At 62.2% G+C, this 56,799-nt stretch carries 55 protein-coding genes and 1 pseudogene (2 of these 56 running past the window's edge); 27 read left to right on the top strand and 29 right to left on the bottom strand.

Features of this window, described 5'->3' with window-relative positions:
• Both QYH69_RS26000 and QYH69_RS25995 read left to right on the top strand, forming a co-directional pair.
• Positions 1–730, top strand: partial view of a cytochrome c peroxidase gene (locus QYH69_RS26000; protein WP_308834598.1) — the end only. It extends 740 nt beyond the left edge of the window; the window shows 730 of its 1,470 coding nt (coding positions 741–1,470); its start codon lies beyond the left edge, outside the window; its stop codon occupies positions 728–730.
• 163 nt (positions 731–893) lie between these two features.
• Entirely contained in the window at positions 894–1,565 is a 672-nt protein-coding gene (locus QYH69_RS25995) for a hypothetical protein (RefSeq protein ID WP_308834597.1), read from the top strand.
• A 21-nt stretch (positions 1,566–1,586) separates the two neighbouring features.
• On the opposite strand, the gene QYH69_RS25990 is transcribed toward QYH69_RS25995, so the two are convergent.
• Complete coding sequence (locus QYH69_RS25990) at positions 1,587–2,480, bottom strand: 2OG-Fe(II) oxygenase (protein WP_308834596.1); 894 nt, start codon at positions 2,478–2,480, stop codon at positions 1,587–1,589.
• A 118-nt stretch (positions 2,481–2,598) separates the two neighbouring features.
• Complete coding sequence (locus QYH69_RS25985) at positions 2,599–3,627, bottom strand: AraC family transcriptional regulator (protein WP_308834610.1); 1,029 nt, start codon at positions 3,625–3,627, stop codon at positions 2,599–2,601.
• Positions 3,628–3,792: 165 nt separating this feature from the next.
• Here QYH69_RS25985 and QYH69_RS25980 point away from each other — a divergent pair, with 165 nt between their 5' ends.
• The 6 genes from QYH69_RS25980 to QYH69_RS25955 all read left to right on the top strand — a co-directional run bounded on the left by QYH69_RS25980 (position 3,793) and on the right by QYH69_RS25955 (position 11,858).
• Entirely contained in the window at positions 3,793–4,731 is a 939-nt protein-coding gene (locus QYH69_RS25980) for a 3-keto-5-aminohexanoate cleavage protein (RefSeq protein ID WP_308834595.1), read from the top strand.
• Between the two features lie 21 nt (positions 4,732–4,752).
• Complete coding sequence (locus tag QYH69_RS25975) at positions 4,753–6,090, top strand: MFS transporter (RefSeq protein ID WP_308834594.1); 1,338 nt, start codon at positions 4,753–4,755, stop codon at positions 6,088–6,090.
• A gap of 102 nt (positions 6,091–6,192) precedes the next feature.
• Positions 6,193–6,984, top strand: coding sequence for an SDR family oxidoreductase (locus QYH69_RS25970; RefSeq protein ID WP_308834593.1), 792 nt, complete (start codon positions 6,193–6,195; stop codon positions 6,982–6,984).
• Between the two features lie 70 nt (positions 6,985–7,054).
• Complete coding sequence (locus QYH69_RS25965) at positions 7,055–8,776, top strand: tannase/feruloyl esterase family alpha/beta hydrolase (RefSeq protein WP_308834592.1); 1,722 nt, start codon at positions 7,055–7,057, stop codon at positions 8,774–8,776.
• A gap of 418 nt (positions 8,777–9,194) precedes the next feature.
• Positions 9,195–9,656 (top strand): (2Fe-2S)-binding protein, encoded by a 462-nt coding sequence (locus QYH69_RS25960; RefSeq protein ID WP_075159687.1) that lies wholly within the window; start codon positions 9,195–9,197, stop codon positions 9,654–9,656.
• Positions 9,657–9,659: 3 nt separating this feature from the next.
• A complete protein-coding gene (locus QYH69_RS25955; protein WP_308834591.1) occupies positions 9,660–11,858 on the top strand; it encodes a xanthine dehydrogenase family protein molybdopterin-binding subunit in 2,199 nt (732 codons plus the stop codon).
• An 88-nt stretch (positions 11,859–11,946) separates the two neighbouring features.
• On the opposite strand, the gene QYH69_RS25950 is transcribed toward QYH69_RS25955, so the two are convergent.
• The 7 genes from QYH69_RS25950 to QYH69_RS25920 all read right to left on the bottom strand — a co-directional run bounded on the left by QYH69_RS25950 (position 11,947) and on the right by QYH69_RS25920 (position 17,654).
• Positions 11,947–12,996 (bottom strand): GlxA family transcriptional regulator, encoded by a 1,050-nt coding sequence (locus tag QYH69_RS25950; RefSeq protein WP_308834590.1) that lies wholly within the window; start codon positions 12,994–12,996, stop codon positions 11,947–11,949.
• Positions 12,997–13,089: 93 nt separating this feature from the next.
• The gene (locus tag QYH69_RS25945; protein WP_308834589.1) at positions 13,090–14,139 is read right to left on the bottom strand and encodes a HoxN/HupN/NixA family nickel/cobalt transporter; all 1,050 of its coding nucleotides are present in this window, start codon (positions 14,137–14,139) and stop codon (positions 13,090–13,092) included.
• 41 nt (positions 14,140–14,180) lie between these two features.
• Complete coding sequence (locus QYH69_RS25940; protein ID WP_308834588.1) at positions 14,181–14,534, bottom strand: nitrile hydratase accessory protein; 354 nt, start codon at positions 14,532–14,534, stop codon at positions 14,181–14,183.
• A 10-nt stretch (positions 14,535–14,544) separates the two neighbouring features.
• A complete protein-coding gene (nthA, locus tag QYH69_RS25935; RefSeq protein WP_075159682.1) occupies positions 14,545–15,168 on the bottom strand; it encodes a nitrile hydratase subunit alpha in 624 nt (207 codons plus the stop codon).
• 15 nt (positions 15,169–15,183) lie between these two features.
• Positions 15,184–15,927: a nitrile hydratase subunit beta gene (gene nthB, locus QYH69_RS25930; protein WP_308834587.1), complete on the bottom strand. Its 744-nt coding sequence runs from the start codon at positions 15,925–15,927 to the stop codon at positions 15,184–15,186.
• Positions 15,924–16,946, bottom strand: a complete 1,023-nt coding sequence (locus QYH69_RS25925) for a GTP-binding protein (RefSeq protein ID WP_308834586.1) — start codon at positions 16,944–16,946, stop codon at positions 15,924–15,926. The genes nthB and QYH69_RS25925 overlap by 4 nt, the downstream gene beginning before the upstream one ends.
• A gap of 204 nt (positions 16,947–17,150) precedes the next feature.
• Positions 17,151–17,654, bottom strand: a complete 504-nt coding sequence (locus QYH69_RS25920) for a DUF1097 domain-containing protein (RefSeq protein ID WP_308834585.1) — start codon at positions 17,652–17,654, stop codon at positions 17,151–17,153.
• 902 nt (positions 17,655–18,556) lie between these two features.
• On the opposite strand from QYH69_RS25920, the gene QYH69_RS25915 reads away from it, so the two are divergent.
• The 4 genes from QYH69_RS25915 (at position 18,557) to QYH69_RS25900 (ending at position 20,913) form a co-directional block, all read left to right on the top strand.
• A complete protein-coding gene (locus QYH69_RS25915) occupies positions 18,557–19,186 on the top strand; it encodes a hypothetical protein (protein ID WP_308834584.1) in 630 nt (209 codons plus the stop codon).
• 44 nt (positions 19,187–19,230) lie between these two features.
• Positions 19,231–19,512 (top strand): methyl-accepting chemotaxis protein, encoded by a 282-nt coding sequence (locus tag QYH69_RS25910; protein ID WP_308834609.1) that lies wholly within the window; start codon positions 19,231–19,233, stop codon positions 19,510–19,512.
• Positions 19,513–19,648: 136 nt separating this feature from the next.
• Positions 19,649–20,599, top strand: coding sequence for a DnaJ C-terminal domain-containing protein (locus QYH69_RS25905; protein WP_308834583.1), 951 nt, complete (start codon positions 19,649–19,651; stop codon positions 20,597–20,599).
• Complete coding sequence (locus tag QYH69_RS25900; protein ID WP_308834582.1) at positions 20,596–20,913, top strand: chaperone modulator CbpM; 318 nt, start codon at positions 20,596–20,598, stop codon at positions 20,911–20,913. The genes QYH69_RS25905 and QYH69_RS25900 overlap by 4 nt, the downstream gene beginning before the upstream one ends.
• A gap of 67 nt (positions 20,914–20,980) precedes the next feature.
• On the opposite strand, the gene QYH69_RS25895 is transcribed toward QYH69_RS25900, so the two are convergent.
• The gene (locus QYH69_RS25895; RefSeq protein ID WP_308834581.1) at positions 20,981–21,259 is read right to left on the bottom strand and encodes a hypothetical protein; all 279 of its coding nucleotides are present in this window, start codon (positions 21,257–21,259) and stop codon (positions 20,981–20,983) included.
• Positions 21,260–21,398: 139 nt separating this feature from the next.
• Entirely contained in the window at positions 21,399–22,685 is a 1,287-nt protein-coding gene (gene phaZ / locus QYH69_RS25890; RefSeq protein ID WP_308834580.1) for a polyhydroxyalkanoate depolymerase, read from the bottom strand.
• Between the two features lie 759 nt (positions 22,686–23,444).
• Between phaZ and QYH69_RS25885 the strand changes: the two genes are divergently transcribed.
• Both QYH69_RS25885 and QYH69_RS25880 read left to right on the top strand, forming a co-directional pair.
• Entirely contained in the window at positions 23,445–24,137 is a 693-nt protein-coding gene (locus QYH69_RS25885; RefSeq protein WP_308834579.1) for a phosphoribosyltransferase, read from the top strand.
• Between the two features lie 63 nt (positions 24,138–24,200).
• Positions 24,201–25,163 carry an acetyltransferase gene (locus tag QYH69_RS25880; RefSeq protein ID WP_308834578.1) on the top strand — a complete coding sequence of 321 codons (963 nt, stop codon included), beginning with the start codon at positions 24,201–24,203 and terminating at the stop codon, positions 25,161–25,163.
• 234 nt (positions 25,164–25,397) lie between these two features.
• On the opposite strand, the gene QYH69_RS25875 is transcribed toward QYH69_RS25880, so the two are convergent.
• The gene (locus QYH69_RS25875; RefSeq protein ID WP_308834577.1) at positions 25,398–27,785 is read right to left on the bottom strand and encodes a phosphocholine-specific phospholipase C; all 2,388 of its coding nucleotides are present in this window, start codon (positions 27,783–27,785) and stop codon (positions 25,398–25,400) included.
• 524 nt (positions 27,786–28,309) lie between these two features.
• Between QYH69_RS25875 and QYH69_RS25870 the strand changes: the two genes are divergently transcribed.
• The gene (locus QYH69_RS25870; RefSeq protein WP_308834576.1) at positions 28,310–29,242 is read left to right on the top strand and encodes an MBL fold metallo-hydrolase; all 933 of its coding nucleotides are present in this window, start codon (positions 28,310–28,312) and stop codon (positions 29,240–29,242) included.
• Between the two features lie 31 nt (positions 29,243–29,273).
• Here QYH69_RS25870 and QYH69_RS25865 read toward each other — a convergent pair whose 3' ends face one another.
• Positions 29,274–29,591, bottom strand: a complete 318-nt coding sequence (locus tag QYH69_RS25865; protein WP_308834575.1) for a hypothetical protein — start codon at positions 29,589–29,591, stop codon at positions 29,274–29,276.
• A 362-nt stretch (positions 29,592–29,953) separates the two neighbouring features.
• Here QYH69_RS25865 and QYH69_RS25860 point away from each other — a divergent pair, with 362 nt between their 5' ends.
• The 6 genes from QYH69_RS25860 (at position 29,954) to QYH69_RS25835 (ending at position 37,082) form a co-directional block, all read left to right on the top strand.
• Positions 29,954–31,402 carry an ATPase domain-containing protein gene (locus QYH69_RS25860; protein WP_308834574.1) on the top strand — a complete coding sequence of 483 codons (1,449 nt, stop codon included), beginning with the start codon at positions 29,954–29,956 and terminating at the stop codon, positions 31,400–31,402.
• Between the two features lie 15 nt (positions 31,403–31,417).
• Positions 31,418–31,813 carry a response regulator gene (locus QYH69_RS25855; RefSeq protein ID WP_308834573.1) on the top strand — a complete coding sequence of 132 codons (396 nt, stop codon included), beginning with the start codon at positions 31,418–31,420 and terminating at the stop codon, positions 31,811–31,813.
• A gap of 79 nt (positions 31,814–31,892) precedes the next feature.
• Positions 31,893–32,252, top strand: a complete 360-nt coding sequence (locus QYH69_RS25850) for a response regulator (RefSeq protein WP_308834572.1) — start codon at positions 31,893–31,895, stop codon at positions 32,250–32,252.
• Positions 32,253–32,310: 58 nt separating this feature from the next.
• On the top strand, positions 32,311–33,978 hold the full coding sequence (locus QYH69_RS25845) for an ATP-binding protein (RefSeq protein ID WP_308834571.1): 1,668 nt from the start codon (positions 32,311–32,313) through the stop codon (positions 33,976–33,978).
• 548 nt (positions 33,979–34,526) lie between these two features.
• Entirely contained in the window at positions 34,527–35,735 is a 1,209-nt protein-coding gene (locus tag QYH69_RS25840) for a linear amide C-N hydrolase (RefSeq protein WP_308834570.1), read from the top strand.
• Positions 35,736–36,122: 387 nt separating this feature from the next.
• Positions 36,123–37,082, top strand: coding sequence for a homocysteine S-methyltransferase family protein (locus tag QYH69_RS25835; protein WP_308834569.1), 960 nt, complete (start codon positions 36,123–36,125; stop codon positions 37,080–37,082).
• A gap of 8 nt (positions 37,083–37,090) precedes the next feature.
• Here QYH69_RS25835 and QYH69_RS25830 read toward each other — a convergent pair whose 3' ends face one another.
• The 9 genes and pseudogenes from QYH69_RS25830 to QYH69_RS25790 form a co-directional block, all read right to left on the bottom strand.
• Positions 37,091–38,431: an SLC13 family permease gene (locus QYH69_RS25830; protein WP_308834568.1), complete on the bottom strand. Its 1,341-nt coding sequence runs from the start codon at positions 38,429–38,431 to the stop codon at positions 37,091–37,093.
• Between the two features lie 17 nt (positions 38,432–38,448).
• Positions 38,449–39,486, bottom strand: a complete 1,038-nt coding sequence (locus QYH69_RS25825; RefSeq protein ID WP_308834567.1) for an amino acid ABC transporter substrate-binding protein — start codon at positions 39,484–39,486, stop codon at positions 38,449–38,451.
• Positions 39,487–39,554: 68 nt separating this feature from the next.
• Positions 39,555–40,316: a hypothetical protein gene (locus QYH69_RS25820; protein WP_308834566.1), complete on the bottom strand. Its 762-nt coding sequence runs from the start codon at positions 40,314–40,316 to the stop codon at positions 39,555–39,557.
• Positions 40,317–40,450: 134 nt separating this feature from the next.
• Positions 40,451–41,368 carry a hypothetical protein gene (locus QYH69_RS25815; protein ID WP_308834565.1) on the bottom strand — a complete coding sequence of 306 codons (918 nt, stop codon included), beginning with the start codon at positions 41,366–41,368 and terminating at the stop codon, positions 40,451–40,453.
• Positions 41,369–41,379: 11 nt separating this feature from the next.
• A pseudogene (locus QYH69_RS25810) lies at positions 41,380–42,032 on the bottom strand (DUF2092 domain-containing protein).
• 267 nt (positions 42,033–42,299) lie between these two features.
• Positions 42,300–42,647 (bottom strand): hypothetical protein, encoded by a 348-nt coding sequence (locus tag QYH69_RS25805; protein WP_308834564.1) that lies wholly within the window; start codon positions 42,645–42,647, stop codon positions 42,300–42,302.
• Positions 42,648–42,656: 9 nt separating this feature from the next.
• Positions 42,657–42,800, bottom strand: a complete 144-nt coding sequence (locus QYH69_RS25800; RefSeq protein ID WP_308834563.1) for a hypothetical protein — start codon at positions 42,798–42,800, stop codon at positions 42,657–42,659.
• Positions 42,797–43,600 (bottom strand): NAD-binding protein, encoded by an 804-nt coding sequence (locus QYH69_RS25795; RefSeq protein ID WP_308834562.1) that lies wholly within the window; start codon positions 43,598–43,600, stop codon positions 42,797–42,799. Before QYH69_RS25795 ends, QYH69_RS25800 begins: the two co-directional genes overlap by 4 nt.
• A gap of 64 nt (positions 43,601–43,664) precedes the next feature.
• Positions 43,665–44,360, bottom strand: coding sequence for a DUF3313 domain-containing protein (locus QYH69_RS25790; RefSeq protein WP_308834561.1), 696 nt, complete (start codon positions 44,358–44,360; stop codon positions 43,665–43,667).
• A 322-nt stretch (positions 44,361–44,682) separates the two neighbouring features.
• On the opposite strand from QYH69_RS25790, the gene QYH69_RS25785 reads away from it, so the two are divergent.
• Positions 44,683–45,372: a PqiC family protein gene (locus tag QYH69_RS25785; protein WP_308834560.1), complete on the top strand. Its 690-nt coding sequence runs from the start codon at positions 44,683–44,685 to the stop codon at positions 45,370–45,372.
• Here QYH69_RS25785 and QYH69_RS25780 read toward each other — a convergent pair.
• From QYH69_RS25780 to QYH69_RS25760, 5 genes are all read right to left on the bottom strand, one after another.
• Positions 45,369–45,797, bottom strand: a complete 429-nt coding sequence (locus QYH69_RS25780; protein WP_308834559.1) for a cupin domain-containing protein — start codon at positions 45,795–45,797, stop codon at positions 45,369–45,371. The genes QYH69_RS25785 and QYH69_RS25780 overlap by 4 nt on opposite strands.
• Before the next feature lie 80 nt (positions 45,798–45,877).
• On the bottom strand, positions 45,878–46,705 hold the full coding sequence (locus tag QYH69_RS25775) for an AraC family transcriptional regulator (protein ID WP_308834558.1): 828 nt from the start codon (positions 46,703–46,705) through the stop codon (positions 45,878–45,880).
• A 163-nt stretch (positions 46,706–46,868) separates the two neighbouring features.
• Positions 46,869–47,246, bottom strand: coding sequence for a c-type cytochrome (locus QYH69_RS25770; RefSeq protein WP_308834557.1), 378 nt, complete (start codon positions 47,244–47,246; stop codon positions 46,869–46,871).
• Positions 47,247–47,389: 143 nt separating this feature from the next.
• Entirely contained in the window at positions 47,390–48,334 is a 945-nt protein-coding gene (locus QYH69_RS25765) for a metallophosphoesterase (RefSeq protein ID WP_308834556.1), read from the bottom strand.
• Positions 48,335–48,427: 93 nt separating this feature from the next.
• Positions 48,428–48,580: a hypothetical protein gene (locus QYH69_RS25760; protein ID WP_308834555.1), complete on the bottom strand. Its 153-nt coding sequence runs from the start codon at positions 48,578–48,580 to the stop codon at positions 48,428–48,430.
• A 128-nt stretch (positions 48,581–48,708) separates the two neighbouring features.
• On the opposite strand from QYH69_RS25760, the gene QYH69_RS25755 reads away from it, so the two are divergent.
• The 4 genes from QYH69_RS25755 (at position 48,709) to QYH69_RS25740 (ending at position 53,851) form a co-directional block, all read left to right on the top strand.
• On the top strand, positions 48,709–49,068 hold the full coding sequence (locus tag QYH69_RS25755) for a DUF2946 domain-containing protein (RefSeq protein ID WP_308834554.1): 360 nt from the start codon (positions 48,709–48,711) through the stop codon (positions 49,066–49,068).
• Between the two features lie 203 nt (positions 49,069–49,271).
• The gene (locus QYH69_RS25750; protein WP_308834553.1) at positions 49,272–51,590 is read left to right on the top strand and encodes a TonB-dependent receptor; all 2,319 of its coding nucleotides are present in this window, start codon (positions 49,272–49,274) and stop codon (positions 51,588–51,590) included.
• Positions 51,591–51,604: 14 nt separating this feature from the next.
• Positions 51,605–53,095: a PepSY domain-containing protein gene (locus tag QYH69_RS25745; RefSeq protein ID WP_308834552.1), complete on the top strand. Its 1,491-nt coding sequence runs from the start codon at positions 51,605–51,607 to the stop codon at positions 53,093–53,095.
• 207 nt (positions 53,096–53,302) lie between these two features.
• Complete coding sequence (locus tag QYH69_RS25740; RefSeq protein ID WP_308834551.1) at positions 53,303–53,851, top strand: lipocalin family protein; 549 nt, start codon at positions 53,303–53,305, stop codon at positions 53,849–53,851.
• A 27-nt stretch (positions 53,852–53,878) separates the two neighbouring features.
• On the opposite strand, the gene QYH69_RS25735 is transcribed toward QYH69_RS25740, so the two are convergent.
• On the bottom strand, positions 53,879–54,649 hold the full coding sequence (locus tag QYH69_RS25735) for a YafY family protein (RefSeq protein WP_308834550.1): 771 nt from the start codon (positions 54,647–54,649) through the stop codon (positions 53,879–53,881).
• A gap of 33 nt (positions 54,650–54,682) precedes the next feature.
• Here QYH69_RS25735 and QYH69_RS25730 point away from each other — a divergent pair, with 33 nt between their 5' ends.
• Entirely contained in the window at positions 54,683–55,081 is a 399-nt protein-coding gene (locus QYH69_RS25730; RefSeq protein ID WP_308834549.1) for a VOC family protein, read from the top strand.
• A 144-nt stretch (positions 55,082–55,225) separates the two neighbouring features.
• On the opposite strand, the gene QYH69_RS25725 is transcribed toward QYH69_RS25730, so the two are convergent.
• A protein-coding gene (locus QYH69_RS25725; protein WP_374992501.1) for an MFS transporter crosses the window boundary here: on the bottom strand, positions 55,226–56,799 show its 3' portion. It continues 43 nt past the right edge of the window; 1,574 of the gene's 1,617 nt are visible here — the last part of the coding sequence; the start codon falls outside the window, past its right edge; it ends in the stop codon at positions 55,226–55,228.

Genomic DNA, 56,799 nt, shown 5'->3' with positions numbered 1-56,799 from the left:
CGGCGCGGGATGCGTGGCTTGCCATTACGGCGGAGCGAACTTCAACGGCTCGGTCGGGCTGATGACGGACTTTACGTATCAGGCGATCGGCGCGCCGCGCAACGATGCGCAAATTCCCGGCAATCCGGACCCGATCCCGAGCAACACGGATACCGCGTACTACGACATGGGCCTGTGCGGTCCGCTCGCGACGATTCACCCGCCCGGCACCGCGAACAGCGGCAACGGTCCGGATCAGTTCACCGGCGTGAATGTTCCTGATCCGTACTGCGGCCGTTTCAAGGTGCCGACGCTGCGCAACGTCTCGACGCGCACGGCGTTTTTTCACAACGGCGTATTCCACTCGCTCGCGCAGGTGCTGAACTTCTACAACACGCGCGACACGAACCCGGAATACTGGTATCCGGGCACGGGCGGCGACACCAGCCAAATGATTCAAAACCCGTCGTTCGCGCTGTTCCCGCAGGCCGCGTCGGGCGCCACGGTCGCGCGTTTCAACGATTTGCCCGCGCAGTTCCAGGGCAATATCGACGAAGAGTTGCCGCTCGGCCAGGGGCAGACCGATGCGGGCGGCACGACCGCGGCGGACGGTGCGCTGCCGCGCGCAGTCCATTCTGCGCCGCAGATGACGCCGCAGAATATCGCCGACGTGATCTGCTTCCTGAACACGCTGACGGACGGCTATCAACCGCCCGCCACGCCACCGACGAGCGGCGCCTGCGTCAACTAAAGAAGATCGACGCACGAACGACGCGCGGCCCAAGGCCGGGCCGCGCGTTGCAAGTCGGACCATCGATCCCGCACATATCGCTGCGCGCACCGGAGCGATGAAGCCGGGCACTACGCAAGCGACGACTCAATCCATAAACGACCCAACCTGAGCAACATAGACCATGATGCGACGTTCTACCGTTGCCCGCCTTGCTGGCGGCGCGCTGTCCCTGATCGCCCTGACGCTGTTCGCCGGCTGCCATGACAGCAGCCAGGATGCCAGTCGCGAGAATTTCACCGCCGCCGTCAATGGCTTCCTCGCGCAGCACGGCCATCTGTGTCTCGCCAAATACGACTGGCCGATCTACGTGACGACCGACGATCGTGCCAGCGGCACGCGCGACGCGATCCAGATGCCCGTGCTCGAAAAACTCGCGCTCGTGACGGGCAAGGACATGCAGGTCGAGCGTGCCGACACGGACGGCAAGAAGATCACTGCGATGGCGCGACAGTATCAGTTGACGCACGAAGGTCAGAAGTACTATCTGCACATGCCCGAAGTGGTCGCAACGGCGACGTCGCGCGTCACGCATCCGGCAGACTTCTGCGCCGCGACTCTCACGCTCGACAAGGTGGTGGGTTGGGAAAAACCGATGCAACTGAACGGCAAGACCGTGACGTCGGTGGTCTACACGTACAGGATCGATCCGGCGCCGTGGGCGAAGGACGCCGACGCGCAGCGCGTGTTCCCGATGATCAAACGCGTGATCGAGGGCGCGGGCACGATGCAGTTGCGCGAAGGCGTGCACCTGACAGCGGATGGCTGGGTTGCCGACGAGGTATTCCAGCGCTGACCTGCCGCCGGCCGCGGCCACTTACGCATTCTGACGCGGCACGAAGCGACGCGTACGAATCCATTTCGTGGCAACCCACTTCTCGCCTGCGCGCAACGGCGTGCTCGCGTGCAGCGAACTCGGGTCGGACAGACCGAAGCGGTTGCCGTATTCGAAATACAGTGCGTCACCGCGCCGTGGCGTGATCGACCAGCCGAGATGCGGGAAGACCGTTTCTCCGCCGCCGCTATCGACATCGTTGAGGTACATCAACAGAGTACCCACGCGTTGGCCGCTGCGTGCGATCGACTCGATGTTCGACGTGTTGTTCGCGACCAGATAGTCGACGTGCGGCGTCGATTCGGCGCCGGCTTCGTAATGCAGCAGTTGCAGGCCTTCGCCATTTTCGACCGGCAGCCCGGTAAGTTCCGCGATACGCGCTTCGAGGCGCGAGATCAACGGCGTTTCGCCGAGGCGAAAGAACATGCCGTGGCTGCTGCGATGCCCGGCCACGACATGACGGCCGGTCACCGGATCGACCACAGTCGAGCGGTCCAGACGCGGTCGCGCGAGTGCAATCAACTGCTCGCATTCGTTCGCGCCGAGAAAATTGGCGAGCTGGACCGCGGCTGGCCGCTGCATGCGCGCGACGACCCGCGCCGTGCGTTCGCCGAGCGGAATCAACGGGCCGTCTGGTATGCGCAACGCCTCCGGCTGGTACGTCAATGGCGGCGCGCCGACCTCTATCGTGCCGCCAGGCAATGGCATGCCATACATGAACGCCGACGACACCGCATCGACCATCGCCGATGCAAGCTCGAGCGGGTTGTTTCGGCCGACCAGTTCCTGGACGATCGCCGACGGCGCCACGCCGCGCGTCAGATTGTGAGCGATCCAGTCGCGGATTTCGGCAGGAAAACTGACTGTTATTGTCATCGGAATATCGCGGATAAGGCGAGGCAGGTTATGAACGCAACAGCGAGCCGCCATGATAGCGACCGTCCATGACGCTAGCGTATGCACATACCGGTTCGCAAAACAAAAAAGATCGGGCTTATTGCTGCCGGATTCCGCCGGGTCCCTTTCCTGTCCAGCGCTTCAGTGCCCTGCGGAAATTGGCCGTGTCGCTGAAGCCCACGAGCATGGCAACGTCTTCCGTGCTCATCTTCGTCGTCTTCAGGTATTCGGTTGCCAACGAGCAGCGCACGTCGTCGACGATGGCAAGAAAGGACGTGCCTTCCGCGTCGAGCCGCCGGCGCAGCGTTCTGCTCGTCATCTTCAGGACGGCGGCGACCGTTTCCATATCGGGAAATTCGCCGGGTTTGCGCATCAATTCCTGATACACCTCGCCGGAGACGCCGAACGATGTCTTGGCTTGCCCGATCAGCCGGTCACACGTTTCCTGAAGCAGTGCCGCCGAATGCCGGTGCGCGAGCTGCGGCCTGAATTCGAGTATCGCGCTGTCATAGATGAGCTCGCACTGCTGCGCGTCGAATTCACAAGGGCAGCCGAGATACTCGGGATAAATATTCGCGTGCGGTGGCGCCGGATAGGAGAAGCGCGCGAGGACCGGCGGGCAGCTTCTTCCTGCAACGTCTTGCAAGTGCGTGACGTGCTGTGTGTATTGCTGCTCGAGCAGAAACCGCTGAACGTCGTGCGGAAGGTTGGAAGCGAACGCATCGGGAAACGTCCAGACGGAGCTGTCCGGATACTCGGTCCATTCGATCGTCAACGTCGGCGTTGCGAGGCGATGGTATTTCACGCCAAGCCGGAAGTAATCGCGCAGCGAAAGGCAAGACATCAGCGCGTATCCATACATGCCGTACGCCGCGAGATGGAGACGCGAACCAGTCATGAAAGGCGTCGCAGCGCTCGATGAGAGATTGACCGCATTGCTGCAGACAGCAGCGTACTGACGTACCGACGTCAGGAACGATGCGTCGTAAATCTGGCTCGGCGCCACGCCGCTTCCCTTCAGGCTCTCCTCTGCGCTAATGCCCTGTTCCGCGAGAACCTCGACCAGTGCCGCGATCTTATATGGCGCATAAATGCGCTCGTTCAGCAACGGAAATTTCGAAGACAACATGCCTCCTCCGGATGTCCTCCAGGGACATCACTCTGTCCGGAAACGACCTTACGGGGCAGATCGTATCTAACTATCATCGGTACAACAAGATGCGGGCTCCGTGCTGAACGGCGGCCCCGCAAACATATCGGAGACATGGGCGCCCTCGCGGCGCGCTAAAGAATGAGCAACGCAAATCGTAAGGTCATCATTACGTGTGCGGTCACAGGGTCCGCGCATGTTCCGTCGATGTCGGAGTACCTGCCGCTCACCCCTGCGGACATTCAGGCTCAAGCGATTGAAGCGGCGCAGGCCGGCGCGGCAATCCTGCATCTGCACGCACGCGATCCCGACGACGGCCGGCCGACGCCCTCGCCTGACGTGTTCAGGCAGTTCGTTCCGGCGATTGCCGCGCAGACCGACGCGGTCATCAATATCTCGACCGGCGGCAGCACGCGCATGACACTCGATGAACGATTGGCCTATGCACGCGTCGCGAAGCCCGAGATGTGCTCGCTCAACATGGGCTCGATGAATTTTTCGCTGCACCCTATCGCGGCCAGGATGCCGTCGTGGCGATTCGACTGGGAGAAGGAGTACGTCGAAGGCATGGAGGACATGATCTTCCGTAACACCTTTCGCGACATCAAAAACATCCTGACCGAGTTCGGCGAGTACGGTACCCGCTTCGAATTCGAGTGTTACGACGTGGGGCACCTCTACAATTTGGCCCATTTCGTCGATATCGGACTGATCAGGCCGCCGTTCTTTATCCAGTCCGTAGTCGGCATTCTCGGCGGCATAGGCCCCGACCCGGAGAACCTCAATGTGATGCGCTCGACGGCCGACCGTCTGTTCGGCCGCGATCAGTATCAGTTCTCGGTTCTCGGCGCCGGTCGACACCAGATGTCCCTCGTGACCATGGGCGCGATCATGGGCGGCAACGTTCGCGTCGGACTGGAAGACAGCGTCTACCTGTCGAGGGGCGTGAAGGCAAAGACGAACGCCGAGCAGGTCCGGAAAATCCGCCGGATTCTCGAAGAGCTGTCGTTCGACATTGCAACACCGGCAGACGCGCGCGAAATACTCGGGCTGAAGGGACGCGACAAAGTCTCGCCGTGAGCGAGCATTTCCGGAGACGTTATGAATGCCACTACCGTTGACGAAGGCACGAGCGTCACTCATCGTCTTGCCACGCGCAAGGCGATGGCAAGGCTCATCCCGTTGATGTGCGCGATCTATTTCCTGTCGTTCATCGACCGCACGAATGTCGCGCTCGCCAAAGCCGCGCTTGCCGCGGATCTCGGCATCAGTGCCGCCGCGTATGGCCTCGGAGCGGGCATTTTCTTTATCGGCTACGCGCTGCTCGAAGTTCCGAGCAATCTGGCCGCACATCGGGTCGGACCGCGCAGATGGATCGCTCGCATTGCCGTGAGCTGGGGCGTGTTGTCGACAGCGATGATGTTCGTGCAAGGAGAGTGGTCGTTCTACATCCTTCGCGTTCTGCTCGGGGTTGCCGAGGCCGGACTGTTCCCGGCGCTTATGTACATGGTGACTCTCTGGTTCGCGCCGATAGATCGTGCTGTCGCCGTCGGCTGGATTTACACGGCCCCGTCTATCGCACTCATCGTCGGTAATCCGCTTGGCGCGGCGCTTATGCAACTGGGCGGCGCCGGCGGTTTGCGCGGGTGGCAATGGATGTTTCTGCTGGAGGGCGTGCCGACCATCGTGGCGGGCATCGTCCTTTATTTCAAGCTTCCGGACCGGCCCGCTTCTGTCGCATGGCTAACGGCGCAGGAAGCGCAAGCCCTCGAATCGCACGCGGTCATCGACACCCATGGCCATGCGGAACTGTTCTCGGCAGACTGGCTCGCTGCAATCAGGCGGCCCACCACGATCCTCATCAGTCTGATTTACTTCCTGAATCAGGTCGCATTCGTTGGTCTGTACTTTTTCACGCCCGCTATCGTCGCCCAGATGCATGTGACGTCGCCACTGCTCGTCGGTCTGCTGTCAAGCAGCGTGGGTTTTGGCTTCCTGGCCGGAGTGCTCGCGCTTCCGCGCATTCACCGTCGCATGAGCAACGACTGCGCATTTCTCGGCAGCCTGACTGCAGGCCTCGTCATTAGCGGCTGCGCGTTTATCGCGACCGGAAGCCAGGCGGTTCAAATCATTCTTCTTGGCACAACGGGCTTCTTCGCGGGTGGCATTCTGCCATCGTATTGGGCAGTTGCGATGAAGCGACTTCAGGGTGTCCAGGCCGCCGCCGGCCTCGCCTTCATCAACACAGTCGGTTTGCTGGGCGGATTCGCCGGTCCTTACCTGTTCGGTCTGGCGGAGACGCTCAGCAAAAGAAGCGATTCAGGCTTTCACGTCATCGTTGCGGCGTCCGTCGTCGGCCTGGGCCTCGTGCCGCTTCTCGCGCGGGCCATTCGCGCTGAAGAGCGGCCCGCAGCGGGGCGAATGGCCGCAGTCCAATAAAACATCGAAGGTCGATTCGCCGGGCTGCTCTGCCCGGCACATTCTCGCCGGACCGCGATTGCCACGCGATGATTTCGACTGGCTATTTGATAAGGATACCCTATGAACGTTCTTGAACGCCTGAAGCCGCGACCTGGGCTGCGCGTATTGGTTTCGGGTGCGGCATCCGGTATCGGGGCGGCGATCGCAGACGCGTTTCTCGAGGCCGACGCTCACGTCTATATCTGCGACGTCGACGCGTCGGCGATCGAGCGGGCCAAAGAGCGCAATCCGGAACTTCACGCCGGCGTGGCCGACGTGGGCAACCGCCAGCAAGTCGACGACCTGATCGACGACGCCCGCACGAGACTTGGCGGACTCGATGTTCTCGTCAATAACGCGGGCATCGCGGGGCCCACGGGCGAGGTCGAGGCGATCAGTCCGGATGAATGGGACCGCACCATCTCGACGAACCTCAACAGCCAGTATTACTTTCTGCGCAAGGCCGTTCCGGTCCTGAAGGAAACGTCGGATTGCGCCAGCATCATTGCGATGTCGTCGGTTGCCGGGCGCCTCGGCTACGCGTTTCGCACGCCGTATGCGGCCACCAAGTGGGCCATTGTCGGGCTCGTGAAATCGCTTGCGATCGAGCTCGGACCAGGCAACATCCGCGTCAATGCGATCCTGCCCGGCGTCGTGCAGGGCGAGCGCATGGACCGCGTGATTGCCGCCCGCGCCGCATCGACAGGCGTCACCTTCGAGGCGATGAAGGACGAATACCTTCGCAAGATTTCGCTTCGCCGGATGGTCACGGCCGACGATATCGCGGCGATGACACTGTTCCTCGCGTCGCCGGCGGGTCAGCACATCTCGGGACAAGCGATCAGCGTCGACGGCAACGTCGAATATCTCTAGAAAGGCTGCGCGTCGCGGCCTCTCTTCAAAAAGCCGGTCGAATACCGCCAGAACGAAGAACGGAGACATCATGGCAGCGAAACCCCCCGGTCGTCCGCAGGTTGCGTGCGTGGCTTGTCTGGCAATCGTTTCGGTCCTCGCGGGTTGCGGCGGGGACGGCGACAGCGCTTCCGGCAGCGCTTCTTCGCCGGCGACGGCAGGTGTGGCGTGCGAACAGCTCGCTGGCCTCGCAGTGCCTGCTTCGTCGATCGGGTTGCCTACCTCGGGAGCAACGGTGACTGCGGCGAAAACCATCGCCGCCAGCGGAACAGGCGCCGCTCAATTGCCTGAATACTGCGCGGTGACGGGCCAGATTGCCCCCGTCGATCAGACGGCACCCGATATCCGCTTCGAGGTCGCGCTGCCTGCGCAATGGAACCGCAAGGTCGTGATGCTCGGCGGCGGCGGCTTCGATGGCAGCATCCCCGATGTGACAGGCAACGTGCCCAATGGTCCGACCGACAAACTCACGCCGCTCGGTCGTGGCTATGCGACTTTCGCGAGCGACTCGGGTCATCAGGCTAACGCACTCGGGTCTCAGGACGGACGCTTCGGATTGAACGACGAAGCGCTGGCGAATTTTGGCGGGGACGCGATCAAGAAAACGCATGACGCGGCGCTCGCGATCGTCAAGGCACGCTATGCAAGCATGCCCAGCAAGGCCTACTTCGCGGGGGGCTCGACGGGCGGCCGCGAAGCCCTTGCAGCTATTCAGCGCTGGCCGTCCGACTGGGACGGCGCCATCGCGTGGTATCCGGCTTGGGACGATGCGGCTGCGCTGCTCGGCGGACATCGCATGAGCCGGGCGCTCGCGCAGCCGGGCGCCTATCTCTCCGTCGGCAAACGGGCATCCCTGTATGACGCCGCCATCGAGGCATGCGATGCGCTCGACGGCGTTGCCGACGGCTTGATCAGCAATCAGCAGCAGTGCAATGCGCAGTTCGATCCGGCAACCGCCGTCCTCAACGGTGCTCCGCTGCGCTGCGCCAATGGCGCGGACACCGGCGACAATTGCCTGTCCGATGCGCAGATCGGCGCGTTGCAGACGATCAACACGCCCACCCGTTTCCGCTTTCCGCTTGCGAGCGGCGAGACGCAATATCCCGGCTACAACGTCTGGGGAGCCGACCTCGGTATCACGACCCGCACTTCGCCGGTCGAGCCCGAGGTCACGTTCCTTGCGTTCGGCACCTCGCAGCCGGCTCAGACGATGCCGGCGACAGCGCCCTACATCAGTGTCTTGACCGACCAGTGGCTCAAGTATTCGGTCACGCGCGATCCTGGCTTCGATTCGCTATCGCTCGACCCGGAGCAACCCGGCGTTTGGGCCGGCCGTATCAGTGCGCTCAGTTCGCAACTCGATACCTCTACGGATATTTCCGCCTTCAAGGCGCGCGGCGGAAAGCTGCTGCTCGTACATGGGCTGGTCGACGTGCTGGTGAGCACGCGCGCGACTGAGCAGTACTATCAGCGACTTCAATCGCAAATGGGCGTCGATCAGGTCAGCACGTTCGTGCGCTACTACGAGATCCCCGGCATGGGCCACGCAGCAAGCAGCGTATTCAATGCCACCTGGGACTCGCTGACTGCCCTCGAGCAATGGGCAGAGGATGGCGTGGCACCCGTCGGACAAGTGACCACCGACACGGCAGGGGTGCCCGGCCGCACGCGACCATTGTGCGACTATCCGGAATGGCCCGAATACAAAGGTGGCGACGTCAATTCGGCCGCCTCCTTTCAATGTGTTCAATGAGCCGTGAACCCTGCCGTCGAAAGCGGTCGGCTAAAAAGAAAGCCGCCTCGCGCACGACCGCCGCGCGCCGCGCGCCGCGCGCCGCGCGCATCGCCATCCTCGCGTCTGAATGCATTGCGCATTGTGCGGCCGTCCGCCGGTCATCATTCATCGTGATGACCAGATGATCAAACAGGATTAGGCAAGTTTTCAGGAGTTTCGAACAACCCTTATCCGCGCTTTTTCGGCGAAACTCTGGCACGTTGCCGCCGCCGCGTCCGGCCTCACTCGCGGACACCAACCCAGACGCCCGGCAATGTATTGCGCATCCGCGCCACGCGGAACATGCGCCGCTGACGGCAGCTAGCCGGCAGCGCTGCCCTGCGCCAAGCATGCGCAAACGCACAACCACAAAACCATCCTCTCCACGGAGCAGTCGATGTCGACCACGTTGATACTCAATGGCAAGTCCACCACGCTGGACGCCGATCCCAACATGCCGCTGTTATGGGCGATTCGCGAAGTAGCCGGCCTGCACGGCACGAAGTTCGGCTGCGGCATGGCGCAATGCGGCGCTTGCACGGTACATCTCGAAGGCCAGCCGATCCGCTCGTGCATGATGCCGCTGTCGGCGGTGGCCGGTCGCCACGTCACGACCATCGAAGGGCTGCACAGCAAACAGGCGCAAGCGATCCAGGCCGCATGGGTCAAACATCAGGTGCCGCAGTGCGGCTACTGCCAGTCGGGCCAGGTGATGTCGGCCACCGCGCTGCTCACCGAAAAACCCGCGCCCACCGATGCGGACATCGATGCCGCGATGAGCGGCAACATCTGCCGCTGTGCGACCTACACGCGCATTCGCGCTGCGATCCACACGGCTGCCGAATCGATGCAGGGGTGAACGATGACGACCGATATCGTGGATGTACAGCGCCCGGCACGGCGCACGTTCCTGAAAGGCGTCGGCACTGCTGCCGCGCTCGCGCTGACCATCGGCTTCGAATGGGGCGGCCTCGGCAAACACGCGCTTGCCGCGGAAACGCCGGCCGGCAGCGGCACGTTTGCGCCCAATGCGTTCCTGCGCATCGGCGCCGATAACAGCGTGACCGTCATCGCGAAGCACGTCGAGATGGGCCAGGGTGCCTACACCGGCATTGCGACGATCGTCGCCGAAGAACTCGATGCCGACTGGTCCAACGTGCGCGTCGAAAGCGCGCCCGCCGATGCGACGCGCTATGCGAACCTCGCGTTCGGCAAGATGCAGGGTACCGGCGGCAGCTCGGCGATGGCCAATTCGTGGACGCAGCTGCGCGAGGCCGGCGCGAAGGGCCGCGCGATGCTCGTTTCGGCCGCCGCGCAGCAATGGCAGGTGCCGGCTGCGTCGCTGCGCACCGAGCGCGGCGTCGTCTATCACGACGCGAGCGGCCGGCACGCAAGCTACGGCTCGCTGGTGGCGCAGGCGTCTGCGCTGCCGGTGCCGGAAAAGGTGACGCTGAAGGATCCGAAAGACTTCAGGCTGATCGGCACGCGTGTGCCGCGCGTCGATGTGCCGCCGAAAACCAACGGCACCGCGCAGTTCACCATCGACGTCACGTTCCCCGGCATGCTGGTCGCGCTGGTGCAGCGTCCGCCGCAGTTCGGCGGCACGGTCAGGTCGTTCGATGCGAGCGCGACAAAGGCCGTGCCCGGCGTCGTCGAGGTCGTGCAGATACCGCGCGGCGTCGCGGTAGTGGCGAAGAGCTTCTGGGCCGCGAAGCAGGGTCGCGACGCGCTGAAAGTGGAATGGGACGACACGCATGCGGAAAAGCGCAGCTCGGACGCCATCATGGCCGAGTATCGCAAGCTCGCCGAGCAGCCTGGCCTGCCGGCGCGTACCGAAGGCGACGCCGCGAAAGCAATTGCCGGCGCGCCGCGCAAAATTTCCGCAAGCTATGAATTTCCGTACCTTGCGCACGCGCCGATGGAGCCGCTCGACGCAGTCGTCAAGCTGACCGCCGACAGTTGCGAAATCTGGGCCGGCGACCAGTTCCAGACCGTCGACCAGGCCAATGCCGCGCGCACCGCGGGGCTCGAACCGCAACAGGTGAAGATCCATACGCTGTATGCGGGCGGCAGTTTCGGACGGCGCGCGAATCCGGGTTCGGACTACATCGTCGAAGCGGTCTCGATCGCCAAAGCGCTGGGCGCGAACGGCACGCCGCTGAAGCTGCAATGGACCCGCGAATGCGATATTCACGGCGGCTTGTACCGGCCGACCTATTTTCACAAACTCGAAGCCGGATTGACGAACGACGGCCAGCTGGTGGGCTGGCAGCACCGCATCGTCGGCCAATCGATCGTTGCGGACACACCGTTCTCCGGTCTCGCGAAGAACGGTATCGATTCGACTTCAGTGGAAGGCGCGGCGAACATCGCCTACGCGATCCCGAACCTGTCGGTCGAGCTTGCGACCACGCGCGCCGGCGTACCGGTGCTGTGGTGGCGGGTGGTCGGCAGCTCGCACACCGCGTATGCCGTCGAGGCATTCATCGACGAAGCGGCGCATGCGGCAGGCCAGGATCCGTACACGTTCCGGCGCAATCTGCTCGCCAACCAGCCGCGCATGCGCGGCGTGCTCGATCTGGCGGCAAGCAAAGCGGGCTGGAGCAACACGCCGCTGCCGCCGGGCAAGGGCCGCGGCATCGCGGTGGCCGAGGCATTTCACACCTTCGTCGCGCAGGTGGCCGAAGTCTCGGTGGACAAGGACGGCAAGGTTAAAGTGGACCGTGTGGTCTGCGCGGTCGACTGCGGCACGCCGATCAACCCCGACGTGATCGCCGCGCAGATCGAAGGCGGCATCGGCTATGGCCTCGGCGCCGCGCTGTACGGCGCGATCACGTTGAAGGACGGGCGCGTCGAACAGAACAACTTCGACGGCTATCAGGTGCTGCGCATGAACGAAATGCCAAAGGTCGAAGTGCACATCGTGCAGTCCGCGCAGGCGCCCACCGGTATCGGCGAACCGGGCGTCGCACCGGTCGGGCCCGCAGTGGCTAACGCGATTTTCGCAGCGACGGGCAAACGGTCGTACTCGCTGCCGTTTGCTCGGGAGAAGACTGCCTGACGCGGGTACGGCCAGCTGCAAGTCTCGGCGGATCGGGTGCCGGAGTGCGGAACCCGATCCGCCGTGCGTGACTTACCCGGCTCGGCGCTTACGCCGATGCGCTTCGCGCAGCGGACCCGGCCTTCTTCGACGCGGGCTTCGCCTCGCGTGCCGTGTCGTCCGCCGGCGTCGCGTTGCCGGTTCGAAAACGCTCGCGATATTCACTGGGGTTGATCTGCAGGCGGCGTGCAAAGACGCGCCGCAATGCATCGGTGCCATCGAACCCGCACTGTTTCGCGATCTCGCGTAGCGACAGATCGGTCGATTCCAGATAGCGCCGCGCAGCGTCGATACGCGCGTTGCTCAGGAATGTGATCGGCGTCATGCCACATTCCTTGATGAAAGTCCGCGCGAGATTGCGCGAACTCATGTGCACGCGTTGCGCAAGCGATTCAACCGTATGTTCCGCTTGCAGGTTGTCGAGAATGTAGTGTTGCAGCGCGCGCGTTTGCGAACCGGGCGCCGCCTGCGACTCGAGCAGCGGGCTGAATTGCGATTGGCCGCCCGCACGGCGCAGGTACACGATCAGGTACTTCGCAACGTCGAGCGCCATCGCCTTGCCGAAATCTTCCTCGATCAGCGCAAGCGACAGGTCGATGCCGGCCGTTACGCCGGCTGTCGTATAGATGCTGCCGTCGCTCACGTAGATATGGTCGGGCTCGATGCGCGCCTTCGGGAAAGTAGCCGAAAGCCGCGGTACGTCCATCCAGTGCGTCGTCACGACGCGGTTGTCCAGCAGCCCTGCCGGCCCGAGCGCGAACAGGCCGTTGCAGATCGCGCAAAGCCGCCGCACGCGCCGGTACTGCTGGCGCAGCCATTCGCTCAGTGCCGGGTCGTCGAACACATCGAAAATGCCCAGCCCGCCGGGCACGATAATCGTATCGAACTCGGGACAGACGTCGAAGATCGTGCGATCGGGCGTGACCGTCATACCGCTCGACGACTGCACGGCGCCCCGCGTCGTGCCGACTGTGAGCATTTCGTACTCGCATTCGCCGCGGCTCAACACCTTGACCTCGCCGAACGCGTCGCGCGGCCCGGCGATATCGAGAAGCTGGAAGCCGGGAAACACGACGAGGCCAATCTTGATGCGTTTCATCGAAATCACCCACAGATACGTGCAGCGACAGAGCCGACGTGGGCAGTTGCGCGGCGCCGGCATGAGGGTGCGCCGCACCGCGCGACATGCCGGTCAGACGGCGGCGACATCCCTGTCGTAGCCTTTGATTTTATAGAGCAACGCCGAGACGATCCAACCAGCAATAAAGATTCCGACGATGGTGTAACCGAGTGCGCCGAAATTGTCGTTGAGCGTGTCGACGAAATGCCAGAAAGGCCCCGACAGGCTCAGCACCTGTGCCGCGATGCCAAGCGCCTCGATCCCGCCGATCAACAGTGCCACGGCGGTCGAGATCAACGTGATCGTCAGGTTGTAGTACAGCTTGCGCAACGGCTTGACGAATGCCCAGCCATAGGCGCCAAGCATCAGAATGCCATCGGTCGTGTCGACGGTCAGCATGCCGGCGGCGAAAAGACATGGAAAGACAAGGATGGTCCACATCGACAGACCTTCCGATGCCTGCGAGGCCGAGGTGCCGAGCAATGCGACTTCAGTGGCCGTTTCGAAGCCGATGCCGAACAGCATGCCGAGCGGCAGCATGAGCCAGCTCGAGCGGACGAAACGAAACAGCGGCTTGAAGATGCGCGCGAGCAGATTGCCGTCGAACTGCAGCAGCCGCGGGTCGCCGATCTCCTGTATGCGTCCGCTTTTCATCCGCCTGAATGCACGCACGAGCTCGGCCAGCAGAACGAGGTTGAGCACGCCGATCGCCAGCAGGAACGATGCCGACACGACACTGCCGATTATCGCGCCCGTTTGTCTGAACGCATCGAAGTGATGCGCGAGCGCTTTTGTGGCCAATGCCACGACGACCGCGCCGACCACCACGGTCAGCGAATGCCCGAGTGCGAAGAAGAAGCCGACCGAGACCGGGCGCTTGCCGTCGTTCATCAGATTGCGCGTGACATTGTCGATCGCCGCGATATGGTCCGCATCCATCGCATGACGCAGGCCGAAACTGTACGCGAGGAACGCCGCGCCGATCAGCGCCGGCGACGCGCGCAGGACCGCATACGCCCATCCCCACGCGAACACGTTGATCAATCCAAGCGCGATATACATCGCAACGACTTTGCCTCGCGTCGAAGCGGCGGAGCGCGAGCTTACGGTTATGGTAGACATGAACGGTGTCCTATGCAGTGTGTGCAGGGTGACGTCGTGAATCACGGAGCGATGGGGGCCGCAGTTTTGCGGGCGGCCAGCACGCGCTCGAGTTCGGCCCTCGAAATGATACCGCTCGACTCGACCACGCTCACGAGCGCTTCGAGGAACCGCTCGTAATAGTCCCAGCGCGGTTGATTCGCACAGTCCATCGACTCCCATCGCGCGATCGACGCGATCAGACTCTGCCTGAAGTCTTCCCACTCGAAACAACCGGCCTTCGAAAGCGAAAGGGCAAGCCCGAACACGTCGCGTTCCCAACGCTGGGTGAAGAACAGCTTGCCGTCGAGTCGCGGCGGCGAGTCCGGCTCGCCGAGCATCGATGCCGCGGCGTACTCCTCGAATCGCATGAACATCGTGCGCTCCCTATGGTTGCGGGGCAGCGACCAGCGCAACGCCCATCATCGATTCCGGCGTGACCAGCGCGGCGAGTGCTTCCTCGCTCATGCCGTCGGTGTTCGCCGGGCGTTCGGGGATCACGAACCAGCGAATCTGCGCGCTACTGTCCCATACTTTCACTTCCTTGGTGTCCGGCACGCTGACACCGAACTCGCGCAGCACGGCGCGCGGTTCGCGCACGCCGCGCGCGCGGAACACCGGGTCTTTGTACCAGTAGGGCGGCAGGCCCAGCACCGGCCACGGATAGCAAGAACACAGCGTACAGATGATCAGGTTGTGCACGTTCTCGTCATTGGCGACGGCTGCCATGTGCTCGCCTTCCGCACCGGCCATGCCGACCGGCAGATCGAGTTCGGCGATCGCCGCAGGGGTGTCCGCGACGAGCCGCTTCCGGTACTCGGGGTCGACCCAGGCGCGCGCCACGATCTTTGCGCCGTTGAACGGACCCGCGACGGTTTCGAAATGACGCAGCACGGTGTCGACCGAATCGCTGCCGATAATGCCCTTCTCGATCAGCAGCGCTTCGAGCGCACGGACCTTCGCCGCACTGGTTGCCTCGCGGTCTTCAGGAAAACCAAAGATTTCGCTCATGTTGCCTGTCTCCGTTCAGTTGGCGGCTTGCACGTATGCTTCGAACAGGTCCGCGTAAATGGTCGTGTTGGGTTCGCTCTTGTCGGGGCCCCAGATATCGGCGGCGTCGAATGCGATCCGATAGACGGGCATCGGCTGGCCGACGCCGTCGACGCCTGTCGACACGAAGTACGAGAAGCTGCCCGGATAGACCCGTTCGACTTTGCCGGTCCTGTTGCGCAAATAGCCCGGCAGGCGCGTGTGATCGACCGGATCCGGGTCGGCGACGCGGACGGTATCGCCCGCCGCGAAGCGCGGTGCGCCAGCCGGCTCGTGAAAGCCGGAATCGCCGTTCTGCAGATACGCGTCGATCTGCGCGGCAAGCGCCGCGTTTGGACTATCGGGCAATGCGGCATCCGGATGCGCGCGATAGAACGCGCTTTTCTCGTCGAGCTCCGCGGCACTGATATAGCCCGCGTCGACGAAGAACTGGGCGATGCCGCCGAGCCACTTCTCGTAGTAGCGGTACTTGAAGTAATCGAACGGCTGCATGCCTTCCGCGCCGGTGCGCAGCGATGCCCACGTCCAGTTGCTTTTGAAGCGCGTCGGCAATTCCCTGACCGGATAGGCGTGCAATGCATCCGCCAGATGTGCGCTCTCGGCCATCATCGTGGTGTGGATGCCGAAAATACGCTTCTCCCAGGATTCGACGAAGACTCGCGTGTCGAGATTGACGGGCCCAAGATTTTCAATGCCTCCAATATGGTGCTGTAACTTCACGCTGTGCTCCCGATGGGTAATGGAATTTCTGCCAGTCCAATTGCGGCTGGACGAACGACGCAATCGAGCAGACCCGCGCGCAGCGCGTCTGCATCGAGTGCGCGACCGATCGCCACGAGCCGGCTCTCGCGCGCTTCACCGGCTGTCCATGCCTTGCCGAAGTTCGTCTCCGTCAGCATGTGCACGCTGTGAAAATGCAGGCGCCGCGATTCGCCGCTGACGTTCAGCACGCCTTTCATCCGCAGCAGCGACGCGCCCTGCTTCTGCACGACCTGATTCGCCCAGCGGTTAAAGCGCATGCCGTCGAGCTCGCCCGGAATGCGAAATGCGCACGACTCGATACTTGTGTCGTGCTCGTGGTCGTGTTCGTCTTCGGCGAGCAGCCCGGGTTCGACGGCGAGCAGATCGTCGATCGAGAAACTGCGCCGGCCGAGCAGCGCGTCGATATCGACGGCGGAGCGCATCGCGAAGTCGAGCGTCGCGGTCGGATTCAGCGCGCGGATGGTCGACGCAAGTTCGACGATGCCGGGCGGCGCGACGAGATCGGTCTTGTTGATCACAATGCGGTCCGCGAACACGATCTGCTCGCGCGCAATGTCGTCGCTCAACTGGCCTCGCGCATGCCGTGCGTCGACCACCGCGATCACCGATTCCAGTTCGACGCACTCGCGCACCCTGGGATCGGCGAGGAACGTCTGCAGGACCGGCGCGGGATCGGCAAGGCCCGAGGTCTCGACGATCAGACGATCGAGCCCGTCGCCGTAGCGCGCGAGCAGCTGCAGCACACTGTCGACGAGGTCGCTGCGAACCGTGCAGCACACGCACCCATTGCTGATTTCGATAACCGCTTGCTCGTCGGCTACGATCAATTGCCCATCGATACCGACTTCACCGAATTCGTTTACCACGATGCCGATCCGCATGGGCCGCGTGGCGTCGAGGATATGGTTGACCAAGGTTGTCTTGCCCGCCCCCAGAAAGCCGGTGATGACCGTCGTGGGGAGTTTCCTGATACGCATTTTGTCCTCCGTTTGTCGCGAGGCAGTGCTGATATATCAGCAAGATAATGGCTTTTTGCTCGGTAGAACCGCCGCTGTCCCTCTGTGGGCGGACATTGTCGCCAGACAGATGCGCGGACGGCGTAAAATGCCCGAACCGACCAAAACGGACAGATTCACGTCTCCATGCACGTGCGTACCGCGATGCGGACGGAACTCGCGACGCTAGTTGAGGCGCACGTCGCGCTTGAACGTCAGCGCGTTGCCGAGCCGCTCCGAGACCAAACCGAACACCGCGCCCGCGACGAGCGCAGCGGCCGCAACGAGCGCCGGATTCGAGATGCCAGGCGTGGTGATCGCTTTGCCGGTGGCCACCGTCGTGCCGACGGTCGAAGCAAAGCCCCAGACGATCGCGGGCAGCACATCGAGCAGCCTGATCTTCGACGCCTGCACCATCGCGGCGCTGCCGATGCCCACGCAAATCGCGATGGCGAAGTCGCTCCGGTGAGTCGTCGCGATTGCAAGCAGCGTCAGCGAACTGATCAGCAGGCCGGTCAGATTCGACGCGACGCTTTTCACGAACCCTGCTGTTCCTCCGCCTAGCACAAAGAAGGACGCCCACGCGATAAACGTGACCCACACGGGCACGGGGAAGACCGTGCCCGTCAGCCACGTATCGACGACTGCCAGCACGCCGATGCTTAGCGTGTATGCCTCTGACTGTTTCATCAAACTCTCCGGTTGAAATGGATGCAAACGACATCGGAAAAGCGGCGAAAAGCGCTTGAACGGCGAGTCTTCAGCGATTTCCGGGCCGTCCTGGCGACGCTGTCCGCGCTCTTGCGACGATTGGCCGGAAACGACGGAGCGAGTGTCCGAAACGAACGGGTTGGCCATTCGACGGACACCAGCGAATGGGTGGAGAGGCGTGCGGTGGGAGACACGAGATGGGGCACAACGGCTTCAGGCGGCCCAGTGTGGTGCGAAGGTCACCGAATCCGTGCGTCGCGGTATGCACGGGCACGACTCGCGCTCCCTGCGAACCGCCATCATCGTGCGGCAACTAGTGTTTCCCCCCGCAACCCCGCTACAGGATGTGAGTATTCCCGCACGGAGTTTCCAATTTCGATCGAACACCATCCGATTGCCGACATGGTTTCAACGGCGTTCGTTAACTGGCGCCGTCTTTGCGCATATAAGCGTTCCGGCAATGAAGCCGGACAGGGGAAATGAATAGCGCCATCGCTAATGGCCGGAGATGCCTGGCAGGCATCCCGAAGCCGTTACCGGTGATCGACGGACGATATGCGATATGCAAGCCATGCATGAGCCAGTTCGCACCGTCGCGATAGAGACCGTGAAATGCTCAAGAGATCGGACTTTCGGGGAGCGCTATGCAGTCACGAGAAGATTGCCGTCGGTTACGGCACATGTGGCTGCGTATCGGCACGGGGTCCAGCAGGGAGGTCGCTTACGCATTTTCATTTGTCCTCTAGCTACGAGGTGAAACCATGAGAACTAAATCGTTGTTAGGGATTGCGGTTGCTTCGGTGGTTTTAGCGCCATCGCTGCAATCCATTCCAGCATTTGCAGACGGTCCAAAATCGGCATACGACAACGGCGGGACGGACGTGTCGCTCGATCCCGGCGAAGAACGTATGACAGCCGATGAGGAAAACAAGGCCCGCCAGAAAGACCTGAGCGATGCCTACCACAACGGCTACGCTGCCCGGGCGAAGGAGGACGCCGAAACGTACGCTTCGTTGCGGGACCAGTTGAAGCAAACGGCAAAGCCAGCCAAGGCTAAAGATGTGCCGCCTCTTCCGCCTGGCATGCCGGGCGATGAAGAAGACGAGGCCGAGGTGACACCGGTCCCGCAACCGCCGCAGGCAACGCAGCGTGCAATGGCGACTCAGCCGCGTTACCAGGCTGCGGCGCAGCAGCAACCGAGGTATGCACCACCTGCGCCGCATTACCAGTCTCAGCCTGTTTATGCGCAGGCGCCGGCGTATGAAGACGGTCCTTCGCCGTATCGGCAGCAGCCCGTCTATGTGCAGCAACCGTATGCGCCGCCGGTGCGTACGGTTCCGTACGTTCCCGTCTACGCGCAGGAAGAGTTTCCGCCGTATCCGGTGCAAACGGTCGTGCAGCCGGTCGTTGCAGTCACGAGTCCCTACCCCGTCTATCGGGCCGGGTACTGGGCGGGGTCGTATCCGAGGCCGTACAGCAACGGGCCGATGATTTACCAGGTATGGCAATAAAGGCGTAGCGGGCCGGGGTTGCGGACCCGAGCCCGCTCGACAGGATTGCCGAAGGTTCGTCGCTGGCCGACCGGGCGGGCCACACGATGACCGACATCGTGTCGTCCGCGAAGACGGTCAGCGAATACATGACCGAAATCTTCGCGGCGGCTCAAGAGCAAAGCGCGGGCATCGAGGACACCAACCGCGCCGTGATGCAGATGGACTCGACCACGCTGCAGAACGCGGCGCTCGTCGAACAGGCATCGGCGGCGGCCCCTTCGCTCGAAGAACAGGCAGTGGTATTGCGCAAGCCGGTTGCGGTGTTCAGGCTGAAGTCGGCTTAGGGAGGCGAACCGACCGACACTGCGACTGATCGCGCGCGGTTCAGTGCTACTGTTATCCGTGCAACGCAAACGAGAGTTGCTGCTGCATCGTGCCGTATGACCGCTTCCGTGTACGTCTGCCTGGGGCATTCTTCAGATGAAATACAAGGACTATTACGCAACCTTGGGCGTCGAGCGTACGGCGGCTCAGGAGGACATCAAGCGCGCATATCGCAAGCTCGCGCGCAAATACCATCCGGACGTCAGTAAGGACGCGGACGCGGAGGATCGCTTCAAGGAATTGGGCGAAGCCTACGAGGTGCTCAAGGATCCGGAAAAGCGTGCCGCCTACGACCGCATGGGCACGCATTGGCACAGCGGCGAGGACTTTCAGCCGCCCCCGAACTGGGATGAAGGTTTCGAGTTCCGCGGCGCCGGCGACGAGGACGCGACGCACGCGAGTCTCAATGATTTTTTCGAGGCGATGTTCGGCGGTGCGCGAACGGAGCATGCACGGCGCGGATCCTCGCACGCGATGGGACAGGATCACCATGCGAAGGTGCTCATCGACCTCGAGGACGCCTATCGCGGCGCAAAACGGACGATCTCTTTGCAATTGCCGGTCGTCGATGCGCGCGGCCGTGTCTCGCTGCAGTCACGCACATTGAACGTCTCGATTCCCAAAGGCGTGCGAGCCGGACAGCATTTGCGGCTTGCCGGCCAGGGAGGAGCCGCCGTCGGGGACGGGCCGGCGGGGGACCTCTACCTCGAAATTGCGTTTCGCGAGCATCCGCGCTTTCGCATCGAGGGCGCCGATGTCCTGCTCGACCTGCCGGTGGCGCCGTGGGAAGCGGCGCTTGGCGCACGCGTAACGGTGCCGACGCCTGACGGATGGGTCGAAATGAGCGTGCCGAAGGGCTCGGCGGGCGGCACGCGCATGCGACTCAAGGGCAAGGGAATTCCCGGGAATCCGCCCGGGGACATGTACACGATCCTGAATATCGTATTGCCGCCCGCCGACAGCGAAACGGCTAAAGCGGCTTACGACACCATGCGCAAAGCGTTTGACTTCGACCCGCGTGCGCGTTTTATGGGTGGCGCATCATGAAAGACTTCGAGACGACCTATATCGCAGGGCAGATTGTCGATGACAACGTTGAGTTCACGCTTGTCGAGCTGAGTCGAGTAAGCGGCGCATCGGAAGAAGAGATCAAGCTTTGGGTTGCCGAGGGCGTTTTCGAGCCAAAGGGCGCTGCGCCGCAGGAATGGCGATTCGGCGGCGCCTCCCTGCAGCGCGTGCGCACCGCGTTCCGGCTGGCTCACGACCTCCAGGTTAACGCGCCGGGCATCGCGCTCGCGCTTGATCTGCTCGACGAAATCGAGACGCTGAAGACACGCTCCAAACATTCGCGCAGCAAATGACCGCGGCGGTATGCCTCCGCTCGACATGGAAAAAGCCCCCGTGTTCGAGACGGTCGGCGAACCGACCTCACATCTGGCTGCCGTCGATCTCCGGATATTCCTGATCGAGTATTTCAAACACCTGCGCCGCGCGGCCATGCAACTCGTGCGCAAGTCGGCGCTGCAAGTGCTCGTCGGAACGCAGCCATGTAAACGCGTTCAATACTTCGGCCGCTGTCGGATGAACGTCGAGAATCTTCACGACGACGTCGTCTTCGAAAGGGCCGATGATTGCCCGGATGTCATTTGCGGTAGCCGGTTGCTCCGCCTGTCCCACCGTTTGGTTACGCACAATATCTTCCTTCATGCACGTGGTCGCGCATCCTGCGCGTTTGCATGGAAAAAGAGTATGTGCTGCCGGGAGCGCTCGCGTTGACGTGCGTCAATCGGTACGGAACTGCAACTTTCGGCGGTTGGCGCGAGCACGGCCGCATACGGCGGTCGCGTCACGCGGGCGTACCGGTCACGGACCGTTTGTCGCGCGCGGCGCGCCACACGCGCTCGGTCTCGTGCCAGAACGCACACAGTCGGGGATGCACCGTCTCGCGCCAGCGCGGCCCCGTGAACAGGTCGTAGTGATCGCATTGCGCAACGGTGAGGCGATGCCGCGGTGGGGCATCGTCGGCACCGCACAACGCGTGCGCGCAGTGCGTTTGTCCCGCACCGGTGATCTCGTCCCTGTCGCCTTCGACAGTGCACAGTGCAACGCGTGCGAGCGCACGTGCTTCGACGGGACGCGTGGCGATCGTCCACTTCCCGCACGCGAGCCGGCGCTCATGAAAAACGACGCGAATGGTATCGAGAAAGTACTGCTCGGTCATATCCAGTACTGCCGCATATTCGTGCAAGGCGCGCAGTGCGGCCTGCGCCTCGCGGGTGTTCCCCGCAAGCCATGCTGACCAGTAACGTGTCTCGAGGCCGATCAGCCGTCCGGGATAGGCGGCGACAATCGCCGCCTGCTGAAGGTAGCCTGGATACACGCGCCGCCCACGGCCCCGGTAAGGCGGCGGCACGGTGTCGATCACGTGCTCGCGGAACCAGCTCAGCGAATGCGACATCGCAAAGCGCTCGACCGCGGTTGGGTTGAGGCCGGCGTCAATCGGCCCGCCCAGCAATGCAAGGCTCGCCAACGGCGAAGCCGGCTCGCCTGCGAGCAATGCGGCGGCGGCAAGCGCGGGGACGGTTGCCTGGCAGACGGCGACCACATGCACGCGCGTACCCGGCGAACTCACGGAACGGATAAAACGCTCGGTTGCCAGCACATAGTCGTCAAGCGTCAACGCACCCGCTTCGGCCGGAATATCCCGCGCATCCGTCCAATCGGTGACATAGACTTCGCGATGCGCGAGCAATGTTTCCAACATTTCGCGCAACATCACGGCGTGATGTCCGGCAAGCGGCGCGCACAGAACGACCGGCCAGTTTCCGGACCGCCTCGCTGCGGCGCCGGCTCGCGCGAACTTGCGCAACGCACCGGCGGGCACCTCGTCTGCGATGGTCTCCCGGACCGGGACCACGCGGCCGCTCGCACACACAGAATCGATCGAGAACGACGGCGCATGGTCCAGCGAGCATGTCGATCGGCACAGCCAGCCACGTAACGCGGGCAGCGCATCGCCGCCTTTCATGCACTCGGCGAGTGCGTCGCAGCCGTTGTCGCCGCGACCCGGCAATGCGCCGAGCGCCATCGCGCGTATCAGACGCCGCTGCGCGTCCAGCATTGCGTACCACATGCCAACCCTCCGAGGTATCGGACGCTGAGGCGCCGCGCCGATCTCTGGCCCGCTCGACGCCAGGACCGATACGCTTGCCCGCCGACCCGGCGGCGCCATCACCATCAGCTGCCGCGCGCTGCCTCGCTTCCAGCGCTACCCGCGCGTCAACTGATGCGTTCACCGAATGCCGCCTGGACTTTCAGGGCAGACGAAATCGGACTGCGCCTCGACGACGCACTGTGATCATGGAGCGCGTGCGCGCTTACCGCGTGCGCACGGTTCACATCGGCCCTCTCATCGCGTCAAGCCTTTGACGAGCGACAGTAGCTGCGGAATATAAGCGAGCTGCGAAAGTCTTGCGCGGTAGCAAGTCGGAGGCCAAGCGGTCTTAGGAAGACAAAACATTCTACCAACTCCTTGGCTCACAAGTCGGAGGCCAAGCGGTCTTAGGAAGACAAAACATTCTACCAACTCCTTGGCTCACAGAACGACATGGCTACGATCCGATCTCTTGCGGCCGCGCTTGATACGCATCAAGCGTCAGGCGAGCGCGGCCAGCGCAGTACGCGCGTCATGCCGATGCGTGGGCGAAGCTTGACCTGCGTCAAGTGCACGGGGTCGGGCACCGCTACGCTGCATATAAAGGTCGCTGCGTTGAAAGAGCGGGACCGAATCGTCGCGCTGACGATGTATCCTCGCGGGCATGCGGTAAAGCTCCCGGTTCGCCGACGAATCAGGCTCAGCGCGCCGCTCGCGACATACAGCAAGGGGCAAGACATGTTCGAGGACAGGGAAGACGCGGGTGCACGGCTTGCCAAGGCGCTGCGCGACTATGCCGGACGCAAGGACGTCATCGTGCTGGCACTGCCTCGCGGAGGCGTTCCTGTCGGTTATGAAGTAGCGAATGCATTGCATGTACCGTTCGATATCCTGATCGTCAGAAAGATCGGAACGCCGGACAATCCCGAGCTGGCCATGGGAGCACTCGCGAGCGGCGAAGCGCTCTATGTCAACCGGCAAATCGTGAGCGCGGCGCGTGTCGCTAACGAACAGCTCGCCGAGGCGGTCACACGCGAACGGGCAGAGGTCGCACGTCGCGAGTCGGTCTATCGCGGCACCTGCCCTGTGCTGCCGGTCGAAGGGCGAACCGCGATCGTCGTGGACGATGGTATCGCAACCGGTTCATCGATGCGGGCGGCCTTGCAGGCGCTGCGCTCGAGGCGGCCTGCACGCGTCATCGTCGCGGTGCCGGTTGCGCCGATCGGGACGCAACAGGCGTTCGCGGATATCGCGGACGAAACGGTGGTGTTGTTGCAGCCGGGCTGGTTCGATGGCGTCGGCGCGTTGTATCGCGATTTCCGCCAGGTCGACGACACGCAAGTGCGTGCGCTGCTTTGCGCCGCTCGCGCGCAGACGCCAGCCGACCATGCGGCACCCTCGCAGCCGAACGCGGCCGACGGGCCAGGCTAAAGCGGGAGCGATTGCCGCGCGCGCGGGACGCGTCGACAAGAACCGTGTGTGAAGACATAGGCCATGACGCAATTCGATGTATTCAACGGCGACGCAGACGGTCTCTTCGCCCTTCATCAGTTGAGGCTTGCGACGCCGCGCGCAGCGGCGCTCGTTACCGGCACCAAGGAAGACGTCCAGCTGCTTGCACGCGTTCCGGCACAATCCGGCGACCGCGCGACAGTACTCGATATCTCACTCGACACGAATCGCGCTGCATTGCAGACGCTGCTCGCGCGCGGTGTCGAAGTCGAATACTTCGATCATCATTTCGCGGGTGAAATACCGCGGCATGCGCGGCTTGCCGCGCACATCGATCCATCTGCGGACATATGCACGAGCCTGATCGTCGATCGTCATCTGGGCGGGCGCTACCGGTGTTGGGCCGTGGCGGCCGCATACGGCGACAATCTGGCGGCAGCGGCACATCGCATCGCTGCTGCGTGCGGACTCGACGCGGACCGCGAGCAACGGTTAGGCGCGCTCGGCCGGGCGGTGAACTACAACGCGTATGGCGACAGTATCGACGATCTGATCGTTTCGCCGGCGACGCTCTACCGAATATTGCAACCCTATGCGGACCCGTTCGACTTCCTCGAAGGTGAGGCGCTCGTGCGGCAGATCGAAGCGGCACGCGCCACCGATCTTTCGTTCGCGTGGCGTGAGCCCCCATTGCGCGTGCGGTCTGATGGCGACGTTTACGTCCTGCCCGAACACCGATGGGCGAGACGCGTGCGCGGAGAATTTGCCAATGCACTGGCCAGCGCCGCCCCATCTAGCGCGCACGCGGTCTTGAGTCCGCGTCGCTCCGGCGATTACGCGGTCAGCGTGCGCGCACCGCTGGCACGGCCTGGAAACGCGGACCGGCTGTGCCGCCGCTTCGGCGGTAATGGCCGTGCCAGGGCAGCCGGCGTCACGAGCCTCGCACGCGAGCGGCTCGACGAATTCATCAGCGCGTTCTATGACGACTTCAAGACGTCGAAATAGCGCTTGAATGACGCCGCCGCGCGCGCGGCTTGATGTCAGTCACGTTCGAATCCTGGCTCGTCGACGCGCGCGAGTTATGAGCCGGTCGCGCGCCTCACGCGACCGGCTGTATACGACGGCAACCGGGCGTCATGCGCTATTCGCCCCCGCCCTGATGGATTGGTTCTGGCGTCTTCCGTTTCATTGCACGAGAGGCACCGAGCTCAGGCGAGGTGCCTCCCGGCCATGCTTCGATCAGAAGACGTCGATCATCCCCATCGCAGGATCGGTCACCGAGTGACGGCCCGTCTCGATATGCCCGGCGATGCGACGAAAGAAGCTGCTGTCCGTGCTGCTGGTGATCTCGAAGTCATACCAGAAGCCGGTCTGGGAAAGATTCCAGAAGAGCGCGACCGGAAGTGCGCCGATCGTGCTGACCGTCCAGGTATGACCGGAGTCGAAGCGATCATTGTGCGAGAACGGGGCCGGGGCCGGCCATGCGCCGAAACCCGGCACAGGGAATCCACCGAAGCCCGAAGGACCTTGGCCAAAGATCGCGTTCGGCAGACCCGGAAAAGCCTGCAGCGCGCCGTACACCTTGTTGGACTTCACCGTGAACTGTGCGAGGCCGGCGCCTTCGTTGCGCAGCTGCAGGTGCAGGTTGCCCGTCAGGGAACCATATCCCACGCGCACTTCGAGATTGGCGGCTCTGTGCCCCTTCAGCGCGGTGAGGTCGCCCTTGAATTCGCGATGGTAGCCGTTCGGCCCGAGCACCCACAGATCGTACTTGCCAAGGTCCGCGGACGCCGGCAACCACACGTCGTCGAGCGTCTTGCCGGGCTCGACTGCGTAACGCTTCGGCAAGCGGTCCAGGTGCAACTTGTCATAGACGTGGAATACGGCACCTTGCCGCCCGGTATTCGCGAAGAGCAGTTTGACGGTGCCGTCGGTCGCGTCCACATGCGCGCTGGTGTTCAGCTCGTAGGGCAGCGCACGCGACGGGCGGAAGCCGCTCGCCTGCTTCGGCATGGCGCGGCTGGCGTCCGGCACGATCTGGCCGAGCGCCTGCTGCGAGGCACGCAACGCATCGGCGTCCGCCTTGCTTTTCTCGCCCGCGATGGTCGGCAGCGGCTCGTTGTTCGGCGTCGCGAAGTTGAAGGCCGAAGTCAGGTCGCCGTTGATGAGCCGGCGGTACGGCGAGATGTTGCTTTCCTTGATGCCAAAGCGCGCTTCGAGGAAGCGCAGCACCGACGTGTGATCGAACGTCTGCGAATTGACCCAGCCGCCGCGGCTCCACGGCGAGATCACCCACAGCGGCACGCGCGGACCCGGGCCATACGGCTTGCCGTCCGGTCCACTCGGCTGGCTGTCGGGGATCGCGCCTGTGTCGGCGCGTGTCACGTACGGATGCGTGAAGTATTCGACGCCGAGCTCTGCGCTATTGAGCGTGGTCTTTCCGGCGTACGTGCCATCGCCGTTCGGCGACGGCACGGCGGCCGGGGGTACGTGGTCGAAGAAGCCGTCGTTCTCGTCGAAGTTGACGAGCAGGACCGTCTTGCTCCACACCTCGGGCACGGCAGTCAACGCATCGAGAAATTGCTGGACGAACCAGGCGCCCTGCACCGGGCTCGAGGGCCCTGGGTGCTCGGAGTAGACGTCGGTCGGAACGATCCACGAAACTTCCGGCAGACGGCCGTTCTTCACATCGTCGGCAAACGCCTCGACAAAAGTGCCGTTGGTGTTGGGATCGGCATCGGTGGTCGGCATGGTGTTCGCGTAGCCCTTGATCAGCGGCTGCGCGACGGCATCTGCCGGATCGAAGACCGGCTCGGCGGCCTGGCTCAGCGACGTGTTGACCTGGCGCGCCCGCGGCAGCGCCTCGTTGGCCTGACGGTACTGCTTGAAGCCGAGCAGCGCGTTACAGCCGTAGGTGTTCTTGATGTTCTGATACACCTTCCAGGTCACGCCCGCCTCTTCCAGGCGCTCGGCCGTCGTCTTCCAGTCGAAGTAGGCGGACGCCGACGTGGTGACGGAGAAGTCGCCGCTGAAGTTGTTCACGAAGGTCTTGCCGTACGCCGGGCCATTCGTGCCGGTGTAATGGAGAATGCGATTCGGGTGCGTGCCGCCGAGGAACGCGCAGTGATAGTCGTCGCAGAGGGTGAACGCTTCGGCCAGCGCGCGCTGGAACGGGATTTCAGCCGTGTCGAAATAGCCCATCGTCTGGTTCTTCTTGGACACGGGCCAGGCCGCCATGCGGCCACCATCCCACGCGTTCTGTGTGTCGACCCAGCTATGCGGCGTGCCGGCCACACGCTGTGCATTGCCCTTGGTCTCGTCCAGATGGTAAGGCAGATCCACATTGCCGTTGGCATCGATCTGCTGCCACACGTTACGGCCGTCCGGCAGCGGAATCGTGAAGCGATCGCCATAGCCTCGCACACCTTTATAGGTGCCGAAATAATGGTCGAATGCGCGGTTTTCCATCATCAGGATCACGACGTGCTTGACGTCCTTGATCGTGCCGCTCTCGTGATGCGCCGGGATCGCGAGCGCACGACGGATGCTCGGTGGAAATACGCTGAGTGCGGCTGCCGACAGGCCGGCCGTGGCGGTACTCTGGAGAAATTTGCGGCGGGAGTTCACGGTACAGGTGCTCCTTCTTGTCAGGGTGATCTTCGAAACCTTCGATAGCGTTCCCTACAGCCGATGGCCCGGCGAATCCGCACGGCTTGTCACGATCGGTCCGCATGCACCGTTCGCGCTCCCTGCTCGATGTCGCCCGTCACGACGGCTGCCTGCCGAGACCCCGCTCGCGGAAGCTCAAGGATGTTTTTTGCACGCCCGTAACCTGTTGTGCGGTCGATATCAGGATCGGACGACTGACAAATATAGGGATCGACAATGACGATACGGTGTCGATGCTAGAAATCCGTCGTGGGGCAACGATGGTTAGCGGGGCTCACGATTGGCCGTACGTCGTCGATTGTTGCCGTTCGGACAACATGCTGGACGCGTTCGCGATGCTTCTGGCGTCGGCGTCGGCTGACTAAGATTTGTCACGGCGTCGGTCGAGACGCGAGCCGAACGAAGCGCGCGAATTTCGTAGTCGTGCTCGTGAAACCACGCTGCCCGGTGCGGCCTACTCCCACATGACAGGACTATTGAAGATGAACAAAGCAATCCGCAATGTGCAACCGGTTACCACCACGCCTGGCAAGGAAGGGGCCGGAGAACTGGTACCCTCCCGCTACGCCGTGCGTGTCGGTGACGTCGACGTCGTGCTGATCAGCGATGGCATTCTGCCGTTGCCGACCTCGACCATGTCCACGAACGTCAGCGAAGCGGATCGCAACGAGTGGTTCGATGGCCGTTTTCTGCAGCGCGACACGTTCGACTGGGCGCTGAATATTGCGCTCGTGCGAAGCGGCGAGCGTTTGATCCTGATCGACTCGGGCGTGGGCGACGGTTTCGAATACTTCACGCGCGCCGGTCGGTCGGTGATGCGCCTGGAATCGGCTGGCATCGACCTGGCTGCGATCACCGACATCGTCATTACACATATGCACATGGACCATGTCGGCGGCCTGAACGTCGACGGCGTCAAGGCGAGGTTGCGCCCGGACATACGCATTCACGTGTCGCGCGCGGAAGTGGAGTTCTGGAAAAAGCCGGACTTCAGCAAAACGGTGATGCCGGAAACGGTGCCTCCCGCGCTGCGCAAGGCCGCTGCGACGTTCGTGGAACTCTACAGTCAAAACATCGTGCAGTTCGATCGCACCGTGGAAATCGCAGCAGGCGTCTCGGCGCGCGTGACGGGTGGACACACGCCGGGCCACTGCGTGGTGGACGTCGCATCGAAAGGCGAGAAGCTGACGTTCGTGGGCGACGCGATTTTCGAAGTCGGCTTCGACAATCCCAAGTGGCAAAACGGCTTCGAGCACGATCCCGAAAGGGCGGTGGATGTGCGTCTCGCGCTGCTCGACGAAGCCGCCGAAACCGGCGCTCTGCTAGCCGCGGCGCACATTGCGTTCCCGTCCATTGGTCACATTGCAAAGAACGGCGATGGCTTCCGCTTCGTGCCGGTACCGTGGGACTACTGACTAATTTTCGACCTTCTTCCAGCGTCGCATGTCAGGAAACGGCGTCGCACGTTTTCGGTTGCTCTGGAACGGGCCTCTCCACCTCCAGACTCTCCTTTGCCTCGTTGATTCGACCTCGTAGAGGAGAAACCAGCGCGGTCAGTCGATCGAACGCATCGACGGCGCCGGCACAGGCGTCCTCGATCTGCGTTTCATGCTGCACTTCCCCGCCCATCGCCTGCACGAAGTGGCGCCAGCGCGGTCCGGCGGGTATATCGCGCAGCGCGAGATAGTGCAGCGGATGAGGCGCCAACGCCTCGCGCAAGCGTCGATATGGCACCGCGCCGCCGACCTGCGAACCTTCGATCACGTAACCGACGCCCCAGCGATACGCAGCGCTTCGTGTGCCTCGCGGCCACGCGATGGCGGCACCGGCAGCGTCGGTGCACGCCGATGCGGGCGTTGCCGGATCGGCGAGATCCGCGTCGGCAGCCGGTATCTCGAAACGTCAGTTCCGCGCGGCCATCGCTTCCCGTCCCCGAAACTTCGACGGCCCGCATGCCGATCGAAAAATACGTAAGAGCCGTGATTTACAAACGGTCCGCGCCGCTTATTAAAGTAAACTATCCGTTTCGTGAGCAACTGGCGGCCCGCAAGGCCCCGGGCGTCGCGCCGGTGAGGCACGCGCGTCCTGCCAGCCGGTACGAACCTTCCTTTTTACGGATTCAGGCAATGGACAAGACGCTTGCGCGGCTAAGCAGCGACGTTCCCGGACTTGACGAGATTACCGGCGGCGGCCTCATCGCCGGCTCGTCTTACATCGTTCAGGGACGGCCCGGAGCGGGCAAGACGATCCTTGCGAACCAGATCGCGTTCGCGCAGGCGCGGCAGGGATGCAAGGTGCTCTATGTCACGCTGCTCGCCGAGTCTCACGACCGTCTCTTCCAGTCGCTGTCCACGCTCGACTTCTACGACGCCACGCGCGTCGGCAAGGATCTGACCTACATCAGCCTGTTTCGCACGCTGCGCGAAGAAGGCCTTGCCGCGCTGGTCAGCACGCTGCGCGGCGAACTCGCGCGTCAGAATGCGAGCATCCTGATTCTCGACGGGTTGCTCAACGCGCGCGAAAGCGGCCAGAGCAATCTCGACGTCAAGACCTTCGTCGCCGAGCTGCAAGGCCATGCCGCCTTCACCGGCTGCACCGTGCTGTTCCTGACGAGCGCACGCATCGACGAATCGAGCCCCGAACATACGATGGTCGATGGCGTGCTGCAGCTCGAGGAGAATCTCGTTGCGTCGCGCACCGTGCGCCATATCCGCGTCGCCAAATCGCGCGGCAGCCGCTCGCTCGGCGGCCTGCACCTGTTCGAGATCAGCAATCGCGGCATCGACGTCTATCCGCGCCTCGAAGCGGCGCTCGCCAATCCATCGAGCGCCGACCGGGCCAACGCGGCGCGCATCGGCACCGGCATGCACGGCCTCGACGAGCGGCTCGGCGGCGGTATACCGGCCAGTTCGGTGTCGGTGGTGGTCGGGCCCGCCGGCAGCGGAAAAACCACCTTCGGCCTCGGTTTCCTGCGGCTTGCCACGCCGAAGCGCCCCGCGGTTCACTTCGGCTTCTACGAGACGCCTGAGCGCCTGTGCGCCAAGGCACTCGCGCTCGGCATCGACCTGCAGGCACTCGTGGAATCGAAAGCGCTTGCGATGCTATGGCGTCCGCTCACGGAAAACCTGCTCGACAAGCTCGCCTACGATCTGCTCAAGGCGGTGCGCGAGACGAAAGCCGAGCGGCTTTTCATCGATGGGCTCACGGGTTTCGAGCGCGCGACGGTCGAGCCGCACCGTATCGTGGAATTTTTCGCGGCGCTCACCAACGAATTGCGCTCGATGGGCGTGACTACCGTCTGCACGTGGGAGGTCAAGGAGCTGTCCGGCCCGTGGGTGACCAATCCGTCGCCCGAGATTCTGAGCCTGCTCGATAACATCGTCGGCATGCAGCACGTGGTGGTCGACGGCGTTCTGCAACGCAGCGTCACGGTGATGAAGGTGCGGGACAGCCAGTTCGAGTCGTCGGTCGCGCAGGTGGAGTTCGCCGACACCGGCGTCGGTTTGCGGGTAACCGGAATCTTGCCGGTCTCGGGCACGGGCGCGCTGCCTGGCCGCATGCCTGCCGATCAATAAGCGTGGATCGAGCGCATGACAAACCTGGTTGTCGTCGACGATGAGTCGCTGGTCACGGATTTCCTGACCTTCCTGCTGGAAGGCGAGGGATACGCGATCCATGCCGCTTCGAACGGCAAGGAGGCGCTCGACGTCGTCGACCGGGTGCGTCCCGCGCTGGTCGTCACCGACCTCATGATGCCCGTCATGTCAGGCCTGGCATTTGCAAGAGCCCTGCGGGAACGCGCCGCGTTCCGGCAATTGCCCATCATCCTGTGCACGGCCGCACCGGATCCGGTCACGCCACAGGAGGCTCATCTGTTCGCGGCGATACTGCGCAAACCGTACGCGCCGGCCCGGCTCGTCGAGCTGGTCGCACTGCATGCGGCCCGCGCGCCGGATGGCGAGGCCACTCCCGGCGAGCCGGCGTGAGCACGGGCTGCGCGAGCTGCCATTTTGTCCTTGTCGGGCCTGTTCCCGACGAGATCAATGCATCGGCTTCGAGTACTTCATGACGCGCGTACTTCTTGTGGATGACGAACCGGAAATGCTCGAAGCGTGGAGTTTCGCGCTCGAGTTCGCCGGTTACGACGTCGGCCTCGCGCGAAACGGGCATCAGGCGCTCGAGGCGATCGGCACACGGCGGCCCGATCTCGTCATTACCGATCTGATGATGCCCGGCATGGGCGGCGAAGACCTGTGCCGCGCACTGCGCGAATCACGCCAATGGTCCGATATTCCGGTCCTGCTGCACTCGTCGGCACATATCGGCGTGACGACGGCCTCGCCGCGCCTGTGGGACGCCGTGCTCAGGAAGCCGGCGCAAATGGCCGCATTGCTGGCAACGATTGAAAAACTGACCCGAAGGTAAACCGAACCATGCACCTCACTTTGCCGCGCAGGGTCCGACGTAGTCAGCTGGTGCCGTGATGGACCAGCCGATGCGCTTCGCACCGGCCGGCAGCGCCGCGGCGCTGGACCATGCCGCGCTGTTCGAACATCTGAGCGATCCGTATGTGGTGCTCGACAGCGAGCTTGCGATCGTCGCCACCAACGCGGCGTGGCGTGCGCTATTCGCCGTTGCCCATGCGACGGACACCGAGGGCGCCGACGCGCAGGCGGCGCGAACGTCCGGCGTGCCGGAAAGCCGCGCGCCGCTGCGGCACGAGCAACTGATCAGAACGCTTGCCGGCACGATGCGCAGCAACCGCACGCGCCTGTCGCCCGTGTTCCGCATGGACGTTGTCGAAGCATCCGCGCATGCATCGGCACGGCCACGCTACTGGCAAATGCATGCATCGTTTATTCCCGCCACGTCGAGCGCGCCCGCGCTGATCGCACTGCGCGTCGACGACGTCACCGCGCGCAATCTTGCCGTCGACGATGAGCGGCGCGAGAAGGCACGCGTTCGTTCTCACGCGCCGCTGCGGCAAACTCTTCATCGCGAAACCGAAGAGCGGCTCGACGATCGCGTGAGCCACTTCGAACAGGCGTGCGCGTTCGCGGGCCTCGGCACCTGGCAGATCGACGCGGCCACGGGCGCCTTCGAGTGCAGCGAGCAGTGCTTGCAGGACCTGAACGCCGGCGAACCCGGCGACCTTGTAAAAGAGCAGTTGCTCGGCGATAGCACGGAACACGTGTCTGCCCACTGGGCCGCGCTCGAAAGCGGCCAGGCGTTCGAGTTCGAGCGCTGCGTGACGCCTTCTGACGCGTACCGTTCGGGTCAACGCTGGGTGCTCGTGCGCGGGATGGGCCGATTCAACGCGGATGGCACGTTGCGCTACGTGATGGGCTTTACGCTGAACATCACGTCGCGCAAACAGCACGAATTGCAGTTGGGCGCGCTTGCCGACGCCGAACGGGCAGCGCGCGAGCGCAGCGAGGCACTGGCGCGCACCATGGACCAATTTATCGCGGCCGTGAGCCATGAACTGCGCTCGCCGCTCAACGCAATCGTTTCCTGGGCCGAACTGCTCGGGCTCGTTGCCGATCCGGCGCACGCGTCTCGCGCAGGAGAGGCGATCCGCCGCAACGGCAGACAGCTTTCGTTGATGGTGGACGATCTGCTCGACAGCGGCGCGATTGCGACGGGCAAACTGTCGGTGAATCTGCAGCCCGTCGATCTCGGCGTGCTGGCCGCCGTCATCGTGCAAGACATGCGCAAGCCGGCGGAGCACAAAGGTATCGAGTTGCGCGCCTCGGCTATTTCGCCGTGCATCGTGATGGCCGACGAAAGCCGCATGAAGCAGGTGGTCTGGAACATTTTGACCAATGCTGTCAAGTTTACCGATAGCGGCAGCGTCGAGGTATCGGTGTCCGAGGCCGACGGCTACGCGCAGATGAGCGTGCGCGATACTGGCCGCGGTATTGCCGCGGACGCGCTGCCGCTCGTGTTCGAGCGTTTCCAGCAGATCGCGCCGCGCGAGAGCGGCCGCGTCGGCGGACTCGGGCTCGGACTTTGGCTCGCGAGGCATATCGTCGGCTTGCATGGCGGCACGATCGCCGTCGCGAGCGACGGCCCCGATCGCGGCGCCTGTTTTACCGTGCGGCTGCCGCTTGCATCCGGTTCCGGCGATCGTGACGGAGCGGTCGACTGACGCGACAGAAGGTGAAATGTTTGCGGTCGGCGACAACAGGTCCGAAATTCCGCCACGCGTCACACTGCCGGTATCCGTTCAATTCGACGTTATCAGTGTGAATAGCAATTCACACATGTCATTGTGAACAAATGTGAACTACGACCTTAAATCCGAAAGATTGCAAAACGGATATTCATAAATCGGTTCAACGTCACCATCGAAATGCACGCTGGCTAATATTCAAAAAATAGCTTACTTGTATCGCATAAGTAAAGCATGTCTGGATGAGCGCGCGAGACAGCAGCCGGATCTCGACGGCGCGGCACGCCCGTGCCTACAACACGTCGCATGCGGCAATGAAAAATATCTTGAAATAGATCGAAATAAAGTCTTAATTGTATTTTCAATTCGTCTCCGGAGAAATTTCACTCGAATTAGGTAACGGATAGTTCCAACGCCGGATCGCGGCAAGCGCGACGACGAGCATCGCACGCTTATTCGCAATGGATGTCGTCTCATGTGGTTACGTCTTTCCGAAGCCGTCTTACTCGAAAGGAGAAACGCCAGTGTGCACACATATGCTTTTCCATGCGCCCGTCCACCCGGGCCAGGATGCCCAGTTTCATGTCAGCGCCCGCGTGATGGAGCTACCCGGATTTTCGGGGTTCACACTCTATAAAGTGCCGAAAGGGCAAGCATTTCCGCTGGTTCCTCACGCCGTGAAAAATGCCGCCAGGTGGGTCAATGCCTACGGCTTTGTGGGCATTGCACCGCCCCGCCCTGAGTTTGATCTGTTTCCGATCTTCTGCGACGGTCTCAATGAACAAGGCCTGTCCTGCGCGGCACTGTGGATGCCGGGCGCCGGGTATCCGCAGCCCGGCAACGGTGAGAACGTCTTTTTCGGCGAGTTTGTCGCGTGGGTGCTCGGTAACTTCAAACGCGTCAAGGATCTGGAAAGAACGCTCCGTTCGGGTGAAGTCGGCGTTTATGGTCCTGCGTCCGGCGAAAAGATGTACATACCTCTGCATTTCATCGCGGCGGACAACACCGGAGAGGCCGTGGTCGTCGAATGCATGAACGGCGTCATGAACGTGTACGGTGAAGAGTACGAGTTGCAGAATCGAGGCGGGTTGGGTGCGACCGCGGCCGGGGTGTTGACGAACGCGCCGAGCTACGACTGGCAGCGTACCAATATCACCTACTACGGCAACTACACGGCTATCGGAGCGGACACGAGCCGAACCCAGACGTATCCGCCCACATGCATCGGTCTTGTCGGTCTGCCTGGCGATCCTTCGTCGCCCTCGCGATTCGTGCGCGCCGCGTTCATGCAGCACACCTTCAGTCAGCTCGCGAGGAATGGCGATGGCTGGCTGCCGGCGCCGCAGCGATCCGGCGCCCCCGTGTTCGGCGAGAAGCCGTATTCGTCACCGGTGCAGACCGTCGTGAACGTCGCGTTGCAGACAGTACAACTCGTTATGGGTACGCCGTACGGTTCCTTGCTTACCGCCTCGAAGGAGGATCAGGTGAATCAACCATTGTCCGATCACTCACCGCAGGTCGGTGACTGGAGCTATTGGACCGTGGTCCGTGACCACACGAACAACACCTACTACTACACGAGCGCTTTCAACAATCTTTTGCAACGCATCGAGTTGCCGGCACTGACGTTCGATGATGACGTGCAAATGCCACATTTCCCGTCTATCTCCATCATTCCACCGGCGCGGAACGATTGGTTTCAAGACGCAAGCGAGTCCTTTAAGAAGGCTTAAGCAGATCGACAGTTCGTCGGTCTTTTTGTGTAAGGCCGGGTCCGCGGCCAGCGCAATGCTGGCCGTCGGTAACGACGAACTGATCTGGAGCGCGTCCGGTTCTTTGAAATCCGCTCGCCTCACCGGCAGGCTGCGATGCTGCCGCGCCCGATGCCTCACACCCGAAGCAGCCACGCCCGAGTGATGTCCGTTTGAGTCCGACGAAGGCTAGCCGAGCGCGGGCTGCTGCCATCTTTCCGCGCGTCCGTCCGACCGCACTTCGACCGATCGCGCCTTTGAAATCACATAAGTGATTAAGCTTGGTTGCCACGAGAGGATCAACCGACGTAATTTCTGCGAGGACATTCACCAACTGAGAGAAGCATTCAACTGTATGGGAAGCGTTTGATGAGCCAATACCGTTCCTGTTTGCCACTGCTCGATCCTGATCGGCTATTTCTCGCGTCCGGTGGCCTCGAGACGTCGCTGGTCTTTCATGAAGGCATCGATCTGCCGCACTTCGCGTCGTTCACTCTTCTGAAAGACGACGCGGGCACCGTACTGATCGAACAACATTTCGATCGTCTTGGCGCCCTTGCCCGTGATCGCGAGACCGGTTTGATGCTGAGCACGCCAACGTGGCGGGCGAATCGCGATTGGGGACGAAAGCTCGGCTACTCGGAGCGCGCGCTGGACGAAGCGAACCGGCTCGCGGTCGATCTGCTGCTCAGGCAACGCGCAAAGTGGCAGACGCCAAAGACGCCAGTCGTCATCAGCGGAACCATCGGGCCTCGGGGCGACGGATATCAGGCCGATATGCGCATGAGCGTGGATGCCGCACGCGATTACCATCGGACCCAGATCGAAACGTTCGCCGCAACGCAAGCCGATCTGGCGGGAGGCAACACCTTGACCTATATCGACGAAGCGATCGGCATGGCGCTCGCGGCGCGCGCATGCGCGATGCCGATCTTTTTGTCGTTCACCGTCGAAACCGATGGGCGTCTGCCGTCCGGGGAGACGCTGCGAGACGCAATCGAACGCACCGATGCGGAAACCGGCAGCTACGCGTCATTCTTCATGATCAATTGCGCACACCCCACACATTTCAAATCGACTTTGCAGGCGGGCGGCGACTGGGTCCAGCGCATTCGCGGCTTGCGCGCGAATGCATCGCGCCGCAGTCACGCCGAACTGAATGAAGCCCTCAAACTGGACGACGGCGATCCGATCGACCTCGGCGAGCAATATAAGGAACTCGACGGGTTTTTCCAGCGACCCATGTCGATCGTCGGCGGTTGCTGCGGGACCGATGTGCGTCACGTCGAGCAGATTTGCCGGGCAATTCAGCGCATGGGCCACGCTTGAATCCGAACTCAGCGCATGAAATAGGGAAGCACGAGCACGTATACGGCGGACGCGGCGAGCTGCACGATCGTGACAGGCAATCCGTAGCGGAGAAATCGGGAAAATGTAACGGGCTTGCCTTCGCGCGCGCAGATTCCCGCTGTCACGATATTTGCCGAAGAGCCGACAAGTGTGGCATTACCGCCGAGCGTCGCGCCGAACATCATGCCGATGAACACGGGAAGCGTGCTCGCAGGCCACGATGAGAACTGGTCCGAAAGCGCGATATCGGGCACAACCTCTGCCACGACCAGGTAGCCCTTTACCGTGATAATCGATGCCGCGGCAACGGGAACATTAGCAAGCAGCGACGAAAGCGCGCCAATCCCGAAGACCATCGCCAGCGCAACGAGAGACAACCGGGCACCGAAAAGCTCGTGGAGCCGCACCGACATGATTTGAAGCAGACCCGTTTTCACCATCGCCTGGACCACGCAAAAAATGCAGGCGAGGAAAAGCAGCGTTTTCCAGTCGACATCGCGCAGCACGCTCTCTGTCGGCTCGATTTTGGCCATGTACCCGACGAGCAGCGCCAGCGCGCTCGCGATAAGTGCAACCGCGGGCGGCATGATGCGAGTAGGCAGGTTTTCGCCGAACACGAACAGCACCATCATCGCCGCCAGTACGGCGAGCGAAAGAGCGGCGTACACAGGCCTCGTGAGGCGAGCACGGCGCCCGGAAGCGGGCAAGGTCCTCCGAACGCGCCAGATGTCCCGCATCAGAAAAGGCAGCAACGGCGGCACTACGACCAGCGCAAGGAGTGCTCCGGCGCTTACGTGCTTCAGATACTCCACGAACGTCATGCCGATCGAACTGCCGACGAGGAATGTGGCCGGATCGCCAACCAGCGTCAGCAGCCCGGCCGCATTGCTAATCATCGCGCTCAGTATCAATGGCGAAACGATGTCCACCTCGAGCGCTGTCGCAACGCGAATGACGATGGGTGCCAGAAGAATCACCGTCGTAGCGTTCGGCAGGAACGCGCACAGCGGCGCCACGATGGCAATCAGAATCAGCAGGAAGCGTCTACCGCTGCCGCCGGTCGCCCGTAAGTAAAGATCGCCTATGAGATCGAAAAGACCGGTCGTCGACAGAATCCGCGCGACCACCATGCCTCCGAACAGCAGACTGATCGGGCCGGCCGCCGTTCGCGCCGCCGCGGCGAGATCCTGCTCGTCGAGGATGTCGAGCGCAATGAGCGCGCACATGCCGACGAGCGCCGCTACCGCCATGTCGACCACATTGAATGCGATCGCAAGAATGACGGCTGAAAATACTCCTACGACCAGATAGACCTGTATTTCGCTCATGCCATGCCCCGCACGATTCAACGAAGGGGAGGCGCATACATCAGGCCGCCGCGGGTCCACAAACCGTTCATCCCGCGCTCGAGACCGAGAGGACTGTTAGCGCCGACGTTCCGATCGAATAGTTCTCCGTAGTTGCCCGCACTCTGCAGCGCCCGCAACGTCCATCCCGGCTCGACGCCTATCGCCCGCGTAACCGTATCGTCCGGTACGAGTGCCTGTTCAATGGTTGGATCGCGTAGCCGTGTCTGCAGGTTTTCGCGCGTTACATCCAGTTCTTCGGCTGCGATCAACGTCAGAAGCACCCACCGCACGAGGGTTAGCCATGCATCGTCGTTGCCTCGCACCGCAGGCCCAAGCGGCTCCTTCGAGATCCGCTCAGGGAGAATCGTAAAGGCTGCCGCCCCGCCCGGTGCGTGCAGGCGAAGTGCATGGAGGTAAGACGCGTCAGCCGTATACGCGGTGCACCGGCCGCTTAGAAACGCATCGCTTGCGTCGTCCGCGGACTCCATCACGAGCGGTGTCATACGCAGATCGAGCGCTGTCGAATAAACGATCAGATGGTTCATGGTGGACGTGTCTTTCTGTACGCAGACCGTGGCCCCCTTGAGCGACGTAGCCGACCGTAGTCCGCTGTTTGCCGGGACCATGAACGCCTGGCTGTCGTAGAAGATGACGCCCGCGAACTGAACCTCGAGGGCCGCCTCCCGAAGCAATGTCCAGGACGTATTGCGCGAGAGCACGTCGATCTCGCCCGTCACGAGCGTCGGAAACCGCGCCGACGTCCTGAGGGAAACGAACTCGACCTTGCGCGCGTCGCCAAGCGCGGCGGCCGCCAATGCGCGGCAGAAATCGACGTCGATGCCGGTCCATTGTCCGGCGGCATTCCGGGAAGAGAAACCTTCGATTCCCTCGCTCACGCCGCAGCGCAGGACACCGCGTGCGCGCACACTGATCAGCGTTTTTCCGTCCGTCGGTTGCGCGGCCGGAGCAAGGCCTGTCAACGTGAGCAATGCGACGAGCAGCACCACGCCGAGGAGTTCCGTTTTTTCCGTCATGACTTCGGTCCCTCTTCGAGCAGCGTGTCAAACGTATGAGCACCTTTCCTGACGGTTCAGCCCGGCCGCTAGCGTCCAAGAACGGCAAGCGCTTCGCGCATTGGCGAGAGCGATACCGTCACCATTCCATCGAGCGGCGTATTCATTTCCAGTATCAGGAAGATCGCAACGGACGTGGATAATGCGCCCAGAAACAATGCGATGATGACCGTCGCATTCGCGGGAGTGAACAGGCCGAACGCGCCGAAGATGATGCATAGCCACAGCACGAGGGCGATCAATAGCGCCGCGGGGGTCGAGCCCGCCGCCTGGAGCAGGCCGAGCTCGCGCACGGCTAGCACATCGTCGGCCATCTCGATCGCGCGTGCCTGCAACCGCCGCTGGACGTCGTTCTGTGGAGAGAGACTCTCGATCTGGCGCACGAGAGATTCCACGCGCGCAATGGCGTCTGGACTGTGCAGATTTTCCAGCTGCGCCGCGTTGCGCGAGGCCACCTGCCGCACTGCCGCGGCGACTGCCTGCTTCAACCCGCCGCGGATCCCCTGTGTCTGCGGTCCGTAACGTGCAAGTACGCGATCGAGCAGAATCACGCTGGCGGCGTCGCGGATCACGCTGGCGTTCACCATGTCGAATGAGTTCTTCGCCGACGAAATGAGCAGGCCCAGCACCAGCGCAGCCATGGTGGCGATCAGGCCGGTGGCCAGCTTGACGACGCCAATCGGGTCTTCGCCAAGATGGTTCTTCGGCAGCAATGTGCGCAAACGCAAACCCAACAGCGCACTGCAGAAGACACCGGCGAAAATGATCAGGGCTATGCTCAGATGGCGCATTGTTCAGTTCTCCATCGCGACGAGTCAGCGGCGCATCGAATAACGCGTCTCACGCGATTACGGTGTTGCACATGTCGTCGCCATGCATCTTTGCCCCGGTGCGCGCCCATGCTCGCGTGCGCGCAAGGCGCCGCTCAGGGTGCGCTGACCACGCGATAGTAAACGCCGTTCGCACCATAAGAGGGCTTGAACCAGGTATTGCCACACAAGTAGTAGGTGCCGCCCTGCACGGTTGGCGCGACGCAACCGGCGGGCAGCGTCGCGTAAATCGCGCCCATCGCATAGCTGGCGCTGACGGGCGCAGGAGCGGTCGTGGCGGCGGTCGCGCCCGCCGTGTAACCGGTGTTATAGGCATTTGCCGTGGCTGCTTGCGCGTTGGCCGATGCGATCGTTGCACCAGCCACCGCACCAACCGCCGCACCAGCGGCAGCGGCTCCGGCAGCAGACCAGCCACCACAGTTGTAGCAGCCGGATCCATAGACATTTACCGTCGTCGGCGGATGATAGGCGGTGTATGTCGCTCCGTAATACGTGCTGTGGTAAGCGGTCGATCCCGATACACTCGTGTAAGTGGTGTAACCCGATCCTGTGGCATGCGTCGCCGTGGCGCCATACGCGTTGGTGGCGGTCGTACCCTGACCATACGTATGCGTCGCCGTGGCGCCGTACGAGTTGCTGTAAGTGGTCTGCCCGGACCCAGCGGTATGCGTGGCTGTACCGCCGACGGCATTCGTGGCCGTGGTGCCCTGGCCATACGTGTGAGTCGCACTGCCGCCGTATCTATTGCTGTACGTCGTCTGACCGGAACCTTCCGTGTGGGTGGCCCTATCGCCATAGCGATTCGTTGCGCTCGTGCCTTGCCCATAGGTGTGAGTTTCGCTGCCGCCCATCGCGTTGGTGCGGGTCGTCGATCCCGAACCGGCTGCATGAGAAGTCATTCCACCGGCGGCGTTCTCGCGTGACCAGCCGCCCGCGTGTTCCCAGGCGGGAGCGGAGCCGGAAGCGAACGTGAGAATCAGGAGAGCGGCGACGTGGCTCGCATCTGTCTTCATGATGGGCTTCCTCATTGAGGTCGTGAGCGCGGGGGCTTCAGCGGCGGTTGCATAGCGTGCGCCCCGGCAGCATCGGGTCGCTCGAAAGCAATGCGTGCCGCGCCGGCCGTGCCGGCGGGCGCGAAGGCCTCCGCTGATACGGGCGGGTCCAGCACCCAGTCCGACAGGGCGAGCACGTGGCGCAGCCGGGCGGGGTCGTTCAGATAGACGGCGTAAATACGACGCGGAAGTTTGTCCTGCGTGCCGATCCAGACCTGAACGAACACATCGCCGCTCACATACGCGACCATGTCCGTCGTCGTGTCTCCAACCACGCTCGACTGGCCGATGAGAACGCGACCTTTAGCCCGTCTGCGATGTCCTTGTACGGGTCCGCGACGATCACATCGGTGAACGGGAAATAAACGGCGCCGATATCGTAGGCTTTCTGAAGCGCCGCTTCGAGCGTGGGTGGTGCGTCGGCAACCGCGATCAGCTTCTGCGCGGGGTCGACGGCCGTGATGGTCTTGCCGTCGTAGTAGAACTCCGAGCGGGGCCCGTCGCCGAGCGTGACCACCCGGAGTTTGTCGGGCCGTTGCATCGCCACTTCCGACCTTGTCGAGTAAATCAGCGGAGGCCCGAGTCGGCTAGGGCTCTCGTATGAGGCGGTCGCGGTGAAAGTCATCGACCTCGCTGCGGCGAGGCGCTCGCTTGCCGACTTGAGAATGTCGACCGCGCGTGATTCGATGCCCGGCTGATAGTCGAGCAACACGGGCGTCTGTGTGCTTGCGGCGCGAGTCTTCGAACTCGCGCGCGCAGAAGGCGCCTGCTGCGCAACACCGTTCGCGCTGATGCACGCAGCCAGCGCGAGCGACACCAACCAACAGGTTCGTCCGGAAGGGATCATGGCGGCCTCGTTGAGTAAACCTTGTGTTGACGTATGGCGAGGCATTCACGGAATCATGCCGCACTCGAACATCTTGTTCACGACCGGCGCCGCAACCCTGTTAATGAACTCCGCGCGCATCTCCGGATCGCTGCGCATCGCCTGAATCACTTTCTGTTCACCCGGCGACGGCGCCAGCCCTTTTTTGGCTGCGCGCTCCTGCCACAACTGCTCGCAACTCGACTGCTGATATTTTTGGACCACGCGGCCCGCCGCAGCATCGAGCATCGGGTATTGCTGCGCATTGACGATGTTCGCGAAAAGCAAAGCAGCTGTTATTGCAGACTTGATGATGTGCTTACTCATGATGTGTCCTCGTTCGATAACACGGCAGGTGTCGAAACAAAGTCCCACTTCATCGACTCAGCGCTTGTTGCCGCGCATGGTACTTAAGTTATGCTGACGGCCTGCAAGCCGCTTGACGTATTGCATGCGCGAGAACGGAAAAACGCCCTGCGGCGAAGGAATCCGGCGGGTGGACGATTCGCTCGGGGTTAACGCCTTCATGACGATGCGGTCTCCGCGTGTACGGCGAGCCTGTCGATCAGTGCGTCGGCAAGAATCTCGTCGCCGATCACTACCGCGGCCGCGCCGGCGTTTTCAAGCAGGGTCTTTCTCAGATCGTTTTCGCCGGGCGCGACGATCGGCAGCGACCGGTTCTCGGCATTTACCAGCAGCGTAACAGCCAGATTCGCGTCGCTATCGGGGGTCGTCACGACCAGCGCCTTTGCACTGTCCAGCCGTGCGCGCCGAAGGGCGTCGTCGAATGTCTCCGGCGCGCTCAGGATGACCATATGACCATTTTCGGCTGCCAGATCGGCAAGCGCGGAATCGCCGACGAGAACCAATACCGTTTCGCCTGCTCGCTTTAGCTTCGTTGCAGTGCGCTGCCCGAGCGAGCGATACCCTACGACGACGACATGGTTCGCGAGGCTTTCGAATTTGCGCTCCATTGCGCGGTTCTCCCTGTACACCATCACATCGTCTCCGGACAGGATGCCAGTCAGTCTGGATATCGCGTATGCCGCGACCAGCATCGTCACGAACATCGCCGCGAGCATGAATATCTTCTGGCGCTCGTCGAAGTCGGAAAAATCGCCGAGTGTCGTGGTCAGATTAACCGCGTCCCACATGGCCGTGAAAAGGCGCTTGCCGAAAGGCGCGTTCGAATCGTCCAGCAATACGAGCCCGGCGGTGGATACGGCGAGCGACAGGAAAAGCAGGGCAACGGCGTGACGCGCCCGTCGCCGCCATTCGCGCACTCGAACCGCGCCGAGGCGCGGTTCGTTCACACGATAGATCCACATAGACCCTACCGTCCGTTTCGCATGTAATCGCTGATGCCGCCGATGCCCGATCGCTCCTCTGCAGTCACAGAGGCTTGACGTACTGGGAAACCGTCTTCGAAACCGAGTCGCACCATTCGTCCATGATTGGCTTGACCGATTCGAATGTGATGACCGGCTGATTCGATGCGACCCGTTGCAAGCGTTCGCCGGTATGCGTGCGTACCACCTTCGCCAGCACATCCCCGGAAACGCTGTCCGTGCCCAACGCCTCGACAAGAAGCTTCGCCTGCTGCGGCGCGCCGGCGACCGTATCGACCGCCATCGTCGCGACGAAAGCCATGGGCAAAATCTGATATGGCTTCAATCCTTCCGCCGAACTGGCTACGCCGGTAATCGCGACCTGAAGCTTGACCACGCCTGGGGCGGGCGCATTGACGACCCGCACTCTCGACCCTATGGACTGCCTGAGGCAAGTGGTGGCATAGCTGCGCACCTGATCGATCGTCGCCTGCGTCAGCTGTTCCGTCGGCTCGGCTTTCGGGTACATCGAGACGGGTTCGACTATTACGGCACTGTAGTTTGTCGGATTCAGCTTCGGGCTCGCATATCGCAGGAAAGTCTGGCCATTCGGGTCCGTGGTTTGCTGCAGATTTGAATAGTCGCCCAGGAAGCCCGAATACTCCGATTGAGTCGGCGTGTTGTTGGTACTGGCACAACCAGCTATTAACATCGCTGCCATCGCAATCGAAGCCGCGCCTGAAAAATTAGTCGTTAGCATCGTTACACCCTTCGCTTAACAGTCCGTGGGGATTGTGCTCTGCGCTTACATGCACAACCGTTCAAGGCGTCACATTTATCTGGTGCCGCGATTCGCTTGTTGTGTGAACCTTGTATGAAAGGCTAGTGCGAACGGTGTCTATCAGATTGACCTGCATCAAGTGCAGGCATTTGGGCCGATCAAGGTGTAACACGCAAGCAGGTTTGCATGATGCGGGCTCATTGCCCGTTTGTAATCGATGATTAAATAGTTCGGAATGCGACGCTATAAGAGTTGCGATTCCGCTATCCCTCTCAAGCATCCGCAGGATGGAGGGTGAACAATGAAGAGCATGAGATGGGCAACGGCGGCGATGCCCGTATTGCTATGCGCAGGCGGTTGTATAGGCATGAATAATGGCGGCATCTATAGCTTGAACCCCACGCCAATAAGTCAAATAAGCCAGAACCACGAATCCGGCGTGCCGCTCACGATCGTCGTTGATTATGTAGCTATTCCTGAAGTGGTCGATCGGCCGGAATTTGTACTCCGCATCAACCCTTTGCAGGTTAGAGTTGTCGAAAATGCGCGGTGGAGCGAGCCGCTAAAAACGCAGATTGCGTCGGTTCTGACGGTGGACCTGAAGCGCATGCTTCGCGTTTCGCCTGGCGTCAAGCCGCACACTCATGATGTGCCGACATTCCGCATCGCAATCAATGTGCAGACCTTCGACCTCAGACTCGGCGAAGGCGCGGTGCTGTCTGTCGGCTGGTCAATACTGACGCCCGATTCGAAGCGGGTGCTTAATGGAAGATCGATCGTGCTGCAACGCGTCGGTCGCGAGAGCCTCGATGGGCTCGTCGATGCGCAGAGCCGTGCGCTCGCTGCGGTCAGCGTCGACATGGCGGAAGCGATCATGTCGGCCCTGCAGAAGAAATCGCACGCGCCCGGAAGAATCTACGACGTCAAAGCGAACCAGCCGTTACCAGGTGCAAACATGGACGCCACCGCCTGTTCGAAGACAGGAACTTAAATCCACTGATCATTCTGCACGGTACGTTCGCTGGTTGCGTTGTCCCCGGTGTTCACCACACCGCGCGGCTCGATAAGCAGCACTTTCACTTCGGCATGCGCGCTCGGCTTATGCTCGATGCCTTTCGGCACGACGGCCATCTGACCGGCACGCAAAACAATCGAGCCGTCGCCCGACGGTCCACCGCGAAAGTCAATCCTCAGTTCGCCGTCCAGCACGATAAAGGTCTCATCCGTATCACCGTGTTTGTGCCAGACGAATTCACCTTCGATCTTGACGACCTTGAACTGATAGTCGTTCATTTCCGCGACCACGCGCGGCTGCCAATGGCCCTCGATCAAGGCAATCTTGCCGAGAAGGTCGATTGCCTCGCATTGGCCGCGCATAGCGGGAGCCTTGATGAGGGAATGCGTTGGTGCGGACATCGTTTTCTCCGTTCACTGTGGATGTCCGTTGAGAATACGTGGTCACGAGGAACGCGTATTGAACGATCTTGGGTGAAGGTTCAAACACGAGGCACGTTGCCAACGATCTGGAGCCAGCGTCCCGGCGTGAGACCGAAGGTCTTGAGAAAATGACGCGTCATGTGGCTTTGATCTGCGAAGCCTGCGTCTGCGGCGGCGGTCGCGAGCGAGACGCCGGAGAGCAGCATGCGCCGTACTTCGTCGAGCCTGCGCATCGTGAGGTAGCGATACGGACTTGTGCCGTAGAACGTGCGGAAATCATGCGAGAGACTCCACCGATCGCGGCCCGTGGCTGCTTCCACTTCTTCGAGCGTGACCACGCGCGTATGGTTTGCATGCAGGTACTCGCGCGCACGGCGTGCTGCGGAGTAATCGCCTTTCCCTCGCTCGCCCGGCATGCCCGCCACCGCGGCGAGCGCGCGCGCAAGCTCGGCCAGCGCGTCGCTCTGCTCAAGTGGCTCGAACTGGTGATCGACGCGCTGCAACAGGGTTTCGGTAGCCGCTGCGATGCGCGGATCCGTTGTCACGCCGCCCTCGACGAACGGCAACGCGCGACCCGCCAACGCGTCCTGAAAAAGCGCAGGCTGCACGTAAATCATGCGGTAGCGGAAGCCTTCTCCCGTACCCGCCTGACCGTCATGCGCTTCGTCGGGGTGCAGAACGATGATATTTCCGGGCAGGCTGTCGCGCCGGCCGCGCCTATAGCTGAAGCTTTGTACTCCTGCGAGCGTGCGCCCGATCGCGTACGTATCGTGGCGATGCAACGCATAAGCTTTGCCGTGAAACCAGGCTTCGATGCGCTCGATGCCCTCGGTCGGCTCGGCGCGCATCACCCAGTCCTGGCGAGCGGATGCAGCTTTTCGGAACATGGCGAGTCGCGAAACAGAGTGAATGAAATTGCGTCGGTGAAGGCGCATGTTTATTTTACAGGTTGCCGGGTGAAACAGCTTCGCGCGGCACATTCGGCTATTAAACCGTTTTCCTGCTTTGCGTCGACACACGCGACGCGAACGCCGGTCGGATAGCGCGTCATCACTTCTGCGTGGCGAGATAGGCGATGATGTCCGCGCGAGTCTTCGCGTCCCCTACCGAGAAAAACATCTTCGTTCCGGGAACGAGCTTCTGTGGGCCTTGCAGCCAACGGTCGATCATCTCGGGCGTCCAGACGATGCCCGAGTTTTTCAGCGCAATGGAGTACGAGTATCCCGGTATCGATCCCGCCTTGCGTCCTACGACGCCGCGGTGCGCAGGTCCAATATCGTTGTCTTCGATCGAATGGCACGACATGCAGGCTCCGTACGCAATTTTTCCCGCGGCCGGATCACCGGCCGCCGCTGCATGCGAGGCGGCGCAGAGTGTCGCCGAGACGAGAACCACCACAAAGGACGCACTCAAAATAGTCTTGCTCATATCGGTCTTTCTCCAGGCTTGGCACGGCCGAACACAGCCATCAGCCAAGCGGTACATCATCGATGGCAGTGAGGCATGCTTATGAATCAGGCGGGTGTGAGTCCCCTAACGCAGTCCGCTGGTCTTTGATTGTGCGTTGCGGTTCAGGCGAGGGTTGTATCGGTCAGCGTCGCGCGAGGATGTGTCAGCGCGATCCTCACGTCCGTCACGCCCAGCATTTTCGGAAGCTGCGCAGCAGGGACGGTCAGCGGCATGGGGCCCGGTCCGTTGCCCGCGGTCGGTTGAGGGTAGGCTGTCGAGCGCGCGGTATGGAAGGTAATGTTGCCCTCCACTTTCGAAACGATTTGATGGATATGGCCGTTGAGGACCGTGACAGAGCCAAAACGCTTCAGATAGCTCATCGCCTCGTCCGCGTCCCCGGTGCCCCAGCCCCATGGCTGGTAGATCGTCCACAACGGCATATGGGCGAAAACGACGATCGGAGTACTCGATGAGCGTCCCGCAAGATCGGCTTTCAGCCAGGCCAGTTGATCGTCACCGAGTGCGCCGAGGCCTTCCGGTTTGAAGCTCATAACGTTATTCAGCGCGACGAAGTGCACGCCCTGATGATCGAAGCTGTAATAGCCCTTATTGGCAGACGCCCGACCGAAGCGATTGAAATACTCCGTGCCGGTTCCGTCCGTGACATCGTGTTCGCCCGGAACGGTATGCAGCTCGGTGATTTGCAGACGCGCCAATAACTGCGAGGCATCGTCGAATTGTTGCGGCCTGGACAGGTGGGTGATGTCTCCCGTATGAATCGTAAGCGCCGGCTTGACCGGCATAGTGTTTACATACTCGATCGTCTGCGCGAGCGTACCGGCGACATCACGATTGGCCTCTTTGTCGAAACCGATATGGGTGTCGCTGATCTGCAGGAACAGAGGGGTTCCCGTAGCGGCCGCCCGATGTTTCTGGCCGGCAGCCAAGGCAATGTCGACGGGCGCGAGTACGCCGCCGGCCAGCACGAACAACGTCCCTGCACCGCCGAAGGCGAGACATTTCAAAGCACGGCGACGTGCCGGATCAGTTTGGAAAGTGGATGACATGTCGTCCTCGTAAGCGGGTACAGGAGCTGATCCGAACGGATATCCGACGGCCTTCTGTACGGTTCACGGTGCATTACTTCCGGTGCCGCCGGTTTATTCCCGATCGCCGTGATTCACTTCATCGCCTGCGAGGTTGGCCTTTGAAACCAGGGATACCAGAATCCGGTTGGCCAAGCCAACCTGCTCATGCGCATCGTCGTGCTCGTCCAGCTGAGTATCCGCGTCGCACGCGTCGACCACCGTCACGGTCGTGGGCCTGTTCAGAAAAGGTTGTGACGATTTGCCAGTGCATCCGGGTGCCGGAAATGTTTAACATGCTTACGCGGCGGTGTTAAACTGCGCCCGCTAACGGATATGCCGGATTCAACTTCCCGATGACCTTTCACGCCCGTCGACGATTCAGCGCATGGCTTGGCATGCTTGCCATCTGCCTCGTCGTCTTCGTGCCGGTCGTCAGTCAGCTGGTGGCGTCGGCGCATGCAAGCGAACCGTTGGCCGCTTTGTGTTCGGCCACGCAGCCGGACGCAGGGACGCATCATGCCGGCGATCCGCTGTCCGCGTGCGGTTACTGCGACCTGCTCGCCACGCATGCGGCGCCGCCGCCCGTTGCGCCGGCCGTCGAACCGGTTCTTCTGCTGCCGGTAGTGGCTGCCGCCACCGTGCTTTCCACACGCTTCACACCGCTCGGCGCTTTCGCCTCAGGGCGTCCGCGCGCCCCTCCCGTTTTTTCCTGATCGTCGTCCAGTACCGCACGCCGTAGCTGACCGCGCCCTCGAACGCGCGCAGCCGGCGATCGCTTGCGGCTGTTCACCCGTACGCACAGGAAAATGACCCGATGCTGTACTTCGCTTTGCGAAGGCTCCGTCGCGGCGCGCAACCATCGATGCATTGCGCCGTCATCGGCCTATTGCCGCTTACGCTGGCGGTGTCGCCCGCCATGGCGGACACCGTCGCTACGTCAGCGGCGTCTGCCGCGTCTGCCACCGCGGCCGGCACCGCGTCTGCCACGGCCGCGGCCGGCACCGAGCCCGCCGTGACCGAACTGCCGGCAATCAACGTCACTGCCAGTACCGCGGGCAGTTATCGCCCGGTGGTCGATCCGAATCTGCCCGCGTCGACCGAAACGGTCACGCGCGAACAATTCGAAAACTGGAATGTGGTCAACACCGAGGACGTGCTGAAATATCTGCCGAATCTCGCGGTGCGCAAGCGCTTCGTCGGTGACCTCAATTCGATTATCGCGGTGCGCGGCACGAGCAACGTGCAAAGCGCAAGAGGTCTCGTCTACGCGGACGGACTGCTGCTGTCGAATCTGCTAGGCAACAACTACTCGTTTCCGCCGCGCTGGTCGATGGTATTTCCTGACGAAATCCAGCAGGTCGACGTCATTTACGGCCCTTTCTCAGCGCTATATCCAGGCAACTCGCTTGGAGCGACCGTGCTGATCACGACGCGCATGCCCGAGAAATTCGAAGCGAGCGCGGACGTCAAGGCGTTCACACAGCACTTCGACCTGTACGGCGTCAACCAGAACTTCAACGGCACCGAATCGAGCGCGACGGTCGGCGATCGCATCGGCAAGTTTTCGTTCTTCATCGGCGCGAACCACCTCGAGAACACGAGCCAGCCGCTGCAGTTCGCGACGCTCGCACAATCGACGACGCCCGCAAAAACCGGCGACACACCGGTTACCGGCGCGGTTACCGGCGCGTACTTCTACAACAACCAGACCAACACGCCGACCGCGGTGCTCGGTGTGAACGGCGAAGGGATCGAGCGCACGATTCAGGACCAGCTGAAGCTGAAGACGCAGTACGACTTCACGCCGACCGTGCAGGCCGGCTTTACGCTCGGTTACTGGCATCAGACCTACAACAGCGAAACGACGACGTTCCTGCGCGACGCGAACGGCAACCCGGTGTACAGCGGCAGCGTGGCGATCAACGGATTCGAGTACAACATTCCCGCCGCGGCGCTGGCGCCGAGTCTCGGCAACAGCGAGAACTGGCTGTATGGCGCATGGTTGAAAACGCACAACGCGACGGGCTGGAACGGCGAAGCAATCGCGTCGTACTACGACGTGACCAACAGCGTCGCGCGCACCGCGAGTGCCGGCGGACCGGGCAACGGGCCAGGGATCGTCACGTTCGGGGACGGCACGGGCTGGAAGACGCTCGACCTGAAAGCGACCTACACACCCGCAACGCCGCAGGCGGGCCTGTCGAACCACGCGCTCGCGTTCGGCTATCATTTCGACAATTACTTTCTGGATAACGAAACGTACAACACGGCGGCCTGGCGCGACGGCGCGGCCGGCAGCTTCGCGAATGCGTTCGGCGGCCGCACGCAAACGCAGGCCGTCTACGCACAGGATGCGTGGCGTTTCCTGCCACGCTGGAAGGTCGTCTATGGCGTGCGTTACGAGGACTGGCGCGCGTACGACGGCTCGCAGGCGCTTGGCGCGATACGCTTGCCGTACGCGGACGCCGATCAGCATCATTTCTCGCCGAAGGCGTCGCTGTCGTTCGACGTCACCGACGATCTGACGCTGCGCGCATCGATTGCTCGCGCGTACCGGTTCCCGACGGTCGGCGAACTGTTCCAGGGGCAAATCAACGGATCGTCGATCATCAACAACAATCCCAACCTCCAGCCGGAGGACGATCTCTCGAAAGAGCTCACGGCAGAGTGGGCGCACTGGAACGGCCTGTTCAGATTCTCGCTGTTCCAGGACGACGTAAAGAACACGATCTTCAGTCAGACCGACACGACCGTCATTCCAAACGTCACGAATTTCCAGAACATCGGCAAGGTGCGCTCGCGCGGCGCCGAAGTCAGCTATCAAGGGCAGGACGTGCTCCTGCACGGTCTCGACCTGATTGCGAATGCCGCGTACACGCAGTCGAAGATTCTGGAAAACACGCAGAACCCGGGGACGGTCGGCAAATACTTCTACCGCATTCCGCTGTGGCGCGCGAACGTTGCCGCGACGTATCGCTTCGACGCGCGCTCGGCCTTGACGCTCGCAGTGCGCTATTCCGGCCGGCAGTACAACACGCTGACCAACACGGATACGAATCCGGATGTGTTCGGCGGCACTAGCACGTATGTGGTCGCGGATGCGAAGTTCACGTTCCGGCCGACGAAGCAGAGCGAAATCGGCGTCGGCGTCGACAACCTCTTCGACTCGCGTTATTTCGTCTATCACCCGTATCCGGGCCGCACCTTCTACGTCGAAGGCCGGCTTCATCTGTGAAGGAGGGTAAGCGCATGTCCACCGCAACAATCGAACAACGTCCCGCGCCGGCTGGCGCGAGCGCATCGAGCCGCAGTTATCGCACACTATGGCGATGGCATTTCTATGCGGGCCTCTTCGTGATGCCGTTTCTCGTCGTGCTCGCGATTACCGGTACGCTGTATTGCTTCCAGCCGCAGATCGAGCCGCTGCTTTATCCGCACCGGCTCGTGGTCGAGCCGCGCAACGTCGCACGCCTCGACGAAGATGTCTTGCTCGCGAACGCGCGCCGTGCGCTGCCGGCGGGCTCGGTCGCGACGACTGCACGCATCTCGTCGCGAGCGGACCGCAGCGCGGAGTTTATTTTCCGGCTGGCGAACGGCGACCGGCAAAGTGTTTACGTGAATCCCTATGACGGCTCTGTGCTCGGCACACTGAGCGTCGAGCGACGCTTCATGCAGGTCGACCGGATGATTCACCGCAAGCTGCTGCTCGGCAAGCCGGGCGAGCTGCTGATGGAACTGGTGGCATGCTGGACGTTCGTGATGATCGGCACGGGCGTCGCATTGTGGTGGCCGCACGCGGGCACCACAATGCGCGCCGCGCTGATGCCGCGCCTTTCGCTGCGCGGGCGGCCGTTGTGGAAAAGCGTGCATGCGGCGCTCGGCATCTGGCTCGCGGTCGGCGCGCTGGCGTTTGTCGTGACCGGCCTGCCGTGGACCGGTTCATGGGGTAAGCAGTTCAAGGCGCTTGCCACGAGTGCCAAACTCGGCTCGCCGCCGGGATCGTGGGGCGGATTGCCGTTGCAGTCGAGGCCGCCCGGCGGCCAGACCGCGCGGCGTACCGACACTCACGCGACCAATGTGGACGAGCTTGCGATGCATGCGTCGCCGACGAGCAGCATGGATGCGATGCCCGGCATGACGATGGACGATCTGCCGTTGCCGCAAGTGCCGTGGGCCGCGGGCGCGACGCGCGTACCTGAGTCGCAAAATGCCGCTGCGGCGGCATTGCCGCTCGATCGCATCGTCGGGCAAATGCGCGGGCTCGGTCTCGTCGATGGCTACGATGTCGCGCTGCCCGTTGCCGCGAGCGGCGTCTATACGGTGTCGTACTTTCCGGCCGACCCGAAGCTGGAACGCACGATTTATGTCGACCAGTACAGCGGCAAAGTCCTGAAGGATATCCGCTACGGCGACTATGGCGCGGTGGGCCAGGCGGTGTCGTACGGCACCTCGCTGCATATGGGCCGCTATTTCGGCGTGACGAACCAGATCGTGTGTTCGGCGATTTCGCTTGGACTCGCAACGCTCGCCGCGACGGGCTTCGTGATGTGGTGGAAGCGCCGGCCGGCGGGCAAGCTCGGCGCGCCGGCGCGCGACCGCACGACGGTACCGATGCGCGGCTGGAAACTTGGCCTCGTGGTTCTCGGGGTGGTTTTTCCTCTGATGGGCGTCACGCTGATTGCTGTCTGGCTCGCGGACCGTGTGTGGTTCGGCCGTGGATCGCAGTGGATGATTCAATGAAGCCGTGGGAAGGAACAGCTGAACTCTGCCGGGCGCCTGGTGTCGACTGTTTTCCATGGCCTACTTTCATCGCGATGTAGCGCTCGATTTCCACCCTACGGCACGGTTCATTTAAGTGAACTAAAGTGATATATCGGCAGCCAGGGGAATGTACGCGGCACTTCGCTGCCGTTCCAAAAGTCTTTTTCATTCGGATGAGCGATCGCCATGCAAAAGAAGAATCTGCTTTTAGCGGTAACGGGAACGGCGATGCTTCTCGGAGCGTGCGCATATATTCCTCGCCCCGGTCCGATCGGTAATCGTGACGTGCCACAGCCGGCCAGACCGGTCGATCTGAGCAGGTATATGGGCCGTTGGTACGAGCAGTTCCGCTATGAGGCCTCGTTTGAAAAAGACATGGACGAAGTCACGGCAGACTATTCGCTTAACGCGGACGGGACGGTCAACGTGGTCAACCGCGGACGGAAACCCGGCAATTCCGGTGGGTTCAAACAATCGGTCGGAAAAGCGAAAGTTGCGGATCCCGCTACGAATGCAAAACTAAAAGTATCGTTCTTCCGTCCCTTTTACGGAGACTACTGGATACTCGATCACGATGACGACTACGACTGGTCGATCGTGGGCGAGCCGTCGGGGCGTTACCTATGGGTGCTGACCCGAACCGCACACCCATCCCCGGAAATGCTTGATGATCTGAAGACACGCGTAAAGGCGCTCGGATACGATTGGTCGCTTGTCAGAGTGACGAGGCGGTAAAGGCGATCATGTGTTCCTGCAATGGTGCTACCCCGACAGATCGAGCCCGCGTGACTCCTTCATATAACGCTTCCAGCGCATGGCGAGAGCGAGTCTTCGTTCACCGTGGCGCTCATCGAGATAATCGGCGCTGATGAGCCGATCTGTCCTGAAGTGACGAAAATCCTGGCGCAGTTCGCACCAGGCAGCCAGCAGGCGCACGGCGTCCGCATAGCCGATCATGATCGGCCAGATCGTACGCTCGCTGATGCGCTTGCGTTCATCGCAATAGCGGATGCGCATTTTGCGTCCCTCGCGAATCCACTGTCGCACGCGCCCCATGTCGATCGCGTCTGCCGACACAGCGAGTGGCGCCACCGCGCCGATCGTCGGTTCTGCGATAAATGGCCGGAGATGCTCGGGCACCGCCGTGGTGATCTTTGCGACGAGGTCCTTCGCAGCCCGGGAAAGCACAGAGTCGCTGCGCTGTACCACCCATTGCGCCCCGAGCACCGCGGCCTCCAGTTCCTCGGCGGTCAGCATCAAAGGCGGCATGTCGTAGTGGCGATCGAGCACGTATCCGGTTCCCGCCTCGCCGCGAATAGGCACACGCTGCGCCATCAGATCGGCAATGTCGCGGTAGACGGTACGCATCGACACTTCCAGTTCCGCGGCGATAGCGCGTGCGGTAACCGGGCGTCGCGCGCGCCGCAAAATCTGGATGAGCTGAAACAATCGGTCGGATCGACGCATGCGTTCGCTGCTGACAGTATGCTGGCAGCAGCACCTTTGTAGGATGTCCATGACGTCGCGCACCATTCGGCGCACGATGCAATCACATGAGGAAGAAAAATGGACTTCGTCTCAACCCGTATTATCACAGACGACATCAAAGAGCTTGTGCGCTTCTATGAAGAACTTGGACTGACGGCCGCGTGGCTTACCGACGAATTCGCCGAACTCGCGTCGCCGTCCTGCACGTTGGCGATCGGTACCACACGCACGATGAATCAGTTCTTCGGCGCAGCGGCGGCACCGGCGAGCAATCGCTCGGTCATCATCGAATTCCGCGTGCAGGACGCCGACGACGAACACAGAAAGTTGCTGGCGATGTCGGCCGATATTGTGCAGCCGCCGACGACCCAGCCTTGGGGCAACCGTTCGCTACTGTTTCGCGATCCGGACGGCAACCTCATCAACTTCTTCACACCGATCACGCCTGAAGCGCTCCGCAGATTCGAGAAGCACTGAACACGGCACGCGGCCGTGGCGACGAACGGCGAAGCCGGTTGCGCGGGTCATTGGCTATCAGTGACGTTGAACGACGGTCTGCGTTGGCAAGCGGATGCGATTTGCCAGATCGCCGGCACGCTATGGTTACTGCTTTGCGTGCCGTCAAAAATCCGCGGACAGATCCACGTCCCGCGTTTCCTTCAGAAAGAACATCGCCACCACAAACGACAGCGCGATCCACGCCACCGGATACCACAGCCCCGAGTAGATGTTGCCCTGCTGCGCGGAGATGGCGAACGAGAACGTCGGCAGCAGCCCGCCAATCCAGCCGCTGGCGAAGTGATAGGGAAACGACATCGATGTATAGCGGATGCGCGTCGGAAACATTTCGATCAGTGCGGGCGCAGTCGGAACCAGCGCGAGCGTCATCAATGCGAGCAACACCACCAGCAGCGCAAACACCATGGGCGTGTTGAAATGCTCGGGCGCCGCGCTGCGCGGAAAGCCTTCACCATCGAGCGCAACGCGCACCGCGTGAGTGAAGGCAATGCGCTGCTCCTTTGCCGCGCTGGCAACAAGACCGGTTGCGTCGGATACCGGCAGCCTGTACGCGCCGATATGCACGGTCGCCGGTTGCCCCGCCGCCGCGTGACGCGTTTCATAGCTGATGCCGGCTTCGGTCAGCGTTTCGCGCGCGATATCGCACGAACTGGTGAACTTGCGCGAGCCGGTCGGATTGAACAAGAAGGAGCAGGTGTTCGGATCGGCTTCGACCCATACCGGCACGCTCGCCTGCGCTTCGGCCAGCGCGGGATCGGCGTAACGCGTCATCGCGTGAAAGATGGGGAACAGCGTCAGGCCAGTTATCAAAAAGCTCGCCATCAGCACCGGCTTGCGGCCGAATCGATCGCACAACCAGCCCGCGACCAGAAACAGCGGTGCGCACACGAGGGTGGCGAGCGTGACCACGATATTCGCCTCGGTTGGTTCGACCTTGAGCGTGTGCGTGAGGAAGAACGTCGGCAGCAGCACCGCGGTGTAGTACACGCAGGTCATGCCGCCGCAGATCGCAAACAGCGCGATTAGCAGGCGCTTGATGTTGGTCCAGTCGAGAAAAGTTTCGGCGAGCGGCGCACGCGACAGACGATGCGCGCTTTTCAACGCCTGAAACGCCGGCGACTCTTCCATCTTCATGCGGATCAGCACGGAGACGACAAGCAGCAACGCCGACAGGATGAACGGCAAACGCCAGCCCCAGTCGTCAAAATGCTCGCCGGTCAGTGCGCGGACGCCCAGCACGACCGCGAACGACATCAACAGGCCCACCGTGCCGGTGGACGAAATCCACGACGTATTGAAACCGCGCCGGTTTTGCGGCGAATGCTCGGCCACGTAGGTCGCCGCCCCGCCGTATTCGCCCCCGAGCGCGAGACCTTGCAGCATCCGCAGGCCAATCAGGATCACCGGCGCTGCGATGCCAAGCGTCGCATAGTCCGGCAAACATCCGACGCCAACCGTCGACAGCCCCATGATGACGATCGTCACGAGGAACGTGCGCTTGCGGCCGATCTTGTCGCCAATCCGTCCGAACACCACCGCGCCTACCGGGCGCATGATGAAGCCCACGCCGAACGTCAGCAGCGCAAAAATAAAGCCGGTAACCGGATTGACGCCCGCGAAGAAACGGCTGGCAATCACGGTGGCGAGCGACCCGTACAGCGTAAAGTCGTACCACT

The sequence above is a fragment of the Paraburkholderia sp. SARCC-3016 genome (assembly GCF_031119615.1).
In the GTDB taxonomy this organism is placed as follows: Bacteria; Pseudomonadota; Gammaproteobacteria; order Burkholderiales; family Burkholderiaceae; genus Paraburkholderia.
The sequence above is the reverse complement of the archived record's forward strand: the minus strand, read 5'-3'. Positions and strand labels throughout refer to the sequence as shown.

What these genes read in the sequence shown, in the direction of transcription:
- QYH69_RS25995 (WP_308834597.1), top strand. Translation starts at nt 894, where the DNA reads ATGATGCGACGTTCTACCGTTGCCCGCCTTGCTGGCGGCGCGCTGTCC.
- QYH69_RS25990 (WP_308834596.1), bottom strand. Translation starts at nt 2,480, where the DNA reads ATGACAATAACAGTCAGTTTTCCTGCCGAAATCCGCGACTGGATCGCT.
- QYH69_RS25980 (WP_308834595.1), top strand. Translation starts at nt 3,793, where the DNA reads ATGAGCAACGCAAATCGTAAGGTCATCATTACGTGTGCGGTCACAGGG.
- QYH69_RS25975 (WP_308834594.1), top strand. Translation starts at nt 4,753, where the DNA reads ATGAATGCCACTACCGTTGACGAAGGCACGAGCGTCACTCATCGTCTT.
- QYH69_RS25970 (WP_308834593.1), top strand. Translation starts at nt 6,193, where the DNA reads ATGAACGTTCTTGAACGCCTGAAGCCGCGACCTGGGCTGCGCGTATTG.
- QYH69_RS25965 (WP_308834592.1), top strand. Translation starts at nt 7,055, where the DNA reads ATGGCAGCGAAACCCCCCGGTCGTCCGCAGGTTGCGTGCGTGGCTTGT.
- QYH69_RS25960 (WP_075159687.1), top strand. Translation starts at nt 9,195, where the DNA reads ATGTCGACCACGTTGATACTCAATGGCAAGTCCACCACGCTGGACGCC.
- QYH69_RS25955 (WP_308834591.1), top strand. Translation starts at nt 9,660, where the DNA reads ATGACGACCGATATCGTGGATGTACAGCGCCCGGCACGGCGCACGTTC.
- QYH69_RS25950 (WP_308834590.1), bottom strand. Translation starts at nt 12,996, where the DNA reads ATGAAACGCATCAAGATTGGCCTCGTCGTGTTTCCCGGCTTCCAGCTT.
- QYH69_RS25945 (WP_308834589.1), bottom strand. Translation starts at nt 14,139, where the DNA reads ATGTCTACCATAACCGTAAGCTCGCGCTCCGCCGCTTCGACGCGAGGC.
- QYH69_RS25940 (WP_308834588.1), bottom strand. Translation starts at nt 14,534, where the DNA reads ATGTTCATGCGATTCGAGGAGTACGCCGCGGCATCGATGCTCGGCGAG.
- nthA (WP_075159682.1), bottom strand. Translation starts at nt 15,168, where the DNA reads ATGAGCGAAATCTTTGGTTTTCCTGAAGACCGCGAGGCAACCAGTGCG.
- QYH69_RS25925 (WP_308834586.1), bottom strand. Translation starts at nt 16,946, where the DNA reads ATGCGTATCAGGAAACTCCCCACGACGGTCATCACCGGCTTTCTGGGG.
- QYH69_RS25920 (WP_308834585.1), bottom strand. Translation starts at nt 17,654, where the DNA reads ATGAAACAGTCAGAGGCATACACGCTAAGCATCGGCGTGCTGGCAGTC.
- QYH69_RS25905 (WP_308834583.1), top strand. Translation starts at nt 19,649, where the DNA reads ATGAAATACAAGGACTATTACGCAACCTTGGGCGTCGAGCGTACGGCG.
- QYH69_RS25900 (WP_308834582.1), top strand. Translation starts at nt 20,596, where the DNA reads ATGAAAGACTTCGAGACGACCTATATCGCAGGGCAGATTGTCGATGAC.
- QYH69_RS25895 (WP_308834581.1), bottom strand. Translation starts at nt 21,259, where the DNA reads ATGAAGGAAGATATTGTGCGTAACCAAACGGTGGGACAGGCGGAGCAA.
- phaZ (WP_308834580.1), bottom strand. Translation starts at nt 22,685, where the DNA reads ATGTGGTACGCAATGCTGGACGCGCAGCGGCGTCTGATACGCGCGATG.
- QYH69_RS25885 (WP_308834579.1), top strand. Translation starts at nt 23,445, where the DNA reads ATGTTCGAGGACAGGGAAGACGCGGGTGCACGGCTTGCCAAGGCGCTG.
- QYH69_RS25880 (WP_308834578.1), top strand. Translation starts at nt 24,201, where the DNA reads ATGACGCAATTCGATGTATTCAACGGCGACGCAGACGGTCTCTTCGCC.
- QYH69_RS25870 (WP_308834576.1), top strand. Translation starts at nt 28,310, where the DNA reads ATGAACAAAGCAATCCGCAATGTGCAACCGGTTACCACCACGCCTGGC.
- QYH69_RS25860 (WP_308834574.1), top strand. Translation starts at nt 29,954, where the DNA reads ATGGACAAGACGCTTGCGCGGCTAAGCAGCGACGTTCCCGGACTTGAC.
- QYH69_RS25855 (WP_308834573.1), top strand. Translation starts at nt 31,418, where the DNA reads ATGACAAACCTGGTTGTCGTCGACGATGAGTCGCTGGTCACGGATTTC.
- QYH69_RS25850 (WP_308834572.1), top strand. Translation starts at nt 31,893, where the DNA reads ATGACGCGCGTACTTCTTGTGGATGACGAACCGGAAATGCTCGAAGCG.
- QYH69_RS25845 (WP_308834571.1), top strand. Translation starts at nt 32,311, where the DNA reads ATGGACCAGCCGATGCGCTTCGCACCGGCCGGCAGCGCCGCGGCGCTG.
- QYH69_RS25835 (WP_308834569.1), top strand. Translation starts at nt 36,123, where the DNA reads ATGAGCCAATACCGTTCCTGTTTGCCACTGCTCGATCCTGATCGGCTA.
- QYH69_RS25830 (WP_308834568.1), bottom strand. Translation starts at nt 38,431, where the DNA reads ATGAGCGAAATACAGGTCTATCTGGTCGTAGGAGTATTTTCAGCCGTC.
- QYH69_RS25825 (WP_308834567.1), bottom strand. Translation starts at nt 39,486, where the DNA reads ATGACGGAAAAAACGGAACTCCTCGGCGTGGTGCTGCTCGTCGCATTG.
- QYH69_RS25820 (WP_308834566.1), bottom strand. Translation starts at nt 40,316, where the DNA reads ATGCGCCATCTGAGCATAGCCCTGATCATTTTCGCCGGTGTCTTCTGC.
- QYH69_RS25815 (WP_308834565.1), bottom strand. Translation starts at nt 41,368, where the DNA reads ATGAAGACAGATGCGAGCCACGTCGCCGCTCTCCTGATTCTCACGTTC.
- QYH69_RS25800 (WP_308834563.1), bottom strand. Translation starts at nt 42,800, where the DNA reads ATGAAGGCGTTAACCCCGAGCGAATCGTCCACCCGCCGGATTCCTTCG.
- QYH69_RS25795 (WP_308834562.1), bottom strand. Translation starts at nt 43,600, where the DNA reads ATGTGGATCTATCGTGTGAACGAACCGCGCCTCGGCGCGGTTCGAGTG.
- QYH69_RS25790 (WP_308834561.1), bottom strand. Translation starts at nt 44,360, where the DNA reads ATGCTAACGACTAATTTTTCAGGCGCGGCTTCGATTGCGATGGCAGCG.
- QYH69_RS25785 (WP_308834560.1), top strand. Translation starts at nt 44,683, where the DNA reads ATGAAGAGCATGAGATGGGCAACGGCGGCGATGCCCGTATTGCTATGC.
- QYH69_RS25780 (WP_308834559.1), bottom strand. Translation starts at nt 45,797, where the DNA reads ATGTCCGCACCAACGCATTCCCTCATCAAGGCTCCCGCTATGCGCGGC.
- QYH69_RS25775 (WP_308834558.1), bottom strand. Translation starts at nt 46,705, where the DNA reads ATGTTCCGAAAAGCTGCATCCGCTCGCCAGGACTGGGTGATGCGCGCC.
- QYH69_RS25770 (WP_308834557.1), bottom strand. Translation starts at nt 47,246, where the DNA reads ATGAGCAAGACTATTTTGAGTGCGTCCTTTGTGGTGGTTCTCGTCTCG.
- QYH69_RS25765 (WP_308834556.1), bottom strand. Translation starts at nt 48,334, where the DNA reads ATGTCATCCACTTTCCAAACTGATCCGGCACGTCGCCGTGCTTTGAAA.
- QYH69_RS25755 (WP_308834554.1), top strand. Translation starts at nt 48,709, where the DNA reads ATGACCTTTCACGCCCGTCGACGATTCAGCGCATGGCTTGGCATGCTT.
- QYH69_RS25750 (WP_308834553.1), top strand. Translation starts at nt 49,272, where the DNA reads ATGGCGGACACCGTCGCTACGTCAGCGGCGTCTGCCGCGTCTGCCACC.
- QYH69_RS25745 (WP_308834552.1), top strand. Translation starts at nt 51,605, where the DNA reads ATGTCCACCGCAACAATCGAACAACGTCCCGCGCCGGCTGGCGCGAGC.
- QYH69_RS25740 (WP_308834551.1), top strand. Translation starts at nt 53,303, where the DNA reads ATGCAAAAGAAGAATCTGCTTTTAGCGGTAACGGGAACGGCGATGCTT.
- QYH69_RS25735 (WP_308834550.1), bottom strand. Translation starts at nt 54,649, where the DNA reads ATGGTGCGCGACGTCATGGACATCCTACAAAGGTGCTGCTGCCAGCAT.
- QYH69_RS25730 (WP_308834549.1), top strand. Translation starts at nt 54,683, where the DNA reads ATGGACTTCGTCTCAACCCGTATTATCACAGACGACATCAAAGAGCTT.